Annotated in this window: 60 protein-coding genes, 1 tRNA gene and 1 pseudogene (1 of these 62 only partly in view); 32 read left to right on the top strand and 30 right to left on the bottom strand. The window is 23.6% G+C overall.

Translation table 11 applies throughout. The features are described from left to right. Positions 1–144 precede the first annotated feature (144 nt). The 24 genes from LFWB_RS00565 (at position 145) to LFWB_RS00450 (ending at position 24,620) form a co-directional block, all read left to right on the top strand. On the top strand, positions 145–1,119 hold the full coding sequence (locus tag LFWB_RS00565; RefSeq protein ID WP_210954759.1) for an ATP-binding cassette domain-containing protein: 975 nt from the start codon (positions 145–147) through the stop codon (positions 1,117–1,119). Then, positions 1,119–1,913, top strand: coding sequence for an ABC transporter ATP-binding protein (locus LFWB_RS00560; protein ID WP_210954758.1), 795 nt, complete (start codon positions 1,119–1,121; stop codon positions 1,911–1,913). Before LFWB_RS00565 ends, LFWB_RS00560 begins: the two co-directional genes overlap by 1 nt. Before the next feature lie 58 nt (positions 1,914–1,971). Next, the gene (locus tag LFWB_RS00555; RefSeq protein WP_210954757.1) at positions 1,972–3,570 is read left to right on the top strand and encodes an ABC transporter substrate-binding protein; all 1,599 of its coding nucleotides are present in this window, start codon (positions 1,972–1,974) and stop codon (positions 3,568–3,570) included. 53 nt (positions 3,571–3,623) lie between these two features. Continuing rightward, the gene (locus tag LFWB_RS00550; protein ID WP_210954756.1) at positions 3,624–4,544 is read left to right on the top strand and encodes an ABC transporter permease; all 921 of its coding nucleotides are present in this window, start codon (positions 3,624–3,626) and stop codon (positions 4,542–4,544) included. Positions 4,545–4,579: 35 nt separating this feature from the next. After that, on the top strand, positions 4,580–5,422 hold the full coding sequence (locus LFWB_RS00545; RefSeq protein WP_210954755.1) for an ABC transporter permease: 843 nt from the start codon (positions 4,580–4,582) through the stop codon (positions 5,420–5,422). A 234-nt stretch (positions 5,423–5,656) separates the two neighbouring features. Then, the gene (gene tig, locus LFWB_RS00540) at positions 5,657–6,955 is read left to right on the top strand and encodes a trigger factor (protein WP_210954754.1); all 1,299 of its coding nucleotides are present in this window, start codon (positions 5,657–5,659) and stop codon (positions 6,953–6,955) included. A 102-nt stretch (positions 6,956–7,057) separates the two neighbouring features. Beyond that, on the top strand, positions 7,058–9,406 hold the full coding sequence (gene lon / locus LFWB_RS00535) for an endopeptidase La (RefSeq protein ID WP_210954753.1): 2,349 nt from the start codon (positions 7,058–7,060) through the stop codon (positions 9,404–9,406). A gap of 417 nt (positions 9,407–9,823) precedes the next feature. Then, positions 9,824–9,997, top strand: a complete 174-nt coding sequence (rpsU, locus tag LFWB_RS00530) for a 30S ribosomal protein S21 (protein ID WP_210954752.1) — start codon at positions 9,824–9,826, stop codon at positions 9,995–9,997. A 107-nt stretch (positions 9,998–10,104) separates the two neighbouring features. Next, positions 10,105–10,527 (top strand): rRNA maturation RNase YbeY, encoded by a 423-nt coding sequence (ybeY, locus tag LFWB_RS00525; protein WP_246454227.1) that lies wholly within the window; start codon positions 10,105–10,107, stop codon positions 10,525–10,527. Positions 10,528–10,558: 31 nt separating this feature from the next. After that, complete coding sequence (gene era / locus LFWB_RS00520; RefSeq protein WP_210954751.1) at positions 10,559–11,431, top strand: GTPase Era; 873 nt, start codon at positions 10,559–10,561, stop codon at positions 11,429–11,431. 29 nt (positions 11,432–11,460) lie between these two features. Next, the gene (locus LFWB_RS00515) at positions 11,461–12,837 is read left to right on the top strand and encodes a glycine--tRNA ligase (RefSeq protein WP_210954750.1); all 1,377 of its coding nucleotides are present in this window, start codon (positions 11,461–11,463) and stop codon (positions 12,835–12,837) included. Between the two features lie 48 nt (positions 12,838–12,885). After that, on the top strand, positions 12,886–14,808 hold the full coding sequence (gene dnaG, locus LFWB_RS00510) for a DNA primase (protein ID WP_210954749.1): 1,923 nt from the start codon (positions 12,886–12,888) through the stop codon (positions 14,806–14,808). A gap of 99 nt (positions 14,809–14,907) precedes the next feature. Beyond that, positions 14,908–16,170 (top strand): sigma-70 family RNA polymerase sigma factor, encoded by a 1,263-nt coding sequence (locus LFWB_RS00505; protein ID WP_210954748.1) that lies wholly within the window; start codon positions 14,908–14,910, stop codon positions 16,168–16,170. Next, positions 16,167–16,604: a tRNA (adenine(22)-N(1))-methyltransferase TrmK gene (locus tag LFWB_RS00500; RefSeq protein WP_210954747.1), complete on the top strand. Its 438-nt coding sequence runs from the start codon at positions 16,167–16,169 to the stop codon at positions 16,602–16,604. The genes LFWB_RS00505 and LFWB_RS00500 overlap by 4 nt, the downstream gene beginning before the upstream one ends. A 119-nt stretch (positions 16,605–16,723) precedes the next feature. Next, positions 16,724–16,800: transfer RNA gene (locus LFWB_RS00495), tRNA-Arg, on the top strand. A gap of 127 nt (positions 16,801–16,927) precedes the next feature. Continuing rightward, positions 16,928–17,125 (top strand): 50S ribosomal protein L32, encoded by a 198-nt coding sequence (rpmF, locus tag LFWB_RS00490; RefSeq protein ID WP_210954746.1) that lies wholly within the window; start codon positions 16,928–16,930, stop codon positions 17,123–17,125. Positions 17,126–17,309: 184 nt separating this feature from the next. After that, on the top strand, positions 17,310–19,946 hold the full coding sequence (alaS, locus tag LFWB_RS00485) for an alanine--tRNA ligase (RefSeq protein ID WP_210954745.1): 2,637 nt from the start codon (positions 17,310–17,312) through the stop codon (positions 19,944–19,946). After that, positions 19,937–20,407, top strand: coding sequence for a Holliday junction resolvase RuvX (gene ruvX / locus LFWB_RS00480; RefSeq protein WP_210954918.1), 471 nt, complete (start codon positions 19,937–19,939; stop codon positions 20,405–20,407). The genes alaS and ruvX overlap by 10 nt, the downstream gene beginning before the upstream one ends. A gap of 19 nt (positions 20,408–20,426) precedes the next feature. Beyond that, entirely contained in the window at positions 20,427–21,005 is a 579-nt protein-coding gene (locus LFWB_RS00475) for an O-methyltransferase (RefSeq protein ID WP_246454226.1), read from the top strand. Positions 21,006–21,054: 49 nt separating this feature from the next. Further along, positions 21,055–21,528, top strand: a complete 474-nt coding sequence (gene greA / locus LFWB_RS00470; protein WP_210954744.1) for a transcription elongation factor GreA — start codon at positions 21,055–21,057, stop codon at positions 21,526–21,528. 2 nt (positions 21,529–21,530) lie between these two features. Then, on the top strand, positions 21,531–22,082 hold the full coding sequence (locus tag LFWB_RS00465) for a YqeG family HAD IIIA-type phosphatase (protein ID WP_210954743.1): 552 nt from the start codon (positions 21,531–21,533) through the stop codon (positions 22,080–22,082). A 98-nt stretch (positions 22,083–22,180) separates the two neighbouring features. Further along, positions 22,181–22,732, top strand: coding sequence for a 16S rRNA (guanine(966)-N(2))-methyltransferase RsmD (gene rsmD, locus LFWB_RS00460; RefSeq protein ID WP_210954742.1), 552 nt, complete (start codon positions 22,181–22,183; stop codon positions 22,730–22,732). Between the two features lie 128 nt (positions 22,733–22,860). Next, entirely contained in the window at positions 22,861–23,739 is an 879-nt protein-coding gene (locus LFWB_RS00455) for a DegV family protein (protein ID WP_210954741.1), read from the top strand. Further along, complete coding sequence (locus LFWB_RS00450; protein ID WP_320412079.1) at positions 23,736–24,620, top strand: CCA tRNA nucleotidyltransferase; 885 nt, start codon at positions 23,736–23,738, stop codon at positions 24,618–24,620. The genes LFWB_RS00455 and LFWB_RS00450 overlap by 4 nt, the downstream gene beginning before the upstream one ends. 90 nt (positions 24,621–24,710) lie before the next feature. Here the strand turns inward: LFWB_RS00450 and LFWB_RS00445 are convergent, their stop codons facing one another. The 3 genes from LFWB_RS00445 to LFWB_RS00435 all read right to left on the bottom strand — a co-directional run bounded on the left by LFWB_RS00445 (position 24,711) and on the right by LFWB_RS00435 (position 27,198). Continuing rightward, on the bottom strand, positions 24,711–25,427 hold the full coding sequence (locus LFWB_RS00445; RefSeq protein WP_210954739.1) for a TrmH family RNA methyltransferase: 717 nt from the start codon (positions 25,425–25,427) through the stop codon (positions 24,711–24,713). A 30-nt stretch (positions 25,428–25,457) separates the two neighbouring features. Next, positions 25,458–26,216 carry a YitT family protein gene (locus tag LFWB_RS00440; protein WP_210954738.1) on the bottom strand — a complete coding sequence of 253 codons (759 nt, stop codon included), beginning with the start codon at positions 26,214–26,216 and terminating at the stop codon, positions 25,458–25,460. Between the two features lie 469 nt (positions 26,217–26,685). Next, on the bottom strand, positions 26,686–27,198 hold the full coding sequence (locus LFWB_RS00435; RefSeq protein ID WP_210954737.1) for a DJ-1/PfpI family protein: 513 nt from the start codon (positions 27,196–27,198) through the stop codon (positions 26,686–26,688). A 272-nt stretch (positions 27,199–27,470) separates the two neighbouring features. On the opposite strand from LFWB_RS00435, the gene LFWB_RS00430 reads away from it, so the two are divergent. Continuing rightward, the gene (locus tag LFWB_RS00430; RefSeq protein ID WP_210954736.1) at positions 27,471–28,511 is read left to right on the top strand and encodes a hypothetical protein; all 1,041 of its coding nucleotides are present in this window, start codon (positions 27,471–27,473) and stop codon (positions 28,509–28,511) included. 65 nt (positions 28,512–28,576) lie between these two features. On the opposite strand, the gene acpS is transcribed toward LFWB_RS00430, so the two are convergent. From acpS to pdhA, 8 genes are all read right to left on the bottom strand, one after another. Beyond that, complete coding sequence (acpS, locus tag LFWB_RS00425; RefSeq protein ID WP_210954735.1) at positions 28,577–28,918, bottom strand: holo-ACP synthase; 342 nt, start codon at positions 28,916–28,918, stop codon at positions 28,577–28,579. Positions 28,919–29,018: 100 nt separating this feature from the next. Beyond that, a complete protein-coding gene (ligA, locus tag LFWB_RS00420; protein ID WP_210954734.1) occupies positions 29,019–31,016 on the bottom strand; it encodes an NAD-dependent DNA ligase LigA in 1,998 nt (665 codons plus the stop codon). A 99-nt stretch (positions 31,017–31,115) separates the two neighbouring features. Then, on the bottom strand, positions 31,116–31,877 hold the full coding sequence (locus LFWB_RS00415) for a TatD family hydrolase (protein ID WP_210954733.1): 762 nt from the start codon (positions 31,875–31,877) through the stop codon (positions 31,116–31,118). Positions 31,878–32,038: 161 nt separating this feature from the next. Beyond that, on the bottom strand, positions 32,039–33,424 hold the full coding sequence (gene lpdA, locus LFWB_RS00410; RefSeq protein ID WP_210954732.1) for a dihydrolipoyl dehydrogenase: 1,386 nt from the start codon (positions 33,422–33,424) through the stop codon (positions 32,039–32,041). 6 nt (positions 33,425–33,430) lie between these two features. Beyond that, the gene (locus LFWB_RS00405) at positions 33,431–34,222 is read right to left on the bottom strand and encodes a dihydrolipoamide acetyltransferase family protein (protein WP_246454224.1); all 792 of its coding nucleotides are present in this window, start codon (positions 34,220–34,222) and stop codon (positions 33,431–33,433) included. A gap of 52 nt (positions 34,223–34,274) precedes the next feature. Beyond that, positions 34,275–34,505, bottom strand: a complete 231-nt coding sequence (locus LFWB_RS00400; RefSeq protein WP_210954731.1) for a biotin/lipoyl-containing protein — start codon at positions 34,503–34,505, stop codon at positions 34,275–34,277. 14 nt (positions 34,506–34,519) lie between these two features. Beyond that, complete coding sequence (locus tag LFWB_RS00395) at positions 34,520–35,512, bottom strand: alpha-ketoacid dehydrogenase subunit beta (RefSeq protein ID WP_210954730.1); 993 nt, start codon at positions 35,510–35,512, stop codon at positions 34,520–34,522. After that, positions 35,509–36,615, bottom strand: a complete 1,107-nt coding sequence (gene pdhA / locus LFWB_RS00390; protein ID WP_210954729.1) for a pyruvate dehydrogenase (acetyl-transferring) E1 component subunit alpha — start codon at positions 36,613–36,615, stop codon at positions 35,509–35,511. Before pdhA ends, LFWB_RS00395 begins: the two co-directional genes overlap by 4 nt. Positions 36,616–37,237: 622 nt before the next feature. On the opposite strand from pdhA, the gene LFWB_RS00385 reads away from it, so the two are divergent. From LFWB_RS00385 to LFWB_RS00365, 5 genes are all read left to right on the top strand, one after another. After that, the gene (locus LFWB_RS00385) at positions 37,238–37,573 is read left to right on the top strand and encodes a hypothetical protein (RefSeq protein ID WP_210954728.1); all 336 of its coding nucleotides are present in this window, start codon (positions 37,238–37,240) and stop codon (positions 37,571–37,573) included. Between the two features lie 298 nt (positions 37,574–37,871). After that, the gene (locus LFWB_RS03910) at positions 37,872–38,021 is read left to right on the top strand and encodes a sigma factor (RefSeq protein WP_210954915.1); all 150 of its coding nucleotides are present in this window, start codon (positions 37,872–37,874) and stop codon (positions 38,019–38,021) included. Between the two features lie 590 nt (positions 38,022–38,611). Next, positions 38,612–38,812 (top strand): HU family DNA-binding protein, encoded by a 201-nt coding sequence (locus LFWB_RS00375; RefSeq protein WP_210954727.1) that lies wholly within the window; start codon positions 38,612–38,614, stop codon positions 38,810–38,812. Positions 38,813–39,321: 509 nt separating this feature from the next. Then, the gene (locus LFWB_RS00370) at positions 39,322–39,777 is read left to right on the top strand and encodes a hypothetical protein (RefSeq protein WP_210954726.1); all 456 of its coding nucleotides are present in this window, start codon (positions 39,322–39,324) and stop codon (positions 39,775–39,777) included. Between the two features lie 108 nt (positions 39,778–39,885). Further along, the gene (locus tag LFWB_RS00365; RefSeq protein ID WP_210954725.1) at positions 39,886–40,212 is read left to right on the top strand and encodes a hypothetical protein; all 327 of its coding nucleotides are present in this window, start codon (positions 39,886–39,888) and stop codon (positions 40,210–40,212) included. 281 nt (positions 40,213–40,493) lie between these two features. Here LFWB_RS00365 and LFWB_RS00360 read toward each other — a convergent pair whose 3' ends face one another. The 19 genes and pseudogenes from LFWB_RS00360 to LFWB_RS00270 all read right to left on the bottom strand — a co-directional run bounded on the left by LFWB_RS00360 (position 40,494) and on the right by LFWB_RS00270 (position 56,338). Further along, positions 40,494–41,438: an IS3 family transposase gene (locus tag LFWB_RS00360; protein ID WP_210954511.1), complete on the bottom strand. Its 945-nt coding sequence runs from the start codon at positions 41,436–41,438 to the stop codon at positions 40,494–40,496. 530 nt (positions 41,439–41,968) lie between these two features. Next, the gene (locus LFWB_RS00355) at positions 41,969–42,604 is read right to left on the bottom strand and encodes a hypothetical protein (protein WP_210954527.1); all 636 of its coding nucleotides are present in this window, start codon (positions 42,602–42,604) and stop codon (positions 41,969–41,971) included. Between the two features lie 36 nt (positions 42,605–42,640). Next, positions 42,641–43,969 (bottom strand): toprim domain-containing protein, encoded by a 1,329-nt coding sequence (locus LFWB_RS00350; protein ID WP_210954509.1) that lies wholly within the window; start codon positions 43,967–43,969, stop codon positions 42,641–42,643. 11 nt (positions 43,970–43,980) lie between these two features. Continuing rightward, positions 43,981–45,462: a replicative DNA helicase gene (locus tag LFWB_RS00345; protein WP_210954508.1), complete on the bottom strand. Its 1,482-nt coding sequence runs from the start codon at positions 45,460–45,462 to the stop codon at positions 43,981–43,983. Then, entirely contained in the window at positions 45,452–46,081 is a 630-nt protein-coding gene (locus tag LFWB_RS00340) for a hypothetical protein (RefSeq protein ID WP_210954507.1), read from the bottom strand. Before LFWB_RS00340 ends, LFWB_RS00345 begins: the two co-directional genes overlap by 11 nt. 173 nt (positions 46,082–46,254) lie before the next feature. After that, positions 46,255–46,902 (bottom strand): annotated as a pseudogene (gene tmk, locus LFWB_RS00335) (dTMP kinase); the annotation flags it as partial. A 47-nt stretch (positions 46,903–46,949) separates the two neighbouring features. Next, positions 46,950–48,311: a hypothetical protein gene (locus LFWB_RS00330; RefSeq protein WP_246454223.1), complete on the bottom strand. Its 1,362-nt coding sequence runs from the start codon at positions 48,309–48,311 to the stop codon at positions 46,950–46,952. 274 nt (positions 48,312–48,585) lie between these two features. After that, positions 48,586–48,921 carry an SVM family protein gene (locus tag LFWB_RS00325; protein WP_210954589.1) on the bottom strand — a complete coding sequence of 112 codons (336 nt, stop codon included), beginning with the start codon at positions 48,919–48,921 and terminating at the stop codon, positions 48,586–48,588. A 22-nt stretch (positions 48,922–48,943) separates the two neighbouring features. Next, positions 48,944–49,774: a coiled-coil domain-containing protein gene (locus LFWB_RS00320; protein WP_210954724.1), complete on the bottom strand. Its 831-nt coding sequence runs from the start codon at positions 49,772–49,774 to the stop codon at positions 48,944–48,946. Positions 49,775–49,873: 99 nt separating this feature from the next. Then, entirely contained in the window at positions 49,874–51,493 is a 1,620-nt protein-coding gene (locus LFWB_RS00315) for a DNA double-strand break repair protein Rad50 (protein WP_210954723.1), read from the bottom strand. A gap of 3 nt (positions 51,494–51,496) precedes the next feature. After that, positions 51,497–52,693, bottom strand: coding sequence for an AAA family ATPase (locus tag LFWB_RS00310; protein WP_210954913.1), 1,197 nt, complete (start codon positions 52,691–52,693; stop codon positions 51,497–51,499). A 68-nt stretch (positions 52,694–52,761) separates the two neighbouring features. Then, complete coding sequence (locus tag LFWB_RS00305; RefSeq protein WP_210954488.1) at positions 52,762–53,367, bottom strand: hypothetical protein; 606 nt, start codon at positions 53,365–53,367, stop codon at positions 52,762–52,764. Then, complete coding sequence (locus LFWB_RS00300) at positions 53,367–53,663, bottom strand: hypothetical protein (RefSeq protein WP_210954487.1); 297 nt, start codon at positions 53,661–53,663, stop codon at positions 53,367–53,369. The genes LFWB_RS00305 and LFWB_RS00300 overlap by 1 nt, the downstream gene beginning before the upstream one ends. A 114-nt stretch (positions 53,664–53,777) precedes the next feature. Further along, positions 53,778–54,413 carry a YqaJ viral recombinase family nuclease gene (locus LFWB_RS00295; RefSeq protein WP_210954501.1) on the bottom strand — a complete coding sequence of 212 codons (636 nt, stop codon included), beginning with the start codon at positions 54,411–54,413 and terminating at the stop codon, positions 53,778–53,780. After that, positions 54,414–54,638: a hypothetical protein gene (locus tag LFWB_RS00290; protein ID WP_210954908.1), complete on the bottom strand. Its 225-nt coding sequence runs from the start codon at positions 54,636–54,638 to the stop codon at positions 54,414–54,416. Next, positions 54,631–55,071 (bottom strand): hypothetical protein, encoded by a 441-nt coding sequence (locus LFWB_RS00285; RefSeq protein ID WP_210954485.1) that lies wholly within the window; start codon positions 55,069–55,071, stop codon positions 54,631–54,633. The genes LFWB_RS00290 and LFWB_RS00285 overlap by 8 nt, the downstream gene beginning before the upstream one ends. A gap of 12 nt (positions 55,072–55,083) precedes the next feature. Further along, entirely contained in the window at positions 55,084–55,374 is a 291-nt protein-coding gene (locus LFWB_RS00280) for an HU family DNA-binding protein (protein WP_210954484.1), read from the bottom strand. A gap of 15 nt (positions 55,375–55,389) precedes the next feature. Continuing rightward, positions 55,390–55,713 (bottom strand): single-stranded DNA-binding protein, encoded by a 324-nt coding sequence (locus tag LFWB_RS00275; RefSeq protein WP_210954483.1) that lies wholly within the window; start codon positions 55,711–55,713, stop codon positions 55,390–55,392. 4 nt (positions 55,714–55,717) lie between these two features. After that, the gene (locus LFWB_RS00270; RefSeq protein WP_210954482.1) at positions 55,718–56,338 is read right to left on the bottom strand and encodes a sigma-70 family RNA polymerase sigma factor; all 621 of its coding nucleotides are present in this window, start codon (positions 56,336–56,338) and stop codon (positions 55,718–55,720) included. Between the two features lie 188 nt (positions 56,339–56,526). Here LFWB_RS00270 and LFWB_RS00265 point away from each other — a divergent pair, with 188 nt between their 5' ends. Both LFWB_RS00265 and LFWB_RS00260 read left to right on the top strand, forming a co-directional pair. Continuing rightward, complete coding sequence (locus LFWB_RS00265) at positions 56,527–57,072, top strand: phase variable surface lipoprotein (protein ID WP_320412073.1); 546 nt, start codon at positions 56,527–56,529, stop codon at positions 57,070–57,072. Positions 57,073–57,591: 519 nt separating this feature from the next. After that, positions 57,592–57,671, top strand: the 5' end (the start) of a protein-coding gene (locus tag LFWB_RS00260; RefSeq protein WP_210954511.1) for an IS3 family transposase. The gene runs 865 nt beyond the window's last position; only the first 80 of its 945 coding nucleotides appear in the window; the start codon lies at positions 57,592–57,594; its stop codon lies off the right edge, out of view.

Raw genomic sequence — 57,671 nt, 5'->3', positions numbered from 1 at the left:
AAAAAAAATGTGTTATAATTTTTTAAACAGTTAATAAATATTTAATGCTGTTTTAATAAATATTTTTGCTTTTAGTTGTGTTTTCGACTGAGATATTATTTAAATCATGATTACATATAAAAATATAAGAAAGTGTAATAATCGATGTTGAAAGATCGGAATGAAAAATATCAAATTTTAATCGAGTGCAAGAATTTATCTAAATTTTTTTTTAGAAAGAAATTATTTGCGAAATCTAGTATTTTTTTAAAAGCTAATGATGATATTAGTTTATCTATTCATAAAGGGCAAACTTTAGCCGTAGTAGGTGGTTCGGGTTCAGGAAAATCTACTTTAGGACAAACTTTGTTGCAATTAGAAAAATCTACTTCTGGAAAAGTTATTTATTATAAAGAACAGCAATCTATTAATTTAAGCGAACTATCTACTAAAGATTTAAGCAAATACCGCAAAGATTTACAAATTATTTTCCAAAATCCTTATCTATCTTTGAATCCTAAAATTTTAATATCAGATATCATTGGCGAAGGTCTTTTAATACATAATTTAGTAAAAAGTAAAAATGATCCTCTTTATAAACAAAAAATTTTAGATATCATGAAAAAATGCGGCGTAAAAGAGGAGTTATATAATCGTTCTCTTGCTCAATTATCGGGTGGCGAAAGACAAAGAATCGCTATTGCAAGAACTTTAATTATAGAACCTAAATTTATTGTTTGTGATGAAATTGTTTCTGCTTTAGATGTCACGATACAAAAACAAATTTTGGAATTATTGAAACAATTAAAGAAAAATTATGAATTAACTTTATTGTTTATTACTCATGATTTAGGGGTTGCTAAATATTTAAGCGATCAAATTGCAATAATGTATTTAGGTAAATTAGTAGAATTAGGCCCAACAGAAAAAATTTTTACAAACCCTCAACATCCTTATACAATTGAATTGTTAAATTCTATCCCTAAATTGATTGAATATGGTATATCAAGCAAAAAATACATTGCTAAATATGAAAATTCTTCTTATGATTTTTTATACAATAAGAAAAAAGAAGATAAGGATTGGCATCAAGTTTCTCCAAATCACTTTATTTTATGTACTAAAAAAAGAGGCTATTAATGAAAATTTTAGAAGTAAATAATTTACATACTTATTTTGAAACTGAAAAAGGTTTAGTTAAAGCTGTACAAGGTATTTCTTTTTATTTAGAACAAGGAAAAACTTTGGGTTTAGTCGGAGAATCTGGAAGTGGTAAAAGTCAAACAGCTAATTCTATTTTGAAATTATTTGAAAAAACACAAAAAATTCATCAAGGGGAAATTATTTTTAATAATCAAGTTATTTCTGATTTTAATGAAAAAAAAATGCAAAAGATTCGTGGTAAAGAGATATCCATGATTTTTCAAGATCCTGTTGCTAGTTTAAACCCCATGTTTAAAATAAAAGATCAAATTATGGAAATTTTATTTATTCATCAAGAAATCACTTATAAAGAAGCTTATGAAAAAGCTTTAAATATGTTAAAAAAAACTAAAATTCATAATTGTGAACAAATTATGAATTGTTACCCTTATCAATTATCTGGCGGAATGTGCCAAAGAGTAATGATCGCAATAGCTTTAATTTGTCAACCTAAATTATTAATCGTCGATGAAGCTACTACAGCTTTAGATGTTATCGTTCAAAAAGAAATTTTGAATTTGATTAAAGAAATGCAAAAAGAAAATCAAACAGCTGTTTTATTTATAAGTCATGATTTAAGTGTTATTTCTGAAATTTCAGACGATATTATAGTTATGTTGAAAGGTAAAATTATAGAAAAAGCATCTACTCAACAAATTTTAAAAGATCCTAAACACCCTTACACTCGCACTTTATTAAATAATTTTTTAAAAACAAGTATTATTAGTTAATATTATTAATTTATTTGATTTATTATAAAAAAATATTTAAAAGAAAGATAAAATAAAAATGATTTTAAAGCAAAAAATTATTTTATATTTAGCTATTATATTATTTTCAGGTTTATCGATTTGGGGAATTGTTAAGTTTAAAGAATATAAAGATCATTTGTATAGAAAAGATAGAATGATTATTGCTATTTCAAATTCACCTAAAAGTTTGGATTTTTGTAATTCAAAAGATACTAATTCTGTTTATACTGATTGGACTTTAGGTTTATTTCATAGCACTTTACTTAAGGCGCCAGAAAATCCTCAAGATAAACCTGAAAACTTATTAGTAGAAGAATGGGATTTGGACAGAGAGAACCGAAAAATAAAAGCCAAATTAAAAGATGGTATTTTGTTTCATAACGGAAATAAAATGACTACAGAAGATGTAATTTTTACTTATAACAGAGCTGTTGAAAAAGAACATAAAGATTTTGTTAACAATATAAAATCTGTTCAAAAAATAGATGAACTTAAATTTGAAATCCATTTAAAAGATTTACCTCCATTTTATAATTTTATTTTTTATAAAATGTTCAGAGTCTTGAATAAAGCAGCTATAGACGAAAATGAATCAGAAGGATTAAAAATAGGAACAGGTCTTTATAAATTAGTTTCGGTATCAAAAGATAAAAAAGATTATAATTTCGAAAAATTTGAAAATTATCATGCTAAAAATGATTCTGAATATTTAGATTTTGACAAATTACCACCTAAAATAACATTAAAAGTTGATCCAAGTAACGACAATAATCTTTTAAACTTAGAAAAAAAGAATATCGATCTTATTTTAAGTTTTCCAGGTAAGAATATTAATGATAATTTAAGAGATAAAGAATCAAAAAAAAAATTAAACATAAAAGAGGATCGACAAACATCTAAAGTTAGTTATATGTATATAAATCAAGAAAACACAAAAGAGGCAATTAGAAAATTAATAGTTCAAGCTATTGATTTCGAAAAAATAAAAGAAGAACTAAAAATTCCAAATAAAGTTGCTAATGGCGGTTTATTACCTCCTATTTTAAAAGGTCATGATAAAACAGCAAATTATAGAATATATTATAATAAAGAATTGGCTAAAACAGGTGTTCAATCGTTAACAGGAGAAGAAAAAAAAATAAACATTTTAACATCAGAAAATCCTGATCTTGCGTTGCAATTAAAAGTAAAAGATCATTTAGAGGAAGCAGGTTTTGAAGTTAAAATTAACCAAGTACCTTTCAATGATATAACAAACAAATTCATTACTACTAATGATTATAATATTTTGTTTTTAGGTGAACAACATGAATTGATATATGGGTATAAATTTTTTGAAGATTATTTCATACATTCAGACAAAGATCCAAAAAACCAAAATTTTTCACATATAAAAGAAGAGGATGCGGACAAAATTTCAAAATTAATAAAAGACTCTAAGGAAGCTTTAGATGATGATTCATTTATTCAAAAAATAAAAGAAATAGAACAATATTTATACACAAAATTATACATTATACCAACTTTTTATGTAACTGATTATGTTTTAACTAGTTCTAGAGTAGATAAGGAACATTTAAAAATTAATACATTTAGTGGTGTTAACCCTAGATCATTAAGATTTATCTCAAAATAAAGATAATATTTTATAAACTTTTTTGTATATTGTTATAATAGGACATAATAATAATGCGATATATTATCAAAAAAATATTTTATAATTTTTTAATTGTTTTTTTTATTTTTTTAATTAGTTTTTTTATTTTAAGAAAAACAACTGATCCGGTTACGACTATAATCGGATCTAAAAATTTAACTTCAGAAAAAATAGAAATTCATAAGAAAGAATTCGGATTAGATGGAAATATAATTGAACAATTTAAGAGATATTCTTTAAGTATATTAAAATTAGATTTTGGTAAATCTTATGAGGATTTAAATGAATCAGTTTTTGATATTTTTATTTTTCATTTTTGTAATACTTTAAAATTATCTTTATGGAGTTGTTTTTTTGGTTCATTTTTAGGAATATTTTTAGGAATATTATCTAAATTTTATAACAGTAAGAAAAACATTTTTTTCGATATATTTTCTATTGTTATTATTTCAACACCTTCTTTTATTATTGGTTTTCTTTTGCAATATTTTTTAGCTTATAAATTAGATCTTTTTAATATATCATATTTTGGCGATTTCACAGATATGTTTTTGCCTATCGCAACTTTATCTTTAGTAATCAGCACTTATATATTTAAAATTACTCAAAATACTATCGAAGAATGTTTAAAACAACCTTATGTAAAAGCTGCTTACGCCAAAGGATTATCTAAAAAAGCTGTTTATTTTAAACATGTATTTAAAAATGCTTTAGCTCCTATATTAAGTTATATTGGATTAATGTTTAGTTTTTTGGTAAGTGGAACTGCCGTTATAGAATATATTTTTAATATTCGAGGTGTAGGACATTTAATTAAAGAAAGTTTTAATAAACAAAATTTAAATCTGTTACAGTGTACTATTATTTGTTTATCTATTTTTATAACTTTTTTTAATTTATTTTTAGAATTTATACTTTTATATATTAATCCTCAGTTAAATAAAAAAAAATGATTCATTATTATAGAAAAAAATATAGAGGATAGATTATGCCGCTAAACAAAATAAAGAATTTTTTTACATTTTATATAAAAAACTCTAAATTACTTTGGAGTTCTATATTTTTAATTATTTTAATAATTATTTCTAATTTAGTTCCTTACATTGGTTTTTATAAATATAGTTTAAAACCTATTTATGTAGCTAATCAAAGCATAAGTTTTACAAATTGGTTCGGGACAGATTCGACGGGATATGATATATTTAGTCGAATGATGGGCGGAGTTAAAATATCTTTATCTATAGCTTTTGTAGTTGTTTTTTTAAGTTGTATATTAGGGACTTTTTTAGGAATTATATCTGGTTATTTTCGTGGGTTTTTAGATCAATTAATTAATTTTATTTGTGATTTTATTATAATAATTCCTGAATTTATATTAGTTGTTTTAATAATGTCATTTTGTAAAAAAGATATTCTTGCTTTAATTTTGGTTTTAATTATTTGTCAATTACCTTCTTTTATTAGAATCTCTAGAATTAATGTTTTAGAATTAAAACAAAAAGATTTTATAAAGTCTTCTAAATCTTTAGGAAGTGATGATTTACAAATTATTAAAAGACATATTTTACCTCATATTTTGCCTGTTGCTATCACTCAAATAACGATGAAAATTGCAAGTTCTATTTTGTCTATTGCAGCATTAGGATTTATTGGTTTAGCTTTAGAACCTTCCACTCCTGAATGGGGTTCTATTTTGAGATCTGTTCAACAGACATTTTTAGATTATCCTCAATTATTATTAGGTCCTTTTTTAATTATGTTTTTAACTATTTTGTCTTTAAATTTGATCGGTAGAGGGTTGATTGAATATTTTAATAAAGAAGGATTTTAAAAAAAACAATATTTTTTATTTCAAATAAAATTTATTTTATTCTTATAAACTTAGTTTTTATAAACTAAGTTTTTTTTATGATTTTGATTATAATATTTTTATATTTTTATTAATAAATTGTTATTATTAATTATTATTGATATAATTTTAATGTATATTAAATTAACCATAATTTATTATTTTTTTAAAATTTAATGTTCTTTTTTTATACTAAAAGATAGGTGAACTAGATATATGCAAATCGAAAAAATAAATAATGATTGTATTAGATATAATTTTAATATAAATATAAAAGAATTTGATCTTTTTGTTAAAAAAGCTTTTGAAAAAATTAAACATAAAGTAGAGGTTAAAGGTTTTCGAAAAGGTTTTGTTACAAGAGATGTTTTTGAAAAAAATTTTGATAAAAAACCATTATATAAAGAATCTTTTGAACTATTGGTTCAAGATAAATTAAAATGTATATTCGAAAATAAAAATTATAATATTATTGGAAGTCCTAAAATAGTTAATTTTGTTTTTGAAGATTTAATAAATAAAAAAGATTTTTTTAATTTTGGGTTAGAGTTTGTTTTAAAACCCAAGATTACTTTATGTGATTATAAAAAAATTAAAGTAAATGTAAAACTTGAAGAAGTTAAAGAAAAAGAAATTGAAAATAAATTAGATTTATTATTAAAAGAAAACCCTATTTTAGAAAATAAAAAAGAAAATGAAAATGTTTTGGAATTAGGTGATTTTGCTGTTTTTGATTTTGAAGGTTATTTAAATGGCGAATTATTTAAAGGCGGAACAGCAATTGATTATACTTTAGAAATTGGTTCTAATAATTTTATTGACGGTTTCGAAAAACAAATGATAGGTATGAAGGTTAATGAAAAAAAGGAAATTAATGTTCGTTTCCCTGATAATTATTTAAATAAACAACTCGCTTCTAAAGAAGTCATTTTTAAGATTTTTTTAAAAAATATTAAAATTAAAAAAAATGTTGTTTGGAATGATGAATTGGTTAAGAATTTAAAATTCCCTGACATCAATAATTTAGAAGAATTTAAAATTAAAATAAAAAAAGAATTAGAATCGCAAAAAAAATACGAAAAAGAAGAAAAAGAAAAAGAATTAATTTTAGATTTTTTAATAAAAAATTCTAATTTAAATGTTCCGTCATCTTTAATAGAAGAAGAAGTAGAACATGCTAAAAGAGATTTCGAAAAAGAATTGAATTCTAAAAACATAAATTTAGAACAATATTTAGAATCTAATAATTGGAACAAAGAACAATTTGAGCAAAATATAAAAGACAAGACTCTGATTAATGTTAAATTAAATTTCTTATTAGATGAAATAGCTTTTATAGAAAAAATTAAATTTTCTCCTGAAGAGTTAGAATTACATTATCAAAAAATCAAAAATGAATTTAAAATAGATGTTGATAAATTAAAACAAAATTCTTTTTTTGTGGAAAATATCGAAACTAATTTATTAAGACAAAAAGTGATGGAATTTTTATTTAAAACTAATATTATTCATTAATTAATTTTTTGTTCATTTGTTTCTATTTCTAATATAATATTATTAAATAAATTATATTTTCTAATTAGCTAAATTTTTAATAAAAGGATATAAGTCAAGATTATGAATAAAAATAAAAAAGATATAGAAGCTGAAATAATTTCTTCAGAATTGCCAGCTATTGTTGTTAGAGATATAGTCCCTATACCTTTTAATGATATAAGTTTAGAAATAGGAAGAGATTTTTCTGTTAATGTTTTGAAACTTTCGGCAGATAATAAAAATCCTTATATTATTATTTTGTTACAAAAAAATGTACTTAAAGAAGTGCCTAAGATATCTGATATAGAAAAATATGGAGTTTTGGCTGAAATTTTAACTTCTGTTAAAGTGAATAATGGTAATTTTTATAAAATTAAATGTCGTATTATCAAAAGAATAAAAATTGAAAAAATAACAAAAAATAAAGATTTATATATAGCCAATTATAAAGATGTCCCTACTACTTACGTTGATTTAAAAGAAGAAAAACTTCTTATAAAAATGATAATGGAAAAAATAGCAATTAATATTAGTCAAATTTTATTAATTTCAGAAAGTACTTTTTTAGAACAAATAAAAAACGGTATTACAACTGAAAAAGCTGCAGATTTAATCGCTTTCGCTTTACAAATAGATGAAAAATATAAATATAAATATCTTAAAGAATCTAGTTTAAATAAGAGATTATTATATATTTTACAAGATATTGAGATGAAATTAGGTTTTTTAGATTTAGAAAATAAAATTAATAACGAAGTTAAACGTAGTATTGACGAAAATCAAAAAGAATTTTATTTAAGAGAAAAAATGCGCGCTATTCAAAATGAATTAGGTGATAAAGCTAAAAAAGATGAAGAAATTGAAGAATTAAGAAATCAAATTAATATTTCTAAAATGCCAAACAAAATTAAAGATAAAACTTTAAAAGAACTTAATCGTTATTCTTCTATTTCTTCTACAGTAGCTGATTCTTTTGTTATTCGTAATTATTTAGATTTTGTTATTTCTTTACCTTGGGGTAAATTTAGTAAAGATGTAGATGATTTAAATGTTATTCAATCTATTTTAGAAAAAAATCATTATGGATTGAAAAAAGCTAAAGAACGTATTATAGAATATGCGGCTGTTAAAATTATGACTCAAAAAAATCCTCAAACAATTATTTGTTTGGTAGGGCCTCCAGGAGTAGGAAAAACTACTTTAGCTATTTCTATTGCCGAAGCATTAAAACGTAAATTTACTAAACAGTCTTTAGGCGGTTTGCAAGATGAAAGCGAAATAAAAGGGCATAAAAAAACTTATGTAGGGGCTATGCCAGGACGTATTTTAAGCGGAATCAAAGATGTAGGTGTAGCTAATCCTGTTTTTTTATTAGATGAAATAGATAAATTAGTTAATAATATACAACATGATCCAGGTTCCGCCTTATTAGAAGTTTTAGATCCTAAACAAAATGCTAATTTTGTAGATTTTTATTTATCAGAGTCTTTTGATTTATCTAAAGTTTTGTTTATAGCAACAGCAAATGATTTAAGTAATATTTCAGAACCTTTAAGAGATCGTTTAGAAGTTATAGAATTAAATTCTTATACAGAACAAGATAAATTAATTATCGCGCAAGAACATTTATTACCTAAACAATTAGAGGAACATGGTATTACTAGCGAACAATTTGTTATAGAAAAAGAAACTATCCTTTATTTAATTAGACACTATACAAAAGAAGCCGGAGTTAGAAACTTAAATAAAGTCATTGCTTCTTTAGTTCGTAAAACAGTTAAAGAAATTTTAATGAATAAAATTACAAAAATAACGATTAATAATTATAATGTTGAAAAATTTTTAGGTAAAGTTATTTATCAACATTTATTAGCTAATACAAAAGATCAAATTGGTGTTGTGAATGGTTTAGCTTATACTTCTTTTGGAGGAGATATTTTACCTGTCGAAGTAGCTTATTATAAAGGAACAGGAAAATTAGTTTTAACTGGTAATTTAGGAAAAGTTTTAGAAGAAAGCGCTATCACATCTTTTAGTTTTTTAAAATCTAATGCTGAAAAATTAGGTATTGAATATAGTTTTTTTGATAATAATGATTTTCATGTTCATTTTGTAGAAGGGGTAGTTCCTAAAGATGGACCTTCAGCCGGCGTTACCATAGCTACTTGTATTTTTTCCGCTATTACTAAAAAATTTGTTAAAAAAAATATTGGAATGACAGGAGAAATTACATTGACTGGTTCTATTATTCCAATAGGAGGTTTAAAAGAAAAAGCCATTGCTGCAGAAAGAAGTGGCTTAAATATGATTTTCATTCCTAAAGATAATTTAAAAGATTTAGATGAAATACCTGAAGAAGTTAGACAAAAAATAGAAATTGTTGCTGTTGAAACAGCTAACGATGTTTTTGTTAAAGCTTGTAGTTCTTAAAAAAAGGAAATTATTAAATAATGAAATGGAACGACATACCTCACTCTTTAATATATATTAATTGTTTTTTGATTATTTTATTTGTTTTATTTACTATAGAAAAAAGCGTAATAGATATTTTTTCAGAACAATATGGAAATAATAAACCACAAGGAACCCAAGTTTTTTTAAATCGTTTTATATCTTGTTTATTTTTTATTTATTTAGTATATTCTTATTTTTATTTAAGAGAAACATATAACAAAAGCTAAATAAAAAATTTATTGTTCAAAATTAATAAATTATGTTATAATATTATTATAATTAAATTGTTAAATTTTATTTTTGTGTCTTTAATTTATAATTATATTATTTTTATTCAAAAAGTTAAATTTAATAGAATAATATATTTTAATAAAGAAGGCGGGGTGTATATTAATGACTAAAACTGTTGTTTCTAAAGAAGAAAGTTTTGACGAAATTTTACGTCGTTTTAAACGTGATGTTTTTAAATCTGGAAATCTTGCACAAGCTCGTAAAAAAGAATATTACGTTAAACCAAGTACAGAAAGAAAAAATCGCAAGAAAAATTTTAAAAATAAAAAATATTAAATTTTAATTATAAAATTTAATAATAAAAAAAATCACCTATTATTTAGGTGTTTTTTTCTTTTATAACAAGTTTTAATTCAATATTAAAGGAAAAATTATTTTTTATTGTGATTATCGAAATACATAATAAAACTAATAAAAATATTGTAAATTTAAAAAAAATTTTATTTAATGTTTTTACTTCTTTACACGATAACCAAAAAATGAATATTATTTTTATAAATAATAAAGAAATGCAAAAAATGAATTTTTATTATCGTAAAAAGAATCATCCGACAGATATTTTATCTTTTGAAAATGTAATTGATAATGAATATTTAGGTGATGTTTTTATTTCTTTAACTAAAGCTGCCGAACAATCTTATAAAATGAATAAAAAATTAGAAGAAGAAGCAGTGTTTTTATCTTTGCATGGTTATCTTCATTTAAAAGGTTTTGATGATTTTACTGAAGAATCTTTACAACAAATGATAGAAATACAAAATCAAATTTTGAGTTATCATCGTTTAAACATTTATAAATATTTATAAATTAAATTTTTATTTTTAGGGGTTATTTAATATGTTTAAATCGGGTTTTATTACTATGATAGGAAGAGCTAATGTGGGTAAATCCACTTTATTAAATGCTTTTTTAGAACAAAAAGTATCTATTGTAAGTGATAAACCTAATACTACTAAAAAACAAATTTTGGGTATTTATAATGACGAAAATTGTCAATTAGTTTTTGTAGATACGCCAGGTTTTTTTTATAAAAAAATAAGCGATTCTGCTTCTAAAATAAATTTTGTTATTTTGAAAAATATTGACGAAATAGATATTATTTTATTTTTAGTCAATGAAGAATGCAGTAATAAAGATAAAGAATTTTTGACTTTTTTACAAAAATATCAAAAAAAAATAATTTTAGTTATTAGTAAAATGGATTTGTTAAAAAGAAAAATTTTGATTGATAAAATTATTTTAAGTTATTTAAAATATTTCAAATTTGAAGCTGTTATTCCTGTATCTAGTTTAATAAATAAAAATTTAAGTATTTTAAAGGGACAAATTTTAAATTTATTAGAATCAAAAACTCCTTATTTCCCTAGAAATACAATAACAAATCTTTCTCAAAAGGAAATAATTGTAGAGTTATTAAGAGAAAAATTATTTTTTTATTTAGACAAAGAATTACCTCATGTTTGTCGTATTTTTTTAGAAAAAATAAATTTTATTAAAGAAAAAGATTTGAATGAAATTTACATTTCTATTTTAGTTCCTAAATTAAGTCAAAAAAAAATTTTAATTGGTAAAGAAGGTTCTCAATTAAAAAAAATTCGTTTAGCTGCTCAAAAAGATATTCAAAAAAATTTAAAAATGAAAAACTATTTAAACTTATGGGTCAAAACTGATGATATTCGAAATAATAATAAAAGATTAACTTATAAATAAAAATAAATAATTGAACGGTTATATAATTTATGTTAAAAAAACAAGAGAAAAAATTACCTTTTAAAGAAATTATTAGTTTTTTAAAACAAACGGGTTTTGTTTTTTCTGGTAGCGAAATTTATAATGGATTAGCAAATAGTTTTGATTATGGTTATTTAGGAAGTTTATTAAAAAAAAATATTAAAAATATTTGGATCAAAAAATTTATTCAAGGATTTGAGTATAATATTTTGTTAGATAGTTCTATTATAATGAATTCTAGAATTTGGGAAGCTTCTGGCCATTTATCTTCTTTCATTGATCCTTTAGCCGAAAATAAAGATAATAATAAACGTTATAGAGCTGATCAATTAATAAAAGAGCATAATAATAAAATTAATGTAGATATTTTAACTTATGAAGAAATGACGCAATATTTAATTGAAAATAAAATTTTAGGAACATCTAATTGGGCACCCGTTAGAGAATTTAATTTATTGTTTCAAACTCATCAAGGGGTTATTTTAGAAAAATCTTCTCCTTTATATTTAAGACCAGAAACTTGTCAAGGTATTTTTGTTAATTTTAAAAATATTTTGAATTCCACTAGAAAAAAAATTCCTTTTGGAGTAGGACAAATAGGTAAATCTTTCAGAAATGAAATTACACCAGGCAATTTTATTTTTCGTACTTGCGAGTTTGAACAAATGGAATTAGAATTTTTTTGTCATCCACGAGATTATAAAAAATGGTTTTCATTTTGGCAAGATTATTCTTATGATTTTCTTTTGCATTTAGGTTTAGAACCTAATAATTTAAAAAAAAGAGAATATTCATCTGAAGAATTAAGTCATTACGCTAATGCTACTACTGATATTTTATTTAATTTTTCTTGGGGTTTTGATGAATTATGGGGTATCTCTTCTAGAACAGATTTCGATCTTAAAAATCATCAAAAACACTCTCAAAAAGATTTACAATATTTCGATTCAGAAACTAGAGAAAAATATTGGCCTTTTGTTATCGAACCTTCAATAGGAGTAGAAAGATTATTTTTAGCTATTATCATTAATTCTTTAAAAATTGAAGAATTAGAAAATAATAACACTAGAACAGTTTTAAAAATAAAACCTTTTTTAGCCCCTTATAAATTAGCTATTTTGCCTTTGATAAAAAAAAAACATGGCGAAAAATCTAAAGAAATATATAAAAAACTTTCTTCTTTTTTTGAAGTAGATTATGACGAAACTCAAAGTATAGGTAAAAGATATCGAAGACAAGATATGATCGGAACACCTTTTTGTTGTACTATCGATGATGATACTTTTAAAGATAATAAGGTCACTATAAGAGATAGAGATACTTTTATGCAAGATAGAATATATATAGATGACATAAAAATCTATATTTTAGAAAAAATAAAATAATATTTTAATTTTATATATCGAAAAGGAATTTCTTAATAATATAAAAAAATGGATCTTAAAAAAAATATTTTAGATCGTAATTTAATTGATAGATTTAATTCAGAAATACCTATTTATGAATTAGTTATTAAAACAGGGGTTTCATTAAAAAAAGTAGGTAATAATTTTATGGGTTTGTGCCCTTTTCACTCTGAAAAGACGCCTTCTTTTTCTGTTTCTTCCGAAAAAAATATCGCTTTATGTATGGCTTGTCGTCAAGGCGGAAGACCTGTTACTTTTTATAGCAAATTTAAAAAAATTTCTATTTCAGAAGCTATTAAAGAATTATCTGAACTTTTTCATTTAGAATTGCCCAAACAAAAAATTGTGTATAAAAATCCTTTATATGAAATTTTAGAATCAGTTCATTCATTTTTTAAAGAATCTTTGTCTTTGATTTTGAAAAAAAAAGAATATGAAGATCATCCTGTTAAAAAATATCTATTAGAAGAAAGACAATTAAATTTAGAATTGGTTCAAGAATTTGGTATAGGTTATGCATATGACAATAATAAGGCTTTAGTTACACATCTTTTAGATAGAAAATATAAAATAGAACATTTATTAAAATTAGGTTTAGTAAGAGGTTTTATTAACCCTAAAAATAGTGATGAAACTAATTATTTTGATTTTTTTAGAAATCGTATAATTTTCCCTTTAACTAATTCAGAAGGTCAAATAGTTGGTTTTTGTGGGCGCACTTATCAAGAAGACACAAAACAACCTAAATATTTATTTAATATAGAAAATGATTTATTTAAAAAAAATCGTTTGTTATATCGTTTTTTTGAACATCAACAAAATATCCAAGAACAAAAACAAATTATTTTATGTGAAGGTTTTTTTGATGTTATTTCTTTTTATAAAATAGGAATGAAAAACGTTATTGCTACTTTGGGAACTAATTTAAGTCAAGAACAAATTTTGTTATTAAAACAAACATCTAAAAAAGTCATTATTGCTTTTGATGGTGATAATTCAGGAAAAGAAGCAGCTATTAAAATAGCTCAACTACTAAATAATAAAAGTTTTATAATTAAAATTATGCATTTGCCTTCTGGTTTTGATCCTGATAGTTATATTTTAGAAAAACAAAATAATATTTATTTTTTAAAACAAAAATTTGAAGAAATTACTAAAGATTATATTTTTCAAAATATAGAAGATTTATTAAAAACAGAATTTAATAAAGAAATAATTAAAAAATATATAAATAATAAATTATTAAAATATCATGATGAAGAGACACAAGAATATTTCCAAAATAAAATAAACGAAAAATATCAAATTTTAATAAATTTAGTTTCAAAAGAAACTTTAGTTAATAAGGCGAATAAATTAAAAACAAAAGAAAAAGAAAAAATATCTGTCAAAGGAATTGTTTTTGATCAAGATATAGAAGTAGATCTTTTGGTTCAATTATTTTTAAATAATAAATATATAGAATTAATTATTGAAAAAAGTTATGAATATAAATCAATTAATTCAGATATTATTGAATTATTTCGAATTATCAGAAAATATTATAATAAATACGCTACCGAAGACGAAAAAGATAAACGTGGTTTAGGTGTTGATTTAGAAAATTTTAAAAATAAGTGTAAAGAAGATTTAAAGCGTATAACTGATTCTAATTATATACATAATTTAATATCACGAGTAGAAAATAATATTTTATTTCAACAAAAAAAAAGGATTTCTAGTCAAGAATATTTGAGCGATATTTTTCATCCTTTTGAATTAAAGGAACATTCTGCTTACAGAAATAAAATTAAAAAAGAAATTCAAGATATTAAAAATAGATGTTTTCAAGAAGATTATGAAGATGAAAAAAAATCATTTCTTGATGAATTAAAACTCAAACAAAAGGAATTAATCAAAATAGAAAATGATATTTATGAATGTAAAAATAAATGTAAAAGTGAATTTTAATAAAATTATTATTCGGAGTCGTTTTATATAATATAAAATAATTTTATTTTTATTATACAAATTTAAAAAAAGATTTTTATAAAAAGGGTTGATAATTGTATGAATTTAAGAAAAATTTTTAAAAAGATATATAAAAAACATCATTTAGCTTTAGAAAAATATATAGATCCGACTATGCATACTCCATTTAAACAAAAAAATAGATGGTTAGATTATTTTTCTAAAAACGAAGATTTTTTTAATAAAAAAATCGCTAAATATTTTCTTTTATTTCAAAAACAAAATAAAAACAAAAAAAAATCTAAAAATTTAAAAAATTCCTCTAATATGGATTTCGAAAGTTTATATCATCCTAAAAATCAAATGCTCGATAAAGAAGATTCCAAATTAATTTTAAATAAAGACACAACTTCTAACGCTATCAAAATACATGATCCTATAAAGATGTATTTAAAAGAAATTGGTCAAATCCCTTTGTTAACTTTAGAAGAAGAAAAAAAACAAACTAAAATTGTTTATGAAGGTATGAAAGCAAAAAATAAATTAACGAAATACAAAAATAAAGAGATTGAACTGACACCAGAACAAATAGAAGAAATTAATGAAAAAATAAAATCTTCTAATAAAGCTAAAAATAAATTAGTAGAGGCTAATTATCGTTTGGTTGTTTCTATAGCTAAACGTTATATAGGTAGAAAAATTTTATTTTTAGATTTAATTCAAGAAGGAAACATGGGTTTAATGAGGGCTGTAGAAAAGTTCGATTATAAAAAAGGATGCAGAGTTACTACTTATGCTACTTGGTGGATTAGACAAGCTATTACTAGAGCGGTAGCGGATCAAGCTAGAACTATTAGGATTCCAGTTCATATTGTAGAAACGATGAATAAAATTTCTCGTTTGAGAGGTAAATTGACTCAAGATTTATCACGTAAAGTTGAAAATACAGAAATAGCAGAAAAAATGAATATCGCAGAAAAACAAATTATTGATATTCAAATGATAGAAAAAGAAACAATTTCTTTGGAATCTTCAGCACGTGAAGAAGATGATTCTTCATTAGGTGATTTCATTAACGATCCTAATATTATTTCTCCTCATCATTATATGTTGCAAGAAATGTTAAAAAAAACTTTAGATGAATCCTTAGAAGAAAATTTAACTGATAAAGAAGAGCAAATTTTAAAAATGCGCTATGGTTTATTAGATGGTCATATTTATACTTTAGAAGAACTAGGAAATAAATTTGGAGTTACTCGAGAAAGAATTCGACAGATAGAATCTAAAGCTTTAAGACGTTTGAGAAGCCCCTCAAAACAAAATAAATTAAGAATGATCTATAATAACATTATTAATAAATGAGCAGAATTGATTTTATTGTATCTTTGGTGAAAGGTTATAATATAGTTTTAGATATTGGCTCCGATCACGGTTTAGTTTTAAAAAAAGCTTTAGACTTGGGATATATTAAAAAAGGAATTGCTAGTGATAACAAAATCCAACCTTTAGACAGAGCTTCACATAATTTAAAAAATTACTCTGTGAAATTTTATTTAAGTGATGGTTTTGAAAAAATATATTCAGATTTTGATTTAGCTGTTATTTGCGGAATGGGTCCTTATACTATTTCTAAAATATTAGCTAAATGTTCTTTTAAAAATAAATATTTTTTATTAGGTTGTCAAGGGAAAATTAATTATTTAATTGAATGGTTGAAATCTAATAATTTTGCAATTATAGATACTTATCATTATTATAATAAATTTGATTATATTTTTTTAAAAGTTTTTAAATAAAAGTTATAATAAAAATATAAGTTTATTGTAACTTTTAATTATATTATTTTTAAAAATATTTGTAATAGGTTTAAAATAAGAATATTTAAAGTATAATATAAGTTAGTATAATTATAAACGTTTGAGTAGCTCAGCAGGATAGAGCAGCGGCCTTCTAAGCCGTCGGTCAGGGGTTCGAATCCCTTCTCAAACGCCATCTTTTATTTGATTTTTGATATATAAATATTTAAATTGTTTATATATTTATTAAATTTTTTTTGTTACCAAATGAATTTTTAATAAAAATTTTTATTTGGTAGCAAAATAAAGCGGAGATAAAAAAAATGGCTGTCCCTTTTAGACGAACTGGTAAAACTGCAAAAAGAAAAAGACGTACACATTATAAATTGCAAAGTCCTAATTTAATAATTAGTCCTGAAACAAATAATTTTACTTTATCACATCGTGTTACTTCTAATAGTCCTTATTATAGAAAAAAATTGATTTTGTTAAAAGACAAAAATAAACAAAAAGATAATTAATTTATTATCTTTTTTTTATTTAAAAAGAAATCAACGAAAATATATTTTTTATTAGTTTTTTGATTTTAAATAAATTTTTTTTAAAAAATATTAAATTTTATTATATATCAAAATAAAATTAATATTATTTTATTTTTTTATCAAAATATTTTTAAAAATTAATTAGTGAGGAAATATTTGTTAAATGAAAAAAATGTCTTTCATGGAAATTAAACAAAAATGGTTAGATTTTTTTCTTAACAAAGGGCATCACTTAGAAAAATCAGTTTCTTTAATTCCAGATTCTTCTGATCCTAGTTTGTTGTGGGTGAATGCGGGTGTTATCCCTTTAAAAAAGTATTTGGATGGTTCTAAAAAAGCTTTATTTACTAAAATAGTTAATATACAAAAATGTTTAAGAACGAATGATATTGAAAATGTAGGAACAAGTATGATTCATCATACTTTTTTTGAAATGTTAGGTAATTTTTCTATAGGAGATTATTTTAAAAAAGAATCAATTGATTTAGCTTATGAATTTTTATTTTCTGATAAATGGTTAAATTTATCAAAAAATAATTTATATATTACTTATTTTTATCAAGATAAAGAGACATATAATTTATGGTTAAAAAAAGGTATCGATCCTAAAAGATTGATCCCTTTAAAAACTAATTTTTGGGAAATTGGCGAAGGTCCTTGCGGCCCTTGTACAGAAATTTTTTTTGATAGAGGTTCTAAATACGATGAAAGAGATATTCAATTAATTATAGAAGATATCCCAAATAATCGTTTTATTGAGGTTTGGAATATTGTTTTTTCTGAATATAATAGTGTATCTGGAATAAAGAGAGAAAATTATAAAGAATTACCTATTAAAAATATTGATACTGGTGCAGGATTAGAACGTTTAGCATGTATTTTTCAAAATACAGAAACTACTTTTGAAACAGATCTTTTTTTACCTATTATTGAAAAAATAACTCTTTTAAGCGGTTTATCATATTATGAACGGAAAGAAAATTTTAGAATTATCGCTGACCATATTAAAACTTTAGTTTTTGGTATCGGTGATGGTGTTTCTTTTTCTAACATCGGAAGAGGTTATGTTTTAAAAAAAATTTTAAGAAGAGCTTTTTTAAAAGGTAAAAAAATAAATTTAAAAAAACCCTTTTTATTTAAATTAGTTTCTGTAGTTATCGATATTATGGAAAAATCTTATCCTTATTTAAGAACAAAACAAAATATTATCGAAAACATGATCCAATTAGAAGAAGAAAAATTCTTATTTAATTTGAACAAAGTTAAAAAATTATTTATAAAATTTGTTTCAAATAATGTATTATCAGGTATTAATTTTTTTAAACTTTATGATACTTACGGTTTACCAAAAGATTTAATTATAGAATATGCTCATCAAAATAATATTTTGATAGATGATCGAAATGAAGAAAAATTCGATATTTTTTTAGAAAAGCAAAAACAATTATCGCGCGAACGAAGCAATATTAATTCTGATATGAATAAACAAAATAATCTCTTTTTAGAATTTAAAGAAAAAAGTGATTTTATTGGTTATGAAATATTTGAAAATAAAACTCAAGTTTTGAAAATTTTCCCTGAAGGCATTGTTTTAAAACAAACCCCTTTTTTGCCTCTTATGGGGGGACAAAATTCAGATTCAGGAAAAATTAATGATTTAGAAGTTGATCAAGTTATAAAATTACCTAATAATCAATTTCTTCATAAATTCAAAAAACCTTTTAAAAAATTTTTTCTTGAAGGTAAAGAAGTAATCGCTTCTATTGATATTTCTAAAAGAAAAAAATCTTCTTTGAATCATACTGCCGTTCATTTGTTACATGATGCTTTAAAATTACTTTTAGATAATAATTTTCAGTCTCGTAGTTCAGCTTTAGATTTTGAATCTTTGAGATTAGATTTCACTTATTCTCGACATTTTACTTTTCAAGACTTAATGAGGGTTGAAAATAAAGTAAATGAATGGATAAATCAAAAACATCCAGTCATTATCCAACATAAAACTTTGGCCGAAGCTATAAATCAAAAAATCCCATTATTAAGTAATAAAATTTATCCAGAGATAGTGAGAGTAGTCAGAATAGGAGATTTTTCTATTCAATTATGTGGCGGAACTCACGCAAAAAATACTTCAGAATTAAAAAGGTTTTTTATTTTAAATTATAAAGTGATTGGTTCAGGCGTTTATAGAATCGAAGCTTCTTCAGGAGATAATATTTTTCATTTATTAAAAGAAAAAATAAATCCTTTATTGTTGGAAGAAAAACGTTTGTTAACAAAATTAAAAGAAGCAGAAGAAGAAATTAATGATAATGTTTTTTTGTCTAAGCAAAAAAAGATTATATCACCAGAAATTAAATATAATAGTTATCAAGATATCCAAAATTATAAAAATCATTTAGAATTTTTGCAAAAATATTTAAACGATTTAAAACAATATATTATTGTAAAACAAAATAAATATATTTTATCGAAAGCAGATTCTTTCATTCCAGAAAAAATAGAAAAAGAAATGATGATCGTTATTCAAGGTTCAGAAATTACTACTAATATGTTAAAAATTTTATTAGAGCATTTATTTAAAAAAATGAATAATGATTTTTTATGTATATGTCATAAACAAATAGATAAATTTATGTTTTTATGCAAAAGCAAAAGAGTTCATGTTGGAAATTTTATTAAAAAAATTAACAAATTAATTATTGGCCGAGGTGGCGGAAATAATCAATTTGGACAATCTTGCAGTAATTTTATTGATAAATTTGATCAATTTCAAGCTGATTGGAAGTTATTTTTGTGATAAAAAAAAATGTTTTTTTAGGTTTGGATTTGGGCGAAAAAACTTTAGGGATTGCTATTTCTGAATCCGGTATTATTGTAAATAATTTAAAAACACTTTTTTTTAATGTTGCTCAATATAAAGAATTAATAAAACCTTTAACCGAAATAATTAATGAATTCCATGTTACTAAGATTATTTTAGGCTATCCTAAACATATGAATAATGATATCGGAATAAAAGCTCAAATTAGTATAGATTTTCTTAATATACTTAAAAGTAATTTTAACTTTATAGAAGTTATTCTTTGGGATGAGAGATTATCAACTAAACAAGCTTATCAATTCCTGAGAGAAGGAAATTGTAAAAAAAATAAAATTAAAAATATAAAAGACCAAATAGCGGCATCTATAATTTTACAAAATTATTTAAATTATTATAATAATCTTGATATCGATTCAACAAATAAATTAAAACAATAAAAGTAAAATATTCTCCATTATGTCAAATCAAAAAGAAAATTATTTAAAAAAAATTAAAAAATATGCTCTAGAAAATAAAATTCCTATTGTTCGCGATGATACTTTATTATTTTTGCAGAAGGTAATTGATAAAATAAATATATCAAATATTTTAGAAATAGGTACTGCTATTGGTTATAGCGCTTTAGGAATGAGTAATGAACATAATCAAATTCATACTATCGAAAGAGATTACAATAAATATCAATTAGCTTTAAGTTTTCTCAAACAAGGAAAATTTAATATTGAATTTATTTGGTCAGAAGCTCTTTTTTATCATCCTCGTCAAAAATATGATTTAATTTTTATTGATATCGCTAAAGCTCAATATATAAAGGTTTTTCAAAAATATCAATTTTTTTTAAAAAAAAATGGTATTATTATATGCGATAATTTAAATTTTCATAATTTAGATATTCAAAGTTTGAATATTTCTCGTAGTACCAAACGTTTGATTAAAAAAATAAATGATTTTAAAATATTTTTAAAAAATAATTCAACTTTTGATACTTTATTTTTAGATATCGGTGATGGTCTTAGTTTTTCTGTTAAAAAATAAATATAATGATAATTTAAATAATTATTTTTATCGAAAGGGATAAAATAAAGTGAATCAAAAAAAATATGAATTGACTCAGTCAGGTTTAGATAAATTAAAAAGTGAATTAGATTATTTAAAAAATGTCAAAAGAAATGAAAATTTAAAAGCTCTTAAAGAAGCAAGAGAACAAGGGGATTTAAGTGAAAACGCTGATTATAGCGCAGCACGTAATGAACAATCTTTTATAGAATCGCGTATTTTAGAGATACAAAATATTCTAAAAAATGTTACAATTATCAATGCATCTGATGGTGATGGCAGAATTAATATCGGTAAAAAAGTTTGGATTAAATTTCATAATGATAATAAAGAACAATATTTAGAATTAGTAGGTGTTTTAGAAGTCGATCCTTTTGAAAATAAGATTTCTATGGAATCGCCTTTAGGCCAAAGTTTAAAAGGTCATTTAGAAGGTGATCAAATATCGTTTAAAACAGACACAGGGAAGATTTTTAACATTGAAATTTTGAAAGTTGATTAAAAATGAAAAGTAAATATAAATTATTACCTTCTTTTTATTATAATTCTGTTTTTAGTATACCTTATGATGAATTTAAAAAAAAAAATATTAAAGCTTTGTTTTTTGATTTAGATAATACTTTATTAAATTCTGAAGAAAAACAATTGAATGATAAAACTAAACATTTTTTAAAAAAACTAAGTTCTGATTTTGAAATAGTTATTATTTCTAACGCTTCTTTAAAAAAAATTAAAAAAAATATTTTTTTTGAACAATTAAAATATATATATTTAAATTTATTTCAAAAAAAACCTTCTGCTTGGGGATTAAAAAAAGCTTTAAAATTGTTGAATATTAATTCTGATGAAGCTATTATGATAGGTGACCAATTAAGAACTGATATCGCGAGCGCTAATAAAAGTGATATAATTTCTGTCTTGGTTAAACCATTAAATAGACAAAATGAATCTTTTATAACTAAATTATTTCGTTATTTTACAGAAAATAAATTCATTAATAAAATTAAAAAAATAGATCATAAAGAATATAATTCAAAATTTAAAAATTTTTTATAATTTTTTATATTTTGATTTAAATTTTTTTATATCTTTAAGTTAGAAATAGAATATTATTTTTTGTATTTTAGATAAAGTATCAAAAGAGAATATGTTATATGTTATATATTATTTCTGGTAAATATAAAGGTTTTAAATTAAATTCAGTTCCTTCGATTCGTACTCGTAGCACTTCTCATTTATTAAGAAAATCTTTATTTGATACAATTAGCGATTTCATTGATAAAAGTATTGTTTTAGATTTGTTTGCGGGCTCAGGAGCTTATGGTTTTGAAGCTTTGAGTAGAAATGCTAAACAAATTTATTTAGTTGAAAATTTTTTTCTTTCTTTTCAAATTATTAAAAAAAATAAAATTAAATTGAAATTAAAAGAAGAAGAAATTAAAATTTTTTATAGTGATGCTTTTAAAATGTTAAAATTTTTTAATAAAAAAAACATAATATTTGATTTAATTATTTTAGACCCGCCATATTTTTCTAATTTTTATCCTTTGATTTTTGCCAATTTAGACTCGATTACACATGATAAAAGTTTAATCGTGGTCGAAACCCATTATAAAACTTTATTACCGCCTCAAATGGATAATTTTGTTTTTTTAAAATATAAAAAATTCGGAACTAAAAAAATAAATTTTTATAAAAAAATATAATATTTATTTTAATTTTTATTTCTATTAATCATTTCAATATTATTTTTTTGAATCTTGATTGCAAAAATATTTTTATTAATTTATATGTATGGAATGAATTTATTTTGTTCTTTTAAAAAGGATTATGAATGGGACAAATTGATATAAAAAAAGAAATTAAAGTAGCCTCCACATCTACTAGTTGTTTAGATTATTATCCTCGTTTTTTGAAAAATATTGATTTAATAAGGATTAAAATTCATATTAATAATGAAACATATATAGATGGCGAAACCATCAAAGCTTCTACTTTTTATGATATGATGGAAAAAGATGATAATTTAATTATTAAAACATCTCAGCCTTCTGTCGGTGAATTAGTTTTGTATTTTAAAAAAATAGCACAAGAAGGTTATAAAAAAATTTTTGTTACAACTATTTCAAAAAAATTAAGCGGAAGTTATAATTCAGTTATTCAAGCGCAAAAACAGGTCAAAGATTTGATCGAAGTTATCCCTTATGATACTAATACTGTTTGTTTTTCAGAAGGATTTTTCGCTTTAACAGCGCAACGTCTTTTTGAGGCAAATACATCTATAACAAACGTTATAGAACAGTTAGATTTTTTTAAAAAAAATAATACTATTTTTTTTGTTGTTAATTCTTTGAATCAATTAATTAATAATGGACGCTTAAGTAGAAGTAAAAGTTTCATTGGAAGACTTTTTAGAATAAAACCTATTTTACAAGTTAATAAAAAAGGGGAAATTGTTTTAATTAGTAAAAAAATTAATATAGATAAAGCATTTTATTTTATTGTTAAAAAAATTAAAAATTATACTAAAAATAAAAAATTTTTAATACATATTTTAACTACAGGAAATAATATTTTATTAAAAACTAAATTAAAAGAGATTTTAAAAAAAGAATTTAATTTAGAAGATGTTATTGAAGTTCCTTCTTCGCCAGCTGTGGGTGCTCATGTTGGCAATAATGTCGTGGGAGTAGGTGTAATACTTTTAAAATAATAAATAAAGATTTATCCATCAATGATAAAATAAAAAAAGCTCAATTATTATTAAAAGCTATTAGAAAAAAAGGATTTGAAGCTTTTATTGTAGGCGGTGCAGTAAGAGATTTATTGTTAAATATCCCTTTTAATGATGTAGATATTATAACTAATGGTCTTTATCAAGAAATAAAACAATTTTTTATTTGTAAAAAAAATAATATTGAATACGGAACTTTTAAAATTATTTTTTTAAAAGAAAAATTTGAAATAACTACTTATAGAAAAGAAAAACTTTATTTAGATTATAGAAACCCTCGTTGTGTAGAATTTATTTCTGATGCAAAAGAAGATTTAAAAAGACGCGATTTTACTATTAATTGTTTTTTGATGAATGAAAAATTAGAAATTTTCGATTATGTTAATGGATATAATGACTTGAAAAAAAAGTTTATTAGAATTGTCGGAGATCCTTTTTTAAAATTGACCGAAGATGTTTTACGTATGATGAGGGTTTTCGTTCTCCAAGCTAAAACTAATTTTAAAATAGATTATCGAATTCAACAAATTTTAATATCTAATGTTTTTTTATTAGAAAATTTAAATCCTAATGATATATGGAAAGAGTTAAAAAAAATAACTCAACAAAAATTTTTTAAACAAGCTTTTTTATCTTTAAAAGATACTAATGCTATAAATTATGTTAAAGAATTTAAAGAAGGTATTTTATTTGTTTTAAAAGAAAAATTAGAAGTAATCTATCCTGAATTATTTTTAAATTTATCTTTTATTCTTAATCCTAATATAATTAATTCTTTTTCTTTTAGTAAGAAAGAAAAAAAAAGAATGAATAGTTTGTTTTGTTTATATAAAATATCTAAAAATAAGCTTTTGAATTAAAAATAAATTTAATTTTTCTTTATAAATAAAAAAAGATAATATTTTTTCATTTAATGAATATTATCTTTTTTTATTTATAATATTTTTTTATTATTTTAAAAGATGCATAATAATACTTCCAGCCACTCCTACATTTAAACTTTCTACGCAATCAGAAGTATCTATACTAATAAAATAATCAGATTTTTGTTGAACTGAATCAGATATACCAGAACCTTCGTTACCTAATATTAAAATTTTTTTTATTTTTTTATCTAATGTAGATATTTCTTTCAAATTTATATTTTTTTTATTAACAGAAGTGCTAAAAATAAGATAGTTATTATTTTTATAATAAGTTAAAAAATCCAGTATTTCGCCTTTTTCTAAAAATAAATTAAATATAGCGCCTTGGCTACTTTGGATTGTTTTTTCATTATAAAAATCAACTGTTTTATTGCTGCTTAAAACATGTTTAAAACCAAAGGCACAAGCACTTCTTAACAAGGTTCCAGCGTTTCCAGGATCTTGAATATCATCTAAAACTAGGATCTTATCACTTTCTAATGATTTATTATTTTTTTTACAAACGGCACATATTTTATAAATTATTTTATTATTATTTAATTCTTTCATTAAATTTTCTGATATTAAAGTTCCTTGTCCATTTAAAGAAGTGGTATATAATTCTAAAACTATTTTTGCTTTTAAAGCTTCTTCTACTAAATGATTCCCGAATACTAAAAATTCTTGATATAAATCACGATATTTTTTAAAAGAAAGTTTTTTTAATTTTTTAAATTGAGGATTGTTTTTGGATATTATCATTATTTTGTTCTTTTTTAAAAAATTTCTTATTTATTTTATATTTATAAAATGAATTATGCTTATAGCAGTAAAAAAAATAAAAATAGATAAAATGTATTTAATTATTATTTGGTTTTTTAATTTTTCTCTTTTTAAATCAATGATAAAAGATAATAAAATAGTTGAACCATCTATTAATAAACATATAATTGAAATCGGAATTTCTATTGTTTGATGTAAAAATAGAAAAATAATATCTGTCCCACCTGTGGCAAAATTATTTTTCAAAAGTGAACCACAACTTAAGCCAATTGCTATTCCTGTGATTGTTGAAGACAACAATAATTTATAAAAAATATTTTTTTGAACACATCGAGGATAAGAAGAAATGATCGAATTTTGTTTAATTTTAAAAAAATTTAATATTTTGAATGTTATGTAAAAAATTAAAATAAAAATTAATGATGATATTAATATGTTTGGAATGATTTTTTCCCATAAAAAAATTAAAAAAGCGAAAATAAAAATAATAGCTCTTATAAAAATAATTATTTTTTTTTTACTAAAAAAATATTTTTGTTTTTTATTTTTGTTATCGTAATACAAAATTTTGTCTAAAAAAATTAAATTACTTTCTAAACCACCTATAATAAATTTTTCGGGTAAAATAAAAAAATAAATAATAAATATTAATAAAAAAATGCTAAAAAATATTTCTATATATTTTATTTGAAAGAATAAGTTTACAATAAGTAATAAAGAAAAAATAATAAATAACAAACAAATAATTTTTTTTTTATGTATTATCATATATATTTCTTTTCTATTTATTTTGATTTTAATTATTTTTTTCACGATAATTATAAAATATGGTTTTTAAACGCTGATATAAAGAGCAATTTAATGAATAATAAAAAATAAATAAGAGAAAACGAGAATAATTTTACTAGATCGAATATTTAAACAATAACAATCTTTATTAAAACTTATTTTTTTATGTAAAAGTAGCAAACCCTAATCAAAAATTGTGTAATTTTTTACATTAAAAAATATTAATTTTGATAAATCATTATATAAGTTAATTTATTTTTAAAAATAAGGAATATAAATTGTAAAAAAGTAAAGTATAAATATAAAATTATTTATCTATAATAATTTTTTATCGTTTTTTATATTAATAAAACTTATACAAAGATATGTCTCTTTTATAAGCGAATCAAAAATATTCTTTTTTGTTAAAATAATTTTTTATTTTTATATTTTTTTACTTTCTAAAAAATTAATTCATTTTATTCAATAAATGTTTAACAAAATGAAAAACAGTTTCTGGAGAACGCGAAGTTATTATAAAATCGCTAGTAACAGCTTTTTCATTTAAATGATTTCCTTCAATATATTTTTCGCAACCTGGATAACAAGTAAAATTATGTTTTTTTAATAATTTTAATTGTCCTAAAAAAACAGGACCTGCGCAAATAGCACCAATTATTTTTTTGTTGTCAAAAAAATATTGAATAATTTCATACAAACGAAATAAAATATCTTTTTTTTCTTCTATCATTTTTAAAATATATGGGCCGCCTGGTATTATCAAAAAATCATATTCCTTAAAATTAACGTCATCTATATGTTGATCCGCTTTTACTATAAGTTTTTGTGAAGATAAAACTTCTAAAGATGCATTAGGAGTAAAAGTTTGTACATTTAAACAATTTTTTTTTAAAATCGCTCTTGTAACTAAAGCTTCGCAATCTTCAAAATTATTAAACAAAAATAATAAACCTTTTTTCATAATATAACGATATATACTCTTTTCAACGAATGTGATTAAATTAATATAATTCAGCTACTTAATTTATTTTCTTTTAAGCACTCTATCATTATTTTAACAAAAAAATATTAAAATATTTTTTTATATTATAATTTAAAAAAACAAATTTAATTTTGTTATTACGTGTGATATAATTTTGATATAGATATTATTATCCACATATGCATAATAATATCTATATTTTTAGGATTTTTATTTAATTTAGAAACGGGAACAAAACAATAATTAAACTATTGAAAAGACTTAATATCAAAAATAAATTAATATTTTTGTTATTATTCTCTTATTTTATATTTTTTGTTTTTTTTAATCATTTTAATAAAGAAATCCAGGCTAAAATAGATTATACTGTTCTTTCTTATAATCAAAAAATTGAAGCAATCAATAAATTAATAAAACAAATTGAAAAAATGGATCATTCAAATAAAATAGAATTGAATATAGCAAAATCATTTCGCAAAATGTCTGTTAATACTTTAACAAAGTATGATTTTTCTTTAGCAAATATAGAAAATAATATGAATGATTTACCTGAGGGTTCTAATAACCCAGAAAATTATTATACAAAATTTAAAAAAATAAAAAAAAATTTTTTAAATAGCTATCTCTTAAATGAAAATGAATTAGATCAAATATTATCTTTATTAAATGAAATTTTAGTAAGATATCAAAATAATTTACTTCATTTGAAAGAATATAAGAATTTCTTTTATATACATTTTTTAGAAGAAGAAAAAATTAAAATAAAGAAATTAATTGAAATAAAATTTGTATTGTTCGAAGAGACTTATAAAATTTCTGATTTTGAAAAAGAAGTAAATAAAAATGGTTTAGAATCAGAAGATTATAAAAAATTTAACGAACTTTTAATAAGTAACAAAGCGGGCATGTATAATATTCATTCTTTATATGATTTGACAAAATCTGATTCATTTTATAATAATTATATCGAAATAAAAAAAAGATACGATAAAATTACTTTGGATTTAAATGATTGTCTTTCCAAAGCAAATAATGTTAAAAAGTTATTAAAAATTTTTTATTCAATTCAATTAAAAAAAATATATGAAGAAGAAGAACAAGAGGAAGTTTTTAATCAAAAAAAATCATTAACAGAAGATGATATACAAGAAGAAATTAAAAATAACGAACAAGTTATAAAAATTATAAAAGAACAATCACAAATGCAAAAATTTAATATTTTCTCATTTATTTTTAATTTAATAATGAATATATTTATTTTATTTTTTGTTTTTCGTAAAATAAAAAAATAATTTATTAGTAATTTGTTACTTTAAATAAAAAAAGAGTTGAAAAACTCTTTTTTTATTTAAAGTAATTATAATAAAATAACAAAAGCTAACGCATAGTTTTTAGTGTGCGAAATAGAAATCATAATTTTACATTTAGAATCGTGTTTTACATAAGGAAAACCTGTTTGAGGATTATTCAAAATAGACCAATCTCGATAATTGTTAGTAGAATTACCTTTTTGATATGCTTTAAAAATAGCCTCTTTTGATGCCCATCTTCCTGCCAAAAAACTTATTTTTTTTTCTTTATGATTAATATTATTATAAATATTTTTTTCTAAATCTGATAAAATTCTTTCAGAAATTTTTTCTATACTTCTTTTTTTAATTTCTTCTATTTCTACTAAATCAATACCAATGTTTTTCATTTATTTATTTACTCTCTTTATTATTAATAAAATTTTTTTATGATATTATTTTTCGATATTTTATATTTTTTTTAATTTTTTATATATAGTGATTAATATTTTATTTTTCTTCAATAATATTTTTTAATTTGGGTTCATCGATTATTTGTATTTTTAAAAAAAGTGCTTTATCTAATTTAGAACCAGCTTTTTCCCCTTTTATTAAATAATCAATCTTAGAAGAAATATTATCAAGAATAAAAGCGCCTTTTTTTTCTAAAATAATTTCAATATCTTTTCTAGAATAATTTTGAAAAACCCCTGTTAGAACTATTTTTTTGTTTTTGAATATATTTGGTTTTACTTCTTTTTCATTAGAAGAATGATTATTAAATAAAACGCCCCCTTTTTTTAACAAATTTATTTCTTCGATATTTTTTTTATTTTGAAAATATTGATAAATATTGTGAGCTATTTCAGGCCCTATTTCTTTTATTTCTAGTAATTGTTTTAAAGTAGTTTTTTGTAAATTATCGATATTATTAAATTGATTTTGTAATAATTTAGCTACTTTTACTCCTACTTCGCCTATTCCTAAACCAAATAAAATTTTATTCAAAGATTGTGTTTTGCTTTTTTCTATAGATTCAAAAATTTTTAATATTTTTTTATTTTCAAAATTAGGTAATTTTTTCAATTGATTATATTTATCTTTTAAAGAATATAAATCGGAAATATTTTGGATTAAATTTTCTTTAAATAAAGTGATTAATGTTTTCTCTCCTAAATTTTTTATATCCATAGCTTCATTAGAAACAAAATGAATTATTTTATTTATTTTTTTTTCTTCACAAGATGGATTAAAGCAAAAATAATTTGTTTTATTTTTTTTTTGTTGTAATTTGTTTTCACATGAAGGACAATTAGTGATCATTTGGAAGGGTATTTGGTTAGTTCTTTTTTCTTTTATAACTTCTAAAATTTGAGGTATGATAGAACCTGATTTATGAATCAAAACGAAATCATTAATTCTTATATCTTTGGTTTTAATATAATCATAATTATGTAAGGATACTTTTGAAATTAAACTTCCATCAATTATAACTGGTTCAAGATGAGCTATAGGAGTTATAGCTCCCGTTTTTCCAATTTGGAAAGTAATTTTTTTTACAATAGTTTCACTTTTTAAAGAATTAAATTTATAAGCTACAGACCATTTAGGAAACTTAGTAGTGTATCCTATTAATGGATATAAATTTAATTGATTAACTTTAACAACGACACCATCTACATTATAAGGTAAGTTATTTTTTATATTTTCGTATTTTATAATTTTATTTTTCAATTCTTCAAAAGAATTTACTGTATCATTGTAATTATTAACAGAGAACCCCATTTCTTTTAAAAAAATTAAAACTTGTTTTTGAGTTTTAATAAACGAAGGTGTATTTACTATGGAATAAATAAAAGAAGATAAATTCCTTTTAGCTACTATGCTGGAATTTAGTTGCCTTAAAGTTCCTGAAGCAGCATTTCGCGGATTAGAAAATAAAATTTTGTTTTCTTTTTTGTTATTTTGGTTCAATTTTTCGAAAGAATCATGGTCAAAAAAAATTTCACCTCTTACTTCTAAATCTATTTTTTTATTTAGTTTTAAAGGAATATTTTTGATAGTTTTAACATTTTCCGTTATTATTTCGCCTACCATTCCATCGCCTCTAGTTAAAGCTTGAAATAAAATACCATCTTTATATTTTAAACTGATAGCCACGCCATCTATTTTGAATTCTGTGATAAAGTTGAAAGGTATATTTTTTTTAAATAAACGATCGCAAAATTCTTTTAATTCTTTAAAATTGAATACATTATCTAAAGATAACATAGGAATTTTATGCTTCGCTTTATCAAATTTAGAACTAATAACTCCGCCAACTTTTAAAGTAGGGCTATAAGGTAATTTATAATTAGGATATTGCTTTTCTAACAAAAATAATTCTTTTAATGAAGCATCATATTGATTATCACTTAATTTGCTTATGTTTAAATGATAATATTCATAATTAGCTTTATTTAGTTTTTCTGTTAAATATTCGATTTTTTTTTTGATATATAGTGACATTTTTATTATTTTTTTTCCATTTTATAATCATAATATATTTTTGATATTAAATAATTATTTAGTATTTCTACATTATTTAATATTTAATTTATAAATATATTAAAATTGTAAATTAAATAAAGTTTTTACGTTTTTCGTAGTTTGTTCTGATACTTCTTTTAAATTAATGTTTTTTAATTGAGCTATTTTTTCAGCTATAATTTTTATAAATTTTGGCTCATTTCTGTATTTTTTAGAATAAGGTGAAGGAGTTAAATAAGGAGAATCTGTTTCTAATAATATTTTATTTAACGGTATTATTTTAGTTATTTTATGCGTTTCTAAAGCTTTTTCATAGGTAATTATACCACCTAAACCTATATAAAAATCTAATTTTAAAGCTTTATAAGCCTCTTCTAGATTTGTTGTTAAACAGTGAAAAACCCCTTTTATTTGCCCTTTATAAGGTAATAAAATTTTATAAATTTCATCAAAAGACTCTCTTGCATGCAAAATGATAGGTAAATTATATTTTATAGCTAATTTTAATTGAATATCTAAATTTTTTTGTTGTATGGGCAAAGATTTTTTTTCATGATATAAATCTATTCCTATTTCGCCTACCGCTATAACTTGTTTTGATTTTAAGTATTTTTCAATATTATAAGGATTTTCATTCAAATAATAACAAGGATGTATACCTATAGCAGCTTTCATAAAAGGATATTTTTGGGCTAATTTGATAGCTTTTTCATTTGTTTTTTGATCTACACCAGGAATTATAAAAAATTTAACATCGTTCGTAAAAGCTCGTTTTATAACTTCATCTAAATCTTTGTCGAATTGGTGAAAATTAAGATGTGCATGAGTATCTATTAACATATATTTTTATTTCTCTTTTTTTAATTTTTATTTATGATTATTCGTTTTATAAATAATAAAAAAAATACCATATTCTAAATAGGTATTTTTTTTATTATTATATAAATGTTTTTAATTTTTTTTAATTTTAATTTTAAAAATAACTATTACATATGGATAGGTTACATATGGATAGGTTTATCAATTGCTCCTAAAACAGTTTCATGTATTAATTCTGATAAAGTAGGATGCGGATGAATTGTATTTGCGATATCATGAACCGTTCCCTTTTTTTTCATAATAACACTTATTTCAGTAATTAATTCTGTCGCATTATAAGATAATATATGCATTCCTAAAATTTTATAGTTATCTTTGTCAATTATTATTTTAGCGAACCCTTCGGTTTCGTTATCAGCTAAAGATTTTCCGATATTTTTTACGTTAAATATAGAAATTTTATAATTTAAATTTTGTTCTTTAACTTCTTTTTCTGTTTTACCTACAGAAGCTATTTCAGGAAATCCATATATACATGCAGGAACGCAATCATATTCCATATGATGAAGATTTTCTTCGCTTTGACAATTTAAAGCATGTTCAACAGCTATTATCCCTTCATGACTAGCTACATGAGCTAACATATATTTACCATTAACATCACCTATTGCGTAAACATTTTCTACAGAAGTTCTTAAAAAATGATCAGTTATTACCCCTTGTCTAGTAGTTTTTAAATTTAATTTTTCTAAACCTTTTAAGTTAGGTTTAATACCAATAGACATTAAGATAATATCCGCTGTTTGATTTTGTATTTCTTTTGCGGATTTATAATAAACCGTATTATCTTTTATTTCAACAACTTCAGTATTTGTATGAATTTGAATACCACTTTTTTTTAATTTTTTAGTATATGAATCGATAATATCATGATCTATATTCGATAAAATACTGGATTGTCTTTCTATAATAATAACTTCTGAACCGAATTTTTGAAACATAGTTCCGAATTCTATACCAATTACTCCGCCGCCTATGATTATTATTTTTTTAGGAAATTTTGTTATATTAACTAATTCTTTACTGGTATAAAGGAATTTATTTTCGTAAGATTCTTTTGCGCCAGGAATAGGTGGTATAAAAGCGGTAGCTCCTGTAGCGATTATAATTTTTTTAGTTTCTAATATTTTGTCATCTGCTTTAACCGAATGAGGAGTTAAAATTTCAGCAAAACAATTATAAAAATCTATTTTATTTTTTTTTAATAAAAACATAATACCATTATTTAATTGTTCAACTATTTGATTTTTTCTTTTTAAAATAGAACCCCAATCAAAAAAGACATCATTATTTTTATGGATACCAAATTGTTCTGCATGTTTTAAAGTATCAAATATTTTTGCACTTTTTAAAAAAGATTTTGTTGGTATACAACCATAATTTAAACAAATTCCGCCTAATTTATGTTTCTCTATTAAGACTACTTTTGCACCTAATTGAGCTGCTTTTATAGCAGCTACATATCCGCCAGGGCCACCACCAACTACTAAAATATCATATTTTACCATATTTTTTTAAATAAACTTTTCTAATTCATCAGCGTTAGTTAATGTTTCGGAAATTTTATTTAAAAATCTAGCAGCATCCGCCCCATCTATAATGCGATGATCAAAAGTTAAAGATAGATGTAGAATATTACCTATTACAATATTATCGTTTTTAACTATTGGTTTTTTTACAATTCTTCCTATACCTAAAATAGCTATTTCGGGCATATTTATTATTGGGTTACATTGCAAACCACCTATAGAACCAAAATTACTTAGAGTGAAAGTTCCATTTTGAATTTGAGTCAACGTAGTTTTTGATTCTTTGGCGTCTTGAGCCAATTCTTTAATTTGTTTTGCTATTTCAATAATACTTAATTCATTTGCGTTTTTGATATTAGGAACTATTAAACCACGAGGAGTATCCATGGCTATTCCTAAATTTATGAATTTTTTTCTAATTATTTCATTTTTCTCAGGCACAAAACTAGAATTAAATATAGGAAAATCATTTAAAGCGATAATTACAGCTTTAGCTATAAAAGCCATATAAGTTAATTTAATATTTTTTGATTCTAATTCTTTTTTTGTTTTTTCTCTTAAAAGAACTAAATCAGTTATATCTACTTCTTCTGTTAAAGTAGCGTCAGGAATTTCTGTTTTAGTAATTGCCATTTTTTTAGCAATTATTTCTCTTATTTTAGAAATTTTGATTATTTCTACATCATTATTGTTTTGATTTAGATTTTCTTTTTTTTTATTTTCGTTATTTTTTTGCATTTGTTTTTCTTTTTTTAAATTAACGTCGTTATTGTTCATTATTTAATTCCTTTTTTTATATAAAATTTTATTTTAAAATTTTTTAAAAAAATTATTCAATTGTTAATAATAAATTTCCGACTTCTATGTCATCGCCTTCTTGAAAAAAAATTTTTTTTATTATACCTGTTTTAGGAGAAGTAATTGGTGTAGTTATTTTATCAGTTTCTACTTCTAATAATTCATCACCTTCTTTTACTTGATCTCCAACTTTACAAAATAATTTAGTAATTTTTCCTTCATTAATTCCTTCACCTATATCGGCAAAACGTAATTCAAACATTATTTTATCTCCTTTTATTTTTGGTTAAATATTTTTTTTATTCCATTAATTATTTTATCAGGGTTTAAATTTTGATGATATTCTCCTCTTGCCAATGGCATAATAATATCAAATCCCGTAACTCTTTGAGGAGCACATTTAAGATATTTGAAAATATTTTCGTTCACTAGTGTAATTATTTCTCCTGCAGGGCCATAAGTTTTTGTCGCTTCATGAACAACTATTAATCTTCCTGTTTTTTTTACAGAATTTAAAATTGTTTCTCTATCTATTGGATTAATAGTTCTTAAGTCGATTAACTCAATAGAAATATTTTGTTTTTCTAAAATATCTATTGCTATTTTAGATATTTGAACAGCAGAGCTCCAAGCTATTAAAGTTATATCTTTACCTTCTTTAATTACTTTAGCTTTACCTATTTCTATTTTATATTCTTCTAAAGGTACTTCTTCTTTTTTTCCACGATATAAAATTTTTGGCTCCATATAGATAACAGGATCTGGGCTATTAATAGCAGCAATTAAAAGACCCTTTGCATCGTAAGGATTAGAAGGAACAACTACTTTTAAACCAGGGATAGAACCTAAAATCACTTCTAAAGATTCAGAATGATGTTCTAAAGCTTTTACTCCACCGCCTACTGGAAATTTTAAAACTATAGGGCAAGAAAAAGTATTTCGTGAACGGTTTCTCATTCTAGCCGCATGAGCAATTAAATCTTGTAAACCTACATAAACAAAACCATCAAATTGAATTTCAGCTATTGGAATTAATCCGTTTATAGACATACCTATAGCACTTCCTACAATAGTTGATTCTGATATCGGAGTATCAAATACTCTTTCGACACCGTATTTGTTTTGTAAACCAGCTGTTACTCTAAAAACACCACCTAATTTACCTATATCTTGTCCGAATAAAACTATTTTAGGATTTTTTTCTAATTGAGTATCTAAAGTATGATTTATCGCTTGCAATATATTCATTAAAGCTTTATTTGAATTCATATTTTATCATTCTCTTTATTATTATTTGTTAAAAAATTTTCATATTCTAAACATTGTTCTTTTAATTGAGGCGTCATTTCTTTATAAATATTTTCAAAAATTTCAATTGGTTTGACTATATGTCCGTAAGACATAATTTTTTCATGCGTTTTAACAACATGTTCTTCTGTTTCTTTTTCTATTTTTTCTATTAATTCAGGTGTTAAAATATTTTTATTTAATAGATATTTTTGAAAACGAACAATCGGGTCTTTTTTATCCCATTCTATTTCTTCTTCTTTAGAACGATACAAAGAAGTATTATCGTTAGTTGTATGAGGACCCATTCTATAAGTTAAAATTTCAATTAAAGCTGGTCCTTTTTTTTGTCGAGCTCTTTCTGCTAATTTTTTTATAGCGACATGAACTGCTAAAACATCATTGCCATCTACTTGAATGCCTGGAATACCAAAAGCATGAGCTTTTTGAGCTAAAGTTTCTGAGTTAGAAGCGATTTTTCTAGGGGTAGAAATAGCATATTGATTGTTTTGAACAAGAACTATTAAAGGAGCTTTAAATACAGAAGCATAATTTAAACCTGCATAAAATTCCTCATGAGCAGTTCCGCCGTCTCCTATAGTAGCTAAAGTAACTTCATCTTTATTTTGTAATTTACTTGCTAAAGCTAAACCAGCACCTATATTAACACTTGAACCAATTATAATATTAACAGGTAAAATTCGTTTCTGAGGATCCATTTTAGAACCTTTTTCGTTCCCGAACCAATAAAGATATATATTTTCTAATGGGATATCTCTATATAAATATAAACCTATATCACGAAAATAAGGAGAAATCCAATCTTTATTTTCTAAAGCTGAAGCAGTTCCTACTTGGCAAGCTTCATGTCCTTTATTTACAACATAAGAAAGCATCCTTCCTTGACGTTGATACTGTACCGCTTTATTATCGGAAATACGACATAAAATCATTGTTTTATATATTTTTAATAATTGTTCTTTAGATAATTTAGGTTCTAATTCTGGATTAATTATATCCCCTTCTGAATTTAAAATCTGTAATTTTTTTTTGTTTAAATAATTATATAAATTTAATATTTCCATAATAAAAATTCACTTTCTTTGAATTTTTTTTAAAAAATAATGTATATACATTAAAATATTAATTATTTGTTGCTTTTTGAATAAAAAACTCCTTTTTATAATTAAAAATATTTTGTTAACGATTTGTTACAAAAATATTTTTTAAAAAATTCAATTTATTCTATTTGTGTTCTATACTTATTGATTATAACTTATTTTTTTGTATGTTTAAAGTAAAAAATAAAAAACAATATGTTGTATTTGTTAATTAATCTTTTAAATTTAAAAAATATATTTTTTAAATTTTGTTTTTATTTTAAAATAAGTATTTTTATTATTAATAAATTTAAATATTATATATGTTAGCATTTTTTCAAAAAATACAAATCAATTTTGAAAATAAAAAATTGTCTAAAATTTCGGAGAGCTTCTTTATATTTCGGATTAAAGTTTCTTTTTTTTGTCATATTTTTAATTTTATTTTTTTCGATATTATCAATAGAAAGACGACCCGCGGATTTTGCTGAGAGAGTAGCGGAATATTTGGTAAAATATGTTGCGAATGAAAAAAATCGCGATTAGGAAAATTAATAAAGATTTATATGTGTTTTTCGTTAATCGTTTTAACTAACAATAAAAAACGATGAATTTTTCTTTCGAATATAATGATAATTTGTTTAAAATTAATAAAGATTTTAAAAAAATCGAAAAAAACAAAGAAATACAAGAAACTATTTTCAAAAAGTTAAAAGAATTAACACAAAGAAAACTTTCAGATTTAATAGATGGTAAAACTTTTAGAAGGTTGGGATTGAATGAGTCAAAAAACAGTCGTAACCAACCTATTTTGTTAAGAACTTCATTAACAGGAATGGACAATTATCAAAAATACATTTATCAATTATATCTTCAAAAATATAGAATTTATGGTGTTTTACATAAAGATATTTTTAAAATTATCACAATTAGAGCAAAATAAATTGTTCTTTCTGAAAACTACCTTTATTTAAAATAACTTTTCTATAATTATGAATTATCCTTCGACACTTAAACCACTCATTATAGTGGTTTTTTCATACCTAAAAAATCTTATATATGCGCTATTCCAAGATTTCGGACACTTTTTAATTTAAATTATTTTTAAAGACTAACTTAAAGGTTAGTCTTTTTTTATTATCCAAAGTTAGATGAATTTCGTATTTTTTGAAAATATATTTCTTCGAAAGGAAAAAAAGTTAATGCCAGAACTTAAAAAATTAAAACCTTATTAACCACTTATCAATAAAATTTTTAGTGCGTTCAATTATCTTTCGTCCACTATCCAAAGACAGGATTTATTTCAAGCGGTTATTTTAGGTCTTAAAAAAGCGTTTGACGATTATCAAGATTTAGGCCATAAATTTATTACCTACGCTACCCCCCGATGATTAAATTCTTTATCCACGAAGAAGTTAGGACAAGTCATCATCCGTTGTTACCCCAAAAATCAAAAAACCGAGCCCCAAAAACACACCTCTCTCTCGATGAAGATGATTTTTATTTACCGTCTCCCGTTACCCTCAACCCTCACCAAATTTGGTTAAAAAAGCTAAACACGAACGTTTTTTAAAAAACCTAAAAAATATATTAAGTAAAAGGGAATTTACAATCATTGTTTTAAGCTTTGGTATCACTTTAGGAGATATCAACGAAACCCACTTCTTTCCCGTTTCTGACTATGAAATTGCCGTAATGTTAAATACAACTTCTGAAAAAGTCATACAAACCAAAAGTGACGCCATTCAAAAATTACAAGAATATTTTCAAACTGCTTCTTCATTTTACAAATAATAATAATTTAAAACACTATAAATTAAATTATCTTAAATATTAAAAAACTAAAAAAAAGGAAATAAAAAATCATGAAAAACAAAGTTTTAAAACAAACAATTATTAAAGAATGGCAAATAGAAATACAAAAATTTACTGGAAACGCTCCAATAGCAATGAAAAATTTAGAAATGGTATACAACATTTAATGGATAAAGTTTTACCTAATTTAATGTTAGAAAATAAAGAAATTTTATTATCCAAAAATTTAGGAAAAATACAAATTCAAACTCGCAAAAAACGTAATTTTTACAACATTTCTACACAATCTATTGAAAAATCTCCACAAATTAAAGTTCCAGTATTTAAATTTGCGCCATCATTAAAATCAAAAATTAAAAATAACTAAACAAAAATAAAAAAGGAATTTTTATAAATGAAAACTCAACAAAAAAAGATTTATCATATTTAAACAATATAATGTCCGATTACAAAACTAAATACGAAACAAAACAAAAAGCTTTTTCCGCGCTGACATTCCAGACACTAGAAAATATAAAGCTAACGAAAGTGTAGTATACAATAACTTAGAAGTTTTCACCAATGAAGATGTGCTAACTGACCGCGAGATTATTTTAACAACTACTTACGAAGTTGTAGACAAAGACGGTAATGGTATCGAAGGCGGACAAAAAATTGCAATTCAAAATACTATTTATTTTTAAAACTTCGTTTTAAAAATAGAATCATGACTTTTAATTTTACAACGTAAAATTCAAAGGCATACCTCAACTCAAACAAAAATCAATCCGCAAACGATATAAAACTAATTTAAAAATTGAAAGGAACAAAAATGAAAAAAACAAATAAAACAAAAAAACAACCCAACCCAATAATAATTTTTTCAACATCTTTGCTATGATAACCGCTATTATCGGCCTATATTTTGTCGGTTTTATGTTTAGAGCTCAAATTGCTAAAAAATATCATGAGTTATTTCCTAATAGAAATACACAAATAGAACAAACTCAAACAATTTCTGATTTAGCAATGTTTCAAAAAAGATTTGAAATAATAAAGAAAAGAATTAACGACCAATCTAAACTTTTACAACTAAATAATTTAGAAGTTGATGTTGAAACTTCGCAAAGTAAATTATCTATCGAACACCCCGATTCAATCGGTTTCGAAGAATTAATAAATGATATTCAAACAGCAATTAAAGATTTAACAACTATTTTAAACCCACCAATTGCAACACCAACCACTCCAAATATAACTCAAGAAACTAAAACATTAACATCCAACGAATTCCAAAGAAGATATGATAAGCTAACTACTGATTTTGAAAATAAAAAAAGCGCAATTCAATAAGAACGTAATCAACTAATTCAAGATGTAATTAATTTAAAGGATAAAATAAAAAGTTCTAAAAGTGCTATTGCATCAGTTAAAAAAACTTTTGACAGTTTTCGAAAATCAATGGATGAATTGCAAGAATTTTATGAGAAAAATAATAAAACGCAACTTACCCAAGCAGAAAGCGCTTTACTTCGTATAACAGAATCAATTAAAGAAAAAGACGACCAAAAAACAAATAACAGAAAAAAAATAATTGAACTCGAAACGCAAAAAAGTTTATGCCAATTATTTAACCAATTAATTCGGGAAACTCATTCTGAAATTAAAACTTATACAACAGAAGAGCGTAGAAGAAGAAAATTTCTCTGGATGAAACTTGAAGATGCTATTGCGCTGTTCCGTTTTTTTGGACATATTTTAATTTTAAAATTGTTCTTTAAAACTTAAAATTAAGTAGATAATTTCATATCTTTTCAAACTAACAAAGTTGTTTTTAATTAAATTAAAAAGTGTCTAAAGTTTTTTAATAATTTGCTAGTTTCAAAAGATATTTTTTTCAATATTTTACCCTTCCATATATATAGTTAGGTAAAAAAAGTTAAAAAGGTGTCTACAAAATAAAAAGAAAATAATCTTTTATATAATTTTAATATTTTTCTTAAAAAAAGGGTGCAGAAAAGTAACCTTTTTTATAAGGTTATATTATTTATGTAAATTTAACTAATAATTTATCTAAGAGTTTGAAAATATTGTAAAGGGGATAAATTATTTAATTTAGTTAAAAGCCATTTATGATTCCAAAAAGAAGGAAATTGATTAATTATTTTTGTGATTTTTGGAATTGTTTTTTGAAATAAAAAAGGATGACGATGATATAAAATACTTTTCATTTGGCCGAACAGATTTTCAATTACTGCGTTATCACGTGGAGTGGCTTTGCGGGACATGCTGATTAAAAAACCTTTTTTAGTTAGGATTTGTTGAACTTTTAGAGATTGATAAACTGAACCTTGATCAGAATGAATAATACAAGGTTTTTTTAATTTAGGTAATTTTTGGATTGTTTTTAATACTAAATCTTTATTTTGACAATTAGAAGTATGTGAAGCGATAATTTGATTATTAAAAGAATCTATAACACAAGAAAAATATAAAAAACCTTGAGGAGTTTTAAAATAAGTAATATCAGTGAATAGTTTTTGTAGGGGTCGAGATGAAATAAATTCTTGATTGATTAAGTTAGGTACTATTTTAATTTTATTTTGTAAATTATTTTTATAATGATGTTTATTTTTTTTAATTCTTAACCGACAAAAAATATTTTTTTCTTTCATAATGAGATAAACTTTTTTCTTAGTAATTGATTCATTGAAAGTTTTTTGGTATAAAACAGTAATTTTATGATGACCGAAAAAATATTCATGATTACAACATAAAGCTTCGATTCTTTTTTGTTGCAAAAGGTATTTTTCTTGTTTTAATTTTAATTGTTCTTTAATTTTTAACCAGTAATAATAAGTACTTCTTTTGATTTGGATAGTTTTTAAAATGGTAGTAAGATTTAAGTTATTTTTAAATTTTTTAACCAAATTAAAAACTATTTTTTTATCAATTTTAGTTATTTTTTCAATCATTTTTTGCAATAATTTGAATTTTTGTTTTAATTTTTTCATTATTAAACACTATTTACCTTATTTTTTTTGATTATATTAATAATTATAATTCAAAAAGGTTTTTAAATCAAAAAAATACCATTAATTTGTTTTATTTTTTAGTTTTGCGCTGATGAAATTGGTAAGGTTTGAAAAAAAAGGGGGGCAGCGTAATGGGGGGATTCTTTATTATTTTTCTTTTTATTATGTATTCTTTTTATTTTTGTTAGCGCTCCAGCGCTTATATTATTTGATTTATATTTTTATAAACAATCTTTTTCCAATGGAAAGGGTTTTAAAAAAGAGATGTTATTTATATCGATAATTAATAATGATTTAAAAAAAAGATATATCGACAATATCAAATATCGAATATCATTATCATTATCGATATAAAATATCAAATATCACTTGTTATAAAAGCTAGTTTTTAACAGGTAAATTGAGAGACGAAAACTGTTATAAAACTGTTAGTAAAGTGTCAGTAAAGTGTCAGTAAAGTGTCATAAAAGTGTCATAAAAGTGTCATAAAAGTGTCATAAAATTGTTAGTTAAATAATTTGTTTTGTTTTAGATATATATTTATACATAGGATGGAGTTTTTTAACTCTATAACCTCGTTTATCTTTGGTAATAAAGAATTTAATGTGTTTTAAATCTTCTAAGCGATAATAAATAATATTTAAACCTTTTTTATAATTGCTTTTTAAAGGTTTATCATATTTATCTTTTTTATGATTATCTAATTTAAATAATTTTAAAGTATCTAATTTATTGATATTGATTTTGCTCATTAATTCTTTTATTTGGTTTTTGGTTTCATTTTTATAATTGATTTGGAAAATATTAAATTGATGTTTAAGGGTATTATTTTGAGTTTTAAGAGGGGTTGAAGGGTTAAGTAATAATTTTGTATTGTCATCTACTTTTATGGCTTTAATTATGTCTATTTTGTATTTTTTAATTTCTTCTAAGATTTTTGGATCTATAAATAAAGTTTGATTTTTAGGGCGATAATTAGCTTCTTGGTAGGTATTTTTCTTTTTGGAATGATTAATAATGGTGAGGTTAATTAAATCTTCTTTTAAAGTTTTCAAAAAGTGTTTGATTTGTTCTAAATCAGTGGGAGTATTTTGTTTATTAATTTCACCTCCGATTCTAATTTCTTGATTGGTATTGTTTTGCATTATTTTATTTCTCCTTTTTTTAAATTAATTAATAAATTATTCGTTAATTACTTCTACTTTATCTTTGCCAAAGTAATATATAGCTAAATCTACTATTTGTTTCTTTTTGGCCGCTTCGTAAGAAATATATGGGTCTAAGAAACATTTTTGATAAGCTTGGATTCCATATTGTTTAAATAAATCATCGACATCTTTACAAGTTTGATTATAAGGTGGTAAAATGTGTCTAATTTCATAGATAATATTTTCTTTTTTTAATTGTTCACCTAATAATTCACTACGTTTTTTTCCTGTTTCGTCATTGTCTAAGGCAATAATGATTTTAATATTTTCTTTTTTAAGAATGTCTATTTGTGTTTGAGAAAATAATTGTGTGACACAAATTAATCCCACAACGTTTTTAATTCCATTTTGCCAACAACTAATGACATCAAAAAAGCCTTCATGAACAATCATAATTTTAGTTTGTTTAATGCAAGGGAATGCTTCAAAGAAACGATAACTAAAATGAAAAGTGGGGGTTTGGCTGAAATTATTAAGAGATTGATATTTGGGTTGAAAATAGCTAGTATCGCAAAAATGGTTTTGATAAAAGTGAAATGTTTTAGCATATCCATTTTCAATCGGGATAATGATAGAACCATGAAAAGTATCATGATAATATTTTTTTCCTTTGAAATTAGTTTTTTCTTTGATAAAACCATATTCTACTAATTTATCAATATTAACATTTTTCTTTTTTAAGAAATTGATTAATCTAAAAGATAATGGTTTATTTGATAATGGAGCATAACCTAATTTAAATTCTTTAATTGTTTCTAAATTTAATTGGCGCTTTTGTGTTAAATAATCTAATCCTATTTTCCTTTCATCATTTTGATTGGATGTTAACAAATAATTATAATAATCTCTTATTTGATTAAATAAGGGAGATATTTCTTTGAATAATTGTGTTTTTTTGATATTAATTTCTGTTTCATCTATTGGGTTATGGGGTTTGGGAGGATGATATTGTAATTTGAAAGGGTTGGAGGATATTGAGGTGTTAGTTTTTTCTTTATTTGTTAAGATTTCAAATTTTTGAGAATGCATAAAATTTAAAATCTTTTTGACTGCATCGTTAAAGTTTGTGATTCCACGAATTTCTTTATAAACATCAATAATGTCAAAATCGCGACAACATTTCCAACAGTGAATGTTATTGTTATCATTTATATGACAAGTTGTTGGATTTAGACCTTGATGGATGGGACAAGGAAAACGATATTTGCTGTTGAAGTTTGATGGGAGGATGTTTAATTTTTTTAATAAAACTATCATGGGGAAATTAGTTTTGATGTAGTTAATTTTTTCTTGATTATTCATTTTTTTACTCCTTAAAAATCTTCTATTTGGTAAGGTAAAACATAACCTACTTCTTGAAAAGTTTGAGTTGTCATTTTAAAATGATAGACTAAAGTTTTTTTAGTTCCGCTGCGATTTTTTTTAATATTTACTTCAATTATTTTTTGATTATCATTGTCATCAGCTTCTAAATATAGTTGATTTAAGGTTGAAGTATAGATATTTAGGGGTTTGGTGGTATTTTTTTTAATATTTGGGTTAAATTCAGACATAATTAATACTATGTCGGAATTGGTTTCAATTCCGCCAGAGCCTTTTAGTGCGGTGATTTCTGGGGATTTTCCGTTATAATTAGAATAAGTATCTCTTGAAAATTGAGATAAAATGATAATGACAATTTTTAATTCGATGGCGATTTCTTTAATTTTGGTCATGATTTCATCAATGGCTAAACGGTCATTATCCATTTTATTACTCGCTTTTGTGATTTGAAGGTGATCAATGACTACAATTTCTATTTTGGATTCTAAATGAAGACGATACAATAAATCAACAATATAATTAATATTTTTTTCTTGGTCATAACTAAAAGATAAGTTGATATTAGTAAAAAATTGTTTTGCTTGTATCATCTTTTTCGTATAGTGTTGTTGTGTGATATTATCAAAATTTTTATCTAAAATAACATCTAAAGGAATTTGAGTTTGATTAGATAATAAACGATTTAGGTTTTCTTCTGAAGTCATTTCAAAAGAAAAAACCAACATATAAGGATAATGTTGGTTTTCTTGGTATTTAGTTTTGGCTAAATCTAAAAGAAGATTATAGATAAAAGATGTTTTACCTAAACCAGTATAGCCTCCAATGGTGATGATTTGACCTTTTTTGAACCCTTTAGTGGCTTGGTTTAATCCTTTGAAAGTGTCTGATAAACGATAATATTCTTCTTGGATTTTTTGTTTGGAAATGTTGTCGGTTTCAAAGACTTCGGGATAAAGTTTTGTCATTTGGTTCAAGGTTAATAAAGTTTTATCTTTTTTGTTTGGGATAAGATTAATAAAATTTCTTAATTTATCAAAGATTTCTTGGTAGTATAAATGCTTATGATAAAGATCTTGATTATCAAAAGAAGGGTTGATTGTTTTTATTAATTGTTGAAATAAAGTTTCTTGGGTATAAGTATGTTTTAAATTTTCTAAAAGATGTTCATTATGGATATTATTATTGTTTAAAAACATCAAAGATTCATTATTAAAATTTTCTTGAGGATAATGAGTTTGAAGATAAGTTAGTAATTCTTTAATAATTGTCTCTTTGGTTTTGATTTTATCCCAAGGATGAGTTGATTTTTTTTCTAAATATAAATATTTTAAAGCGTTATATATTTTTTGGTGATTGGATTTGGTTAAATATTTAGGGTTGATTATTTGACAATAAAGTTTTAATTTGTTCCACTCCCCTTTTTCGATGTAATTAATAATTTGAATTAAGGCTTGGTGTTCGTTAGTTAACATTTTTATTTAACTCCTTCTTTTTAATTAAATTAATATTGGGAAAAGTGATGAATTCATTCATTAGTAAGGTTTTTAAGAAGAGATTAGCATTATCAGAAAATAAATTAATTACTTTATTAATTGACTGTACTTTACCGTTTTTAATTTTATTATTGAGTTTTTGAGTTTCAACTTCATCGTTTGTTAATAAATAATATTCAAAACGAGTGTCTAGTTTTTTTAGTTGTTGTGCTTCAATGATGGCTTGTTTGTATCGTTCACGAAGGCAAGTTTTGAAATTGAAGGCGATAATGCGTTTGGTTTGTGTGAATAAAACCAAGTCGAATTTGATGTCGGGGATGAAAAATAAATATGATTTAGGATATAAACATTTAATTCCTTTATGGTTTAAATAAAGCAAAATCAGGTATTCGTTAATTTTTCCGCGAATTGATTTTTGGGATTGGGAACAAAAGTTGTTGGTTTCGAAATAATGATTTAATTGAATGTGATTACTTTTCATATATTTATCAATAGTAAGATTCAAAGTTGCTTTGTTGAAAATAAGCTTTATGATTTGAACTGATTTTGAGTTGGTATTTAATTGGTTGATATTAATAAATTCTTGGTTAGTTAACATTTTTAAATTCCTTTCTAAATAAAAAAGACCCTTTTTGAGGGTCTTTGGTTTGTTTTAATAGATTTTTTTAGTACGCCAAGTAATAATTCCATCTTTATGAATTGTTTTGATTTTGCCGTTGCGAAAATAGATATATAAATTACCGTTTTGACATTTTTTCTTTATGATTTTTTTCATTTTATATCTCTTATTAATTTCATAATTTTAGTAACATTTGATTGAAGGGAATCAATACCATTTAGAATTAATTGTTTATTGTTTTGATAATGAGTTAAATAATGATAATAACCTTTATGGACAGTTTGGTGATAAGTTAAGGATTTTTGTTCGATAATATCTAATTGATGGTTTTTTTGGGTTTGTTTTCTTTCTTTACCAATAAGAGGATTAATATCTAGATAAATTAATAAATGAGGTTTAATAAATAATTTTTTATGAGTGATATCAAAAATTTCTTTTAAATCGAAACAAGATTTTGTTTGTTTAAGATAAGGAAATAATTGGTAGGCATATGTTGATGGTAACCAACGGTCTAAGATTATGAGTTGATTTTGTTTTAAATGAGGATAGATGAGTTCTTTTTGGATTTGAGCCATATTAGTGATGCTAAGATAAAAACGAGTAATGTAATCAACTTGGTTATAATTTAAAAATAAATTTCTTATTTCTGTTCCAATAGAACTACTTCCTAAACCTTGATAAATTTTATTATTTATTTTTTGTTTTTTTAGTTTTTGTTGTAATTCTTGAATTAAAGTTGTTTTGCCGCTACCATCTAGTCCTTCAAAAACTATAAGTTTCATTTTTTTCTCCTTTAATTGGGTTTTAGATAATAAAAAAAGACTCTACAAGAGAGTCTTTTAAATTGTTATTTAAAGCTTAATTCAATTCTTTTGGGTGGGGGAGTGGTGTTATAAAAATTATAAAAAATATTAGAATTACCAACACAATTATGACCATTAACAATCCAATCATCAGAGAAAAAACCTGGGACATATTGATACCAACATGTATTTCCGTTTTCATCATAAATAATTCTCGATGTTTTTCCAAATTTATTTCTTATTTCTTGAGCTGAATAAGAACATCCATATTGAATGTAACATTGCTTTAACCAATTTATATAAGCATCACGATATTGTTCGACGAGTTTAATTTGGAGTGTATCATTATTACAAACTACAAAATAAATACAATCATCAGTTTCTAAACATTGGAATATTTTTTTAATTTGAAAAGGAATATCTATTTTTTTATAAGAAGGAGAAGTTATTTCAATATCCCAATTTCGCTTTTCTGTTTCTTCTTTATATTCACTTTCTTCTATTAAAGGAGGGAAAGTATAAAGGTTGTTTTCTCTTTTCCAATCTCGGATAGTTTGATAAGGGTCTAAAGAGTCAGGGAGTTCAATAATTTTTTTTCTTTTTTGAACATTAAGGAAGAAAAGATAGATGTTTTTGGCACCATTTGAGAGTTTTGTTAAGTCTTCGATAGTATATGATTGAGATTTAATAATATCTTCTTTTATTTGATTGATGCTTTCATTAATTTCATTAATGCTTTCTTGATAGACAGTTTTGAAATGTGTATCTTCACATGAATTTTGTTTTATTATAACTTCTTGTAGAAATTCTTGTTTCCATTCTAATCGGTTTCTTAGAGATTGTATATTTCGATTTTCAGATAATAACCTTATGCCGTCATCAAAATAAATGGCATCAATTTCAAATTCAAATAAAAATTTTCCAAAAGGTAAAGGCAATACTAATCCAGTATGAGGTGTTGCGTTATAACAACCTAGTTTAATTAGTTTTGGTTCTTTAATGATGTTGTTTTTGATTAAATAATTATTAATTGCTTCTTCTTTGTTTTGGTCAGCAAACATTTCAATTATTATTAATTCTATATTTACATTTTCTTCTTGAGGTTTTTGTTTTGTATCCCAAAAGACAAAGGCTTCTTTGATGGCTATTCCGTAATCAAGGAGTTCTTCTAAGGTGAATTCATCATCTTCATCAGGATATTTGATATTAAAAGGGTTATGTCTTGGTTTGAAATAAGCCCCAATTAAACCTGAAGGAGGGTTTTTGAGTTTAGCGTCGAAGAAAGTGTAATCATAAGGATTGTAGGAGGGAGTTGAAATATCATAAAGATAAGCTTTGATATTAAAATATTTTAAGATATCAGGGATGCTTTCTTTGGATAAAACAGGAATGTCATATCTTTTCATTTTGGGTTGAGTGGCTAACCATTCTTGTTGAAGGGTTTGGTAGTCAGATAGTTTTATTTTTGATTTAGATTGATGATGAAAATAAGGATGAGCGGAGATAGAAGGACAACAAATTAAAAATAATAATAAATAAATAATGATGAAATATTTAGATAAAGGGAATTTTGATTGATTTTGACATAATTGGTTACCTCCTTTTTTTGGTGTTATGTTTGTCTTGCCGTTATGTGAGTTTGTTAAATAAAAAAGACTCTCTATCGAGAGTCTTAATTAATTATTTTTTGGAGCTATCAGGTTGTTGGGAAGAAGAACCTTCTTCTTTGTTAGTTGGTTTATTTTTGGCTTCTTCTTTAGCCATTTGTTTTAATAAATCTACTGTTTTTGAGTTTGATAATATTTGAATAATTATATTTCTTTCTTCATTAGAACAATTTTCAAGCGTATTATATAAATCAAAATAATTTTTAATATCTTGTTTTTCTATTTCTTTTGATGATGAAATATCTTTTTTAGGACTACCATAAATTTGATTATTAGTAATTAAGAATAATCCTAAACAAATAAATAAAATTGAAGTAAATATAGATAATTGTTTTTTTGATTTAACCATTATTAATAACTCCTTTTATTTTTTATCCCTCAGTCGAGGTAATGTCATAGAGTTTGTTTAATTTAGAAATAATTGAATCTTTATATTGTTTTTCACCTTCTTTATATCGTTCTTTTAATATTCTTTTGTAGTTTTCAGCACCAGATAACATATCTTGATAATATTTTTGGTCTGTTTCTAAATTTTTGATTTTAACTTTTATTTTGCCGATTTCACCAGCTAATTTTATTCCTTCATCTTGGAGTTTTTCAATTTCAGCTGTTAATAAATCAAAATTTTCTTTTCTTTTTTTTCTAACTTCTTCGGGTTGATTAGGTAAACATTTAAATTGTTTCCGAACTTCTTTTTTTTGATTGATTTCTTTTTCTTTGTCTTCTTGATCTTGTTCTAGTTGATTTTTTTTAGTTATTAACGAAGGATATTGATTTTTTATTTCTTTAATTTTGAGATTATAATTATCGCATTTAGTTTGTTCTTCATCAACGTCTGTTTTTTCTTTTTTTAATAAATTCAATGATAATTGCCAACTATTTTTTAGTTTATTGATTTGGGTTTTTTCTCGCTCTGATAAATCAGATGGTAATTTAGAAGTGTCAGTAGGTTCGCCAAAGAGATAAGTTTTAATTTGGTCTAAACGAACAGCAGTTGTTTTAATTTTCGGTTGGGGTGTTTCTTCCGTAGAACGTTTTATTTTTGAAGGGATTTGTTGGGGTTTGTTCTCTAAAGGAGATAAATAATTTTTTTCGTTTTGATAATCATTAAATCCTTGATAAAAACCAATTATAATCGCTATTCCAAAAAGAGATGTGATAACAATAGTTACTAAATGTTTTTTAAAAAAATTATTATTCATAAATTTCATTTCCTTTCTGATAATAGTGATTATTATCAAATATTGAAATATGAATATATCACTATTATATAATTTTATGAATAAAATGTTTAAGGAAAATTATTTTTTATTTGGTATCATAACCATTTCAGGGATTTTACCAACTCGTCTAGCTTGAAGGCGTTGTTGAGCACGAGCGTAACTCGGATTTTTTTGTTTTAATTGTTCTTTTAAATCATTCACTTCTTCGATTTTAGTTTCTAATTCTTCTTCTAATTTGTCTTTAGTTTTGTATAATTTGTCATTATCTGAAGCTTTATTGTATTCTGCTTCTAAATCCTTAGTGATTTTTTTATATTCATCGATGACTGATTGTTCTTTTTGGGCTATTCCGCGAACTATTGATCTAGAATATTCTAATTCTTGTTCTAAATTATTTTCATTTTGACGAAGTTTATAATCAGCTAGCTTTTTTTCGTAATCTTTGTAGTCGGCGTCAAGTTTGGCTAAATCACGGTCGATGTCTTGAGTATACATTTTTAAAGCTTCTTCGGTAATCATTGGTGGATGTTCTTTGTTTTCTTGCGCGACTTCATTATATAAATGCCACAAACGGTGGCCTTCGTGAAGAACTAAAGTAGCTTTTGACATACCTTGAGCGAACTTACGTGTAAAAGTAACTGCTTTGCCCATAATTTTCATACCATATTTAGCGGGGATTAAGTCAGTTACTTTATCAAAAGCTTTGAATCCCCATTTTACTATGTTTCCAGCTGATGCTTCATGTTCTTTTTCATAAGTTATCAGGCGGTTATGCATTTCGCGATATTTTATTTTTAGGGATGTATATAAATCTTTTTCTAAATCGATTTTATCTAGTTTTTTCTTGACTGCATCAATTTCTTTTTGGATTTCGGCATGACGTTCTTCAACTGATTGGATTTGATTATATAATCTTTTTTCTCCTTCAGTTAAATCTTTATATTGTTCTTCTAACATTTTTTTAAATTTTTCAGCACCAGATAACATATCTTGATAATATTTTTGGTCTGTTTCTAAATTTTTGATTTTAACTTTTATTTTGCCGATTTCACCAGCTAATTTTATTACTTCATCTTGGAGTTTTTCAATTTGTGCTCTTAATCTAATTTTATCGTCAGGAGAAGCTAATTTTTCTTCTTCTTGTTTTTGTTTAATTTCTTTTTCTTTGGCATCTTTATCTTTTTCTAACTGAGTTAGCTTGCCTTTTAAGATAGTGATGTTACCTGTTGTGTTTTTTAATTGTTCTTTTATTTCTTGGATTTTGACTTCATTTTGTTCTAACAATTCATGGATTTGTTCTTTTTGTTTTTGGGAGGATTCTTGGGCATTGTAAAGTTCTTTTAATTCATCTTCACATTTTTTTAATTCACTTTCCCAATTAGTTTTTAATCCTTTGTAATTATTTATTGTATTTTCGTATTTATCGATGGCTTTGTCGATTTTGTTGACTAATTGCCCTGCATATTTAGATGATGGTTCTGTTTTATGAAAGAAACATAAATAAATGAAACTTAAAATACCAATTATAATTAAAAAATAAGTTAAATAGCCTTTCCATGATGTTGTTGATTGTTGAGTGGGTGAAAGTTTTCTTTTAAAGAAAACAAATAGACTAAAGATGGTAGTGGCTATTAAAAACCAGGTGAAATAAGATTTAAATGATAAAAATCCTTTGATTAAGTCAAATGGTGTTAACATATATTATTCATCTCCTTTTTGGTTTTTTTCTATTTGGTCTAATATATTTATATTAGGAGAAATTATCATTTTATATGCTTGTTTTAAATCTTCTTTGTTGATTTCATTTCTTCTAGTTTCACCTTGACCTCTGTTTTTCGCAAAGATTGTTACTGTTGTTTTTAAGAGGTTTTCCAAAGTACGATTGGCTTGTTTGAATTGATGGTTTGGCGGTAATATTTCTAAAGCTTCGTTAATGACTTCATATAAGTATTGTTTGGCTTCTTCACTATAAGGGTTTTTACGTTTGTTGATTAAAAATTCTAGGAATTGTTTTCTTTCTTCTTTGTTGCCTGGTTTGACTTCGATATTGTAAGTGAATCTTGATTTGATGGCATCATCGATTTGGTTAATGTGGTTTGTAGCTCCAATGATGAAAATAGGTTTTTCAGGGTTGTTTTTAAAAGATGTCAATTCAGTTTTGAATTGATTCACAACATTGGCAATTTCTGAATCAGTTTCTAAAGTGCTTAAATCAGTAAAGATAGTTTCGCATTCATCTAAAAAGATGATTGCGCCATTGTTTTGGGCTGCTTCTTCGCGAGCTGTCATAAATAAATCTTTGACTAATTGAGGGGCGATACCTTTGTATTTTTGTGAGAATAAAGAGCTGCTTACTTCAAAGAAGGGTAAATTAGTTTCTTTGGCTAAGGATCTTGCGAGAGTGGTTTTTCCTGTTCCAGGGGCTCCATACATTAAAATACCTAGAGGAGATTCGATTTCTCCAATATTTTTGTAGTTTTCTTTGTTGTTGAGATAATCAATAAATCCATCTAATGCTTGTTTTTCTTCTTTGAAACCGATTAGTTGGTTGAATCCTGGGAATTTATTGTTGTTAGAAGGTTTAAATAATAATTCTTCTTGGTTATCGTTCGGGATTATTGTTTTTTCTTGTAATTCTGATGAAGAAAAAGTTTGAATTTTTTCTGGTGATGAATTATTTTTAGTTATTTGGTCTTCTAAATATTTTTTAGTTTCTTGGTTAGTTTTGTTTTGGGTTTCTAATCTTTTATGATGATTTAGGATTTGGGTTTGATTTTCGATTAAAGCTTGATGGTGGATCCAAACTTGAATTCCTAAAAATAAAATGATAGATGTTATAATGATTATTATTAAATTAGTTGGATTTAAATTTTTATTTTGATTTTTTTTAATATTCATTTTCATATTAATACCTTTCTGAAAAATAAAAAAAGACTAATACAAATTTTGTTTAGTCTTTTAATATTTTATTTTGCTAATTGAGCAATTTTGTTTTCGATAGTTTGATTTCCGCCTTCGAAAGATTTACCTTGGGAATCGACTAATTCGTAATCACAAATTAATTCTAATTGAGGGTTTTTGGAATTGATGATTTCTTTTTGTTCGATGCTAATTTGAATTTTAATAATTCCAATACCTTTGTCGTTTAATATCATTTGGGGACGTTTTGTGTCGTCATAATCATTGTTATTAACTTTGAGGCTTATGTTTAAATATTTTTCTGGGTTGTTAAAGGATTGGTTAGTGTTATATTGGGTTGATAATTTTAAATATAAGGGTATTGAAATATCTATTCCATTTGAGTTAAGGATTGCTTCGTGTTCGATAGTAATTAAGTGATTGTATTTTTTTTGGCTTAAGTTAGGAATTGAAATCGGCAAAAGTATTTGATTTTCGTTGTTGCCACCCGTTCGTTCAACAGTGAAAATAGGAAAATCATTTATTAAATTTATTTTTTCTTTTCTTTGTTTGTTAAAGTAATCGTTTAAAGCATAAATTGAGATAATTGAGAAAAATAGAACAATTACAAATGTTATGATAATTAATATTTTATTTTTATTTTGTGTTTTCATTATTTGTTTCCTCCTGAAAAAATTGTTTTAATTAAATCGATAAAATTATTGATTCCTGTTGTTAACCAAGGGATTTGGTTTTGGTAATAAATAACGTTGACATGTAAAATAAAATATAAAATGATAGTTAAATAAGTAATTATTTTTAATAAATTTAGTTTATTGATATTAGGAGTTGGGGGTGAAATGTGATGATTGAGTTTTTTTGTTTCTGGGATTGATATTTTTTGATTTGGGTTTTGGGTTTTGGTTAATTTTTTATTTGGTTTTTTAGTGATAATTATTTTTTTTGACATGTTTTTTCTCCTTTGTATTAATTATTTATTTCTTTGTTACTTTCTAAATTGTTTTTTTCTTAATAATTATTTTTGGTTTTTTTGGATTTTCATTTTTAGTTTCCTTTCTTTTTTTTATATTTTAAATTTACTTAATTTTTTTAAATAAGTTGTCTGTTGTAATTCTTGTTTATTGAGTTTTAATAATTCTAAATACTTTTTGCCGTCTGCAATCATTTGGTTAATAAAATTATTATCTTGATAAACCCTAACAACATGATAATTAGTGTCATTAAAATAAACAAAGAAATAAGCGAATTTAGATTGAGAACAATATAATTGACATTGAACTTGCGCCCAGTAATTAGAAGGGATTTTTTTATGTGAAAAGAAACCATTCCAAGTAGAGGAGATGTTGTTATTTTCATCTACATAAGGACATTTAATTTCTAATAAAGTGTTGGTTTGTTCGTTATAACCGTCAAGACTTGCAGAAAACATATCTAAAGTATCATCAGTAAAGATGGTATCAGGGAATTTTAGATTAGTTATTTTTTCAAAAAAAGTTCTCGCTAGGGGTTCGGTTTTGTTGCCGTGTTCGGTGAATTTATTGCTTGTAAATGTTGTTCCAAATATTTTGTCATGTATTAATTGTTCTAAACTTCTAAATTTGTCATTTCCTGTAATACTTCCTATTTCAGAGGCATTGATATATTTTTTGCGATGATTATACCACTCAGAAGTTCGTTGGTTTAAATTATTAATTTTCATTTAATTATTTTCACTTTCTAAATTATTTTTTTCTTTTGAATTGTTATTTGGGTTTGGAATAATTGAAGATGATTTATTGGGTTTGTTATCTTTTTTAGTTTCATCTGTTTTATTAATTTCTGGTAATGGAAAAAAATTAAAAAAGATTTTTTTGATAATAAACATTAAAGCAGTTGCGAATAGGGCGCCAACGATAAATCCAATGGCGAAATTAAGTTCATTCATTTTCATTTTCCTTTCCGTGAGGTTTGTTGTTGTTTTTTAATTTTAGTATTTTTTTTCTTGCTTTTTTCTCTTGCCAATGAGCAACTTTTACTTTTTGCACTTCTAATTGGGATTGGAGTTTTTCTTGGTTTTCATTTATTTTATCTAGTTTTTTTAATAACTGTTTTTCTAAATATTCTTGTTTGGCGTTTTGGATTTCTAAATTTTGGAGTTTTTTGTTGGGGAAAAAGAGGCCTAAAATCAAATCTTTGACGAAAATCAAAATATTTGCAATTAATTTAAAAATAGGTTTGAAACCAGAGACAATAAGAATAGTGAAAATCGTTGTTTGGATTCCGTCTATTCTTCGTTCAAGGATTTCGGTAGTGCTAAATCCTTTAGAGTAATTTAAGATAAAATTGCTAATTGTTGCAAATAATGAAAAAATAAACATAATTTATTCTCCTTATTTTAATTTAAGGTTTTTGACTTCATCTTTAATAGTTTTAGAAAGTTTAAAATTTACCACAGTTTTTGTAGGGATTTTGAGTTTTTTACCTGTTTGGGGGTTTCTTCCCACGCGGGCTTTTCTTGATTTTAAGATGAATTTGCCAATTGAAGGTGATAATACCACTTCTTCGTTGGATGTGATTGCTTTGATTAAAGCATTTTCGAACGAGTTGTAAAAATCTTGGGTTTGAGTAACCGAAGTTTTATGCATTACTGCGATAGTTTTGATTAATTCTTTTTTTGTCATTTTAGTGACTCCTTTTTAATTTTGGGTTGGGGGGTTATTATCTAAAAAGATAACATTGTTTAAAATAACTTTAGTATTGGTTTTGTTTTGGTTTTCGTTATTAGTGTATTTTTGAATAGATAATGTTCCTTCTATATATATTTTTGAACCTTTGTGTAAATATTTACTCATGTTTTCTGCTTGATTACGAAAGGCAACACAGTGGATGAATTGAACTTTATCTTTATTGTTGATAGCTAAGTTGAAATCAATTTTTGTGATTTGTTCATTATTAATATGAATGTATTGTGATTCTAGGGCGTTAGTGATGCGGCCGATTAATTGAACTTTATTTAACATTTTTTTATTTCTCCATTGGTTTTTTAGGTTTTAATTTTAGAATAGCTATTTTTTTGATGTTGATTATTGTTTGAAGTTTTAAATTTATTTTTAGCGCGATCTCTTGGTTGGTATGAGGTCGTTGATAAGTTTCGTTGATGTTGTCTAAAGTGATACCAAAACTTAAACAAATAATATTAAATCCTGTTTTACTTAATTTCTTTTTTAGTTTTTTTAACAAACATTCGTGATTTGTTTGTTTTAACCATAATTGATGAGGATTGGGGTTGCTGATTTTATAAGGTTGATATTTTTCTTCTTGAAAACTAATATTGTTTGGTTTAGTAGATTTTTGTGGGATTGAAGGAGAATAACTTTTTCTTATTAGTTCATTGATTTCAGATTTAATTGTTGGTTTTGCATAGGCGATAAAGTCATAACCTAAATCTTGGTAATTACTTAGGGCTTTCGTTAATCCTAAAACTCCTTCTTGATATAAATCTTGTTTTTGGAGCAATTTAGGATAATATTTAAATTTACCAACAATTTTATTTATTAATGGCAAATGAAGATCAATTAATTGATCTCTTATTTCTAAATTCTTTTTATTTTTTAAAAAATCTTTAAATAATTTTTTTCTTAACATTTAATCCCTTTCTAAAAACGTTTTTAGAAAAGATATGAAAATTAATTTTATTCTTAGAGAATAAAAAAAGACTAACTTAATAGTTAGCCTTAAATAAATTTTAAAAAACAAAAAGTGTCTAAAGTTTTGGAACACCTCAAATTAATAAACAAAATACTCCCACTGATTTAGAACAAATCAAACACTTTTTGAAAACTTTAAAAGAAGATTTAATTAACCTCACCATTATTAATCATTCCAAAAAGAAAAATACCTACCAAGAAGCTAATTATCGCCCTAAAAATCAAACTTTATTTATAGATCCAAAAATCTTAGAAGAAATTAAAAAATACAAAATAGACATAATTAAAGCCATAAAAGTAGATGACAATACAAAATTATTACTTAACCCTTCAACCCCTCTTAAAACTCAAAATAATACCCTTAAACATCAATTTAATATTTTCCAAATCAATTATAAAAATGAAACCAAAAACCAAATAAAAGAATTAATGAGCAAAATCAATATCAATAAATTAGATACTTTAAAATTATTTAAATTAGATAATCATAAAAAAGATAAATATGATAAACCTTTAAAAAGCAATTATAAAAAAGGTTTAAATATTATTTATTATCGCTTAGAAGATTTAAAACACATTAAATTCTTTATTACCAAAGATAAACGAGGATATCGCATCAGAAAATTACATCCCAAATATAAATATATATCTAAAACAAAACAAATTATTTAACTAACAATTTTATGACACTTTTATGACACTTTTATGACACTTTTATGACACTTTACTGACACTTTACTGACACTTTACTGACACTTTACTGCCCCCAAAAACCCTTTTTGCAACAAGCTTATTTAACAAGTGATATTTGATATTTTATATCGATAATGATAATGATATTCGATATTTGATATTGTCGATATATCTTTTTTTTAAATCATTATTAATTATCGATATAAATAACATCTCTTTTTTAAAACCCTTTCCATTGGAAAAAGATTGTTTATAAAAATATAAATCAAATAATATAAGCGCTGGAGCGCTAACAAAAATAAAAAGAATACATAATAAAAAGAAAAATAATAAAGAATCCCCCCATTACGCTGCCCCCCTTTTTTTTCAAACCTTACCAATTTCATCAGCGCAAAACTAAAAAATAAAACAAATTAATGGTATTTTTTTGATTTAAAAACCTTTTTGAATTATAATTATTAATATAATCAAAAAAAATAAGGTAAATAGTGTTTAATAATGAAAAAATTAAAACAAAAATTCAAATTATTGCAAAAAATGATTGAAAAAATAACTAAAATTGATAAAAAAATAGTTTT

It is taken from the genome of Candidatus Phytoplasma luffae (assembly GCF_018024475.1).
In the GTDB taxonomy this organism is placed as follows: domain Bacteria; phylum Bacillota_I; class Bacilli_A; order Acholeplasmatales; family Acholeplasmataceae; genus Phytoplasma; species Phytoplasma luffae.
The sequence above is the reverse complement of the archived record's forward strand: the minus strand, read 5'-3'. Positions and strand labels throughout refer to the sequence as shown.

Bases quoted from the DNA above. Each gene is read 5' to 3' on its own strand.
- LFWB_RS00440 (WP_210954738.1), bottom strand. From the start codon at position 26,216: ATGATAATACATAAAAAAAAAATTATTTGTTTGTTATTTATTATTTTT.
- LFWB_RS00300 (WP_210954487.1), bottom strand. From the start codon at position 53,663: ATGTCAAAAAAAATAATTATCACTAAAAAACCAAATAAAAAATTAACC.
- ligA (WP_210954734.1), bottom strand. From the start codon at position 31,016: ATGTCACTATATATCAAAAAAAAAATCGAATATTTAACAGAAAAACTA.
- pdhA (WP_210954729.1), bottom strand. From the start codon at position 36,615: ATGGAAATATTAAATTTATATAATTATTTAAACAAAAAAAAATTACAG.
- LFWB_RS00515 (WP_210954750.1), top strand. From the start codon at position 11,461: ATGTTAAAAAAACAAGAGAAAAAATTACCTTTTAAAGAAATTATTAGT.
- LFWB_RS00275 (WP_210954483.1), bottom strand. From the start codon at position 55,713: ATGTTAAATAAAGTTCAATTAATCGGCCGCATCACTAACGCCCTAGAA.
- LFWB_RS00545 (WP_210954755.1), top strand. From the start codon at position 4,580: ATGCCGCTAAACAAAATAAAGAATTTTTTTACATTTTATATAAAAAAC.
- LFWB_RS00565 (WP_210954759.1), top strand. From the start codon at position 145: ATGTTGAAAGATCGGAATGAAAAATATCAAATTTTAATCGAGTGCAAG.
- LFWB_RS00315 (WP_210954723.1), bottom strand. From the start codon at position 51,493: ATGTTAACACCATTTGACTTAATCAAAGGATTTTTATCATTTAAATCT.
- LFWB_RS00550 (WP_210954756.1), top strand. From the start codon at position 3,624: ATGCGATATATTATCAAAAAAATATTTTATAATTTTTTAATTGTTTTT.
- LFWB_RS00435 (WP_210954737.1), bottom strand. From the start codon at position 27,198: ATGAAAAAAGGTTTATTATTTTTGTTTAATAATTTTGAAGATTGCGAA.
- LFWB_RS00505 (WP_210954748.1), top strand. From the start codon at position 14,908: ATGAATTTAAGAAAAATTTTTAAAAAGATATATAAAAAACATCATTTA.
- LFWB_RS00405 (WP_246454224.1), bottom strand. From the start codon at position 34,222: ATGAACAATAACGACGTTAATTTAAAAAAAGAAAAACAAATGCAAAAA.
- LFWB_RS00320 (WP_210954724.1), bottom strand. From the start codon at position 49,774: ATGAATAATAATTTTTTTAAAAAACATTTAGTAACTATTGTTATCACA.
- LFWB_RS00325 (WP_210954589.1), bottom strand. From the start codon at position 48,921: ATGGTTAAATCAAAAAAACAATTATCTATATTTACTTCAATTTTATTT.
- LFWB_RS00340 (WP_210954507.1), bottom strand. From the start codon at position 46,081: ATGTTAACTAACCAAGAATTTATTAATATCAACCAATTAAATACCAAC.
- rpsU (WP_210954752.1), top strand. From the start codon at position 9,824: ATGACTAAAACTGTTGTTTCTAAAGAAGAAAGTTTTGACGAAATTTTA.
- LFWB_RS00395 (WP_210954730.1), bottom strand. From the start codon at position 35,512: ATGAATTCAAATAAAGCTTTAATGAATATATTGCAAGCGATAAATCAT.
- LFWB_RS00445 (WP_210954739.1), bottom strand. From the start codon at position 25,427: ATGATAATATCCAAAAACAATCCTCAATTTAAAAAATTAAAAAAACTT.
- lpdA (WP_210954732.1), bottom strand. From the start codon at position 33,424: ATGGTAAAATATGATATTTTAGTAGTTGGTGGTGGCCCTGGCGGATAT.
- acpS (WP_210954735.1), bottom strand. From the start codon at position 28,918: ATGAAAAACATTGGTATTGATTTAGTAGAAATAGAAGAAATTAAAAAA.
- LFWB_RS00465 (WP_210954743.1), top strand. From the start codon at position 21,531: ATGAAAAGTAAATATAAATTATTACCTTCTTTTTATTATAATTCTGTT.
- LFWB_RS00560 (WP_210954758.1), top strand. From the start codon at position 1,119: ATGAAAATTTTAGAAGTAAATAATTTACATACTTATTTTGAAACTGAA.
- LFWB_RS00345 (WP_210954508.1), bottom strand. From the start codon at position 45,462: ATGTTAACTAACGAACACCAAGCCTTAATTCAAATTATTAATTACATC.
- LFWB_RS00310 (WP_210954913.1), bottom strand. From the start codon at position 52,693: ATGAATATTAAAAAAAATCAAAATAAAAATTTAAATCCAACTAATTTA.
- LFWB_RS00330 (WP_246454223.1), bottom strand. From the start codon at position 48,311: ATGAAAAGATATGACATTCCTGTTTTATCCAAAGAAAGCATCCCTGAT.
- alaS (WP_210954745.1), top strand. From the start codon at position 17,310: ATGAAAAAAATGTCTTTCATGGAAATTAAACAAAAATGGTTAGATTTT.
- LFWB_RS00355 (WP_210954527.1), bottom strand. From the start codon at position 42,604: ATGCAAAACAATACCAATCAAGAAATTAGAATCGGAGGTGAAATTAAT.
- LFWB_RS00555 (WP_210954757.1), top strand. From the start codon at position 1,972: ATGATTTTAAAGCAAAAAATTATTTTATATTTAGCTATTATATTATTT.
- LFWB_RS00385 (WP_210954728.1), top strand. From the start codon at position 37,238: ATGAATTTTTCTTTCGAATATAATGATAATTTGTTTAAAATTAATAAA.
- dnaG (WP_210954749.1), top strand. From the start codon at position 12,886: ATGGATCTTAAAAAAAATATTTTAGATCGTAATTTAATTGATAGATTT.
- tig (WP_210954754.1), top strand. From the start codon at position 5,657: ATGCAAATCGAAAAAATAAATAATGATTGTATTAGATATAATTTTAAT.
- LFWB_RS00360 (WP_210954511.1), bottom strand. From the start codon at position 41,438: ATGAAAAAATTAAAACAAAAATTCAAATTATTGCAAAAAATGATTGAA.
- LFWB_RS00305 (WP_210954488.1), bottom strand. From the start codon at position 53,367: ATGAAAACACAAAATAAAAATAAAATATTAATTATCATAACATTTGTA.
- LFWB_RS00290 (WP_210954908.1), bottom strand. From the start codon at position 54,638: ATGAATGAACTTAATTTCGCCATTGGATTTATCGTTGGCGCCCTATTC.
- LFWB_RS00500 (WP_210954747.1), top strand. From the start codon at position 16,167: ATGAGCAGAATTGATTTTATTGTATCTTTGGTGAAAGGTTATAATATA.
- LFWB_RS00270 (WP_210954482.1), bottom strand. From the start codon at position 56,338: ATGTTAAGAAAAAAATTATTTAAAGATTTTTTAAAAAATAAAAAGAAT.
- LFWB_RS00365 (WP_210954725.1), top strand. From the start codon at position 39,886: ATGGATGAATTGCAAGAATTTTATGAGAAAAATAATAAAACGCAACTT.
- LFWB_RS00350 (WP_210954509.1), bottom strand. From the start codon at position 43,969: ATGAATAATCAAGAAAAAATTAACTACATCAAAACTAATTTCCCCATG.
- LFWB_RS00415 (WP_210954733.1), bottom strand. From the start codon at position 31,877: ATGTTAATAGATACTCATGCACATCTTAATTTTCACCAATTCGACAAA.
- era (WP_210954751.1), top strand. From the start codon at position 10,559: ATGTTTAAATCGGGTTTTATTACTATGATAGGAAGAGCTAATGTGGGT.
- rpmF (WP_210954746.1), top strand. From the start codon at position 16,928: ATGGCTGTCCCTTTTAGACGAACTGGTAAAACTGCAAAAAGAAAAAGA.
- LFWB_RS00285 (WP_210954485.1), bottom strand. From the start codon at position 55,071: ATGTTTATTTTTTCATTATTTGCAACAATTAGCAATTTTATCTTAAAT.
- LFWB_RS00295 (WP_210954501.1), bottom strand. From the start codon at position 54,413: ATGAAAATTAATAATTTAAACCAACGAACTTCTGAGTGGTATAATCAT.
- rsmD (WP_210954742.1), top strand. From the start codon at position 22,181: ATGTTATATATTATTTCTGGTAAATATAAAGGTTTTAAATTAAATTCA.
- LFWB_RS00455 (WP_210954741.1), top strand. From the start codon at position 22,861: ATGGGACAAATTGATATAAAAAAAGAAATTAAAGTAGCCTCCACATCT.
- LFWB_RS00370 (WP_210954726.1), top strand. From the start codon at position 39,322: ATGATAACCGCTATTATCGGCCTATATTTTGTCGGTTTTATGTTTAGA.
- LFWB_RS00475 (WP_246454226.1), top strand. From the start codon at position 20,427: ATGTCAAATCAAAAAGAAAATTATTTAAAAAAAATTAAAAAATATGCT.
- lon (WP_210954753.1), top strand. From the start codon at position 7,058: ATGAATAAAAATAAAAAAGATATAGAAGCTGAAATAATTTCTTCAGAA.
- LFWB_RS00280 (WP_210954484.1), bottom strand. From the start codon at position 55,374: ATGACAAAAAAAGAATTAATCAAAACTATCGCAGTAATGCATAAAACT.
- LFWB_RS00400 (WP_210954731.1), bottom strand. From the start codon at position 34,505: ATGTTTGAATTACGTTTTGCCGATATAGGTGAAGGAATTAATGAAGGA.
- LFWB_RS00375 (WP_210954727.1), top strand. From the start codon at position 38,612: ATGGATAAAGTTTTACCTAATTTAATGTTAGAAAATAAAGAAATTTTA.